This window comes from Sphingomonas sp. UYP23 (genome assembly GCF_054059235.1).
The window spans coordinates 841332-899002 of sequence record NZ_JBSSBX010000001.1; the positions used below are offsets into that span (position 1 = coordinate 841332).

A 57671-nucleotide genomic window follows, 5' to 3' on the forward strand; every position below is an offset into this window, starting at 1 on the left:
GACGCTCGCGCTGCCCACGATCGCGCGCAAGCCAGGCGCCGAATATCTGCTCAACGTCGTCGCCCGCGCCAAGGATGCGAGCACCCCCGCGATCGCCGCGGGCCAGGTGATCGGCTGGGAACAGTTCCCGCTCGGCGCGGGGGCCGCGGTCGCCAAGCCCGCCGCCACGGGCAAGGTCGATCTCTCGCAGGCAGGCGGCATGGTCACGCTGCGTGCCGCCGGGGCCGAGCTGGTGCTCGATCGCAAGACCGGGCTGCTCGTCCGCTACGGCGCGAACGGCCGCACGCTGCTGCGCGGCGGGACGCCCGATTTCTACCGCGCCTTGACCGACAACGACGTCGGCGTCGGCGTCGAGCGCACCCATGCCGTCTGGAAGACAGCCTCGAGCGACCGCATCGTCGAGGCGGTCGAGCAGCACACAACGCCCGACGGCGCCGCCGTCACGATCCGCTACCGCATCGGCAAGGACGTCGCGCGCTTCGTCACGCGTTACGCGATGGCGGGCGACGGCACGGTGGCGGTCGAGGGCAGCTTCACCCCGCTGCGCACCGACCTCCCCGATCCGCTGCGGTTGGGCCTCGCCTATGTCATGCCCGCCAGCTTCGACACGCTCGAATGGTATGGCCGCGGCCCGCACGAAAGCTATGCGGACCGCAAGACCAGCGCGCCGCTCGGCCTGTGGCGCGGGCTGATCGCCGAGCAGAACCACGATTACATGCGGCCGCAGGAAACCGGCAACAAGGTCGATGTGCGCTGGATGGAGCTGTCGGATCACGCAACCGGCGGCCTGCGCGTGCAGGGCGATGCGCCGCTGTCGATGAACGCGCTCGCCTTCCCGTACGACGATCTGTCGCACCGTGCCCCGGGCACGCGCCGCAGCTCGGATATCGTTCCCCATGATGAGGTTTCGTTGATGATCGATGCAGTCCAGTCCGGAATCGGGGGCGACACGCAATGGGACCAGACCGGGCGCCCGCTGCCGCGCTACCGGATCGCGCTCGCCCCGCGCAGCTTCGGCTTCCGGCTGAGCCCGTTCAGCGGCGCAGGCACCACCCCGACGCTCGCCCGCCCCGCTTCCGCGACGGGCGTCGCGGAGGTGATCCAGTGAGCGCGCGCCTGCCCTCGCGCCTGCTCGCCGGTACGCTGCTGCTCCTGGCCGGCGCCGCCGTCGCGCAGGAGGCCCCCACGCCGCAGATGCCGCCGATCAGCACCCCGCTCCCGTCCGCGCCCGACCGTCAGGCACACGCCGCGGTCAAGCTCGCCGACTATCGCTACGACGATCTCCTGTGGGAAAACGACCGCACCGCGCACCGCATCTACGGCCACGCGCTCGAGGCGGCCGAGCCGCCATCGGGCTCGGGAATCGATTCGTGGGGCAAGAACGTCATCTGGCCGTTCACCGACCGCCAGCTGCGCAGCGGCGACCAGCACAGCTATCATGGCGAGGGGCTCGACTTCTACAACGTCGGCACCGGCCGCGGCGCCGGCGGGCTCGGCATCTGGCACGACAACAAGCTGTGGACCTCGCGCAACTACACCCGCTACCGCATCCTCAAGAACGGCCCCGACGCCGCCGATTTCGAGGTCGATTATGCGCCCTGGCCGGTCGAGGTCGATCGCCGCGTGTGGGAGACGCGCCGCTTCACGCTGCCCATCGGAACCCAGTTCACGCGAATGGTCTCGACGCTGTCGTCCGACAAGCCGGGGCCGCTGATCGTCGGCATCGGCATCGGCCGCCACACGATCAGCTCGACCGAAGGCGCGCTAACCGTCGACCGCGCACACGGCGTTCTCTCCTTCTGGAGCGCCGAAGACGGCATCCACGGCCGGATGGCGATCGCGCTGAAGGTCGATCCGGCGATGATCGTCGATGTGAAAAACGACTTCGACAATTACCTCGTCCTGCTCAAGGTCGAGCCGGGCAAGCCGTTCGTCTATTATTCGGGCTCGGCGTGGGACAAGGGCGTCGGCGGCTTCCGCACGCGCGCCGAGTGGGACCGCTACGTCCTCGCCGCGCCCGCCGATTTCCGCGTGCCGACCGACCGCCGCCAGGGGAAGACACAATGAAGCGTCGCGATTTCATGGCCGCCGCGCTTGCAACCGGGTTCGTTGCCGACACCGCGCTCGGCACCAGCGCGGACGCTGCGCCGCGCCCGGCCGCCGGACCGTCGGACCGTCGGACCGCGCCTATATGGTCGATCTGCTTGCGCGGATGGCGAAGCCCGTGCTCGGCCCGATGGCGACCGCCCAGCTCCGCGCGCGCTTCAAGCCCGAGCTCAGCCCGACCTGGGACGGGCGCGATCCGGGCGTCGCCTATCTCGAATGCTTCGGTCGCCTGATGGCGGGAATCGCGCCGTGGCTGTCGCTTCCCGCGGATACCACGACCGAGGGACGGCTGCGCGAGACGCTCCAGCAGCAGGCAGTGGCGAGCTACGCGCAATCGGTCGATCCGCGCAGCCCCGACTGCCTGTTGTGGCACGGCCAGGCGCAGGCGCTCGTCGACTCGGCCTATTTCACCAACGCGTTGATGCGCGCGCCCAAGCACTTGTGGGAACCGCTCGACACGACGACCAAGCAACGTATCGTCGCGGTCATAAAAGGACTGCGCGACGTCTCGCCGCCCTACACCAACTGGCTGCTGTTCGCCGCGATGAACGAGGCATTCCTGCTGTCGATCGGCGAGCAATGGGACCCGGTGCGGATCGACCTCGCGATTCGCAAGGTCAACGAATGGTATGTCGGCGATGGCTGGTATGGCGACGGCCCGCACTTCCATTTCGATTTCTACGGCGCCTACGTCATCCATCCGATGCTCGTCGAGATCCTCGAAGTGCTCGTCGCCACGGGCGCGAAGTTCAACAGCCTGGCGACCAAGGATCTGCTCGAGCAGGCCTATCGCCGGATGCAGCGCTTTGGCGAGTGTCTCGAACGGATGGTCGGTCCCGACGGCAGCTATCCGCCGATCGGCCGCTCGCTGACCTATCGCACCTCGGTATTCCAGCCGCTCGGCCTGCTCGCCTGGCGGGGCCGTCTGCCCAAATCGCTCCCCGCCGGCCAGGTGCGCGGCGCGACATTGGCGGCGCAACGCGCGGTCTTCCGTTTCTCCGGGAATTTCGACGCGAACGGCTATCTGACGATCGGCTTCACCGGCCACCAGCCGGCGCTGGGCGATTGGTATTCGAATGCCGGCAGCATGTATCTCGTCGCCGAAAGCCTGGTCGCGCTGGGGCTCCCCGCCGACGCGCCCTATTGGACCGACCCGGTCCAGCCGTGGACCGCGAAACGCGCCTTTGCCGGGGAGGCGTTCGCGAAGGATTATTATTCGGACGCGTAACGCCGGGCGGATAGCGCGAGCCGCGCGGGACCGGGTGGCGGGTTGCGCGACGCACGTCCGACAGGATGGGTCGTCGGCCCGGGACGCCCCCCAGCCCCGCCGCTTGATTTACCCCGCCACACGCGCTACGCCCCATCCATTCCGAAATTGGGAATTCTCGTCATCGGGCCTTGGCAGGTCCGGGCGGCGGGCCCATGTCCAAACTTCGGCTAAAAGAACATGAGTGCACAGACCGTGGCGAAGACGACTCCCCTCGAATTCATCCGACAGGTCCAGGCCGAGACCAAGAAGGTCGTCTGGCCGACCCGGCGCGAGACGATCATGACCGGCGTGATGGTCGTCATCATGACGACGCTGCTCGGCCTGTTCTTCTTCATCGTCGACACGGGGTTCGAAGCGATCGTCCACCTGCTGCTCAGCCTCGCCAAATAATCTAGGTAAAAGACACATGGCACGCTGGTACATCATTCACGCGTATTCGGGTTTCGAGGGCAAGGTCCGCGATTCGATCATGGCGGAAGCAACCCGCATGGGTCTCGAGCAGCTCGTCGAGCAGATCGAGGTCCCGACCGAGACGATCACCGAGGCGCGCCGCGGCAAGAAGATTCTCGTCGAGCGCAAGTTCATGCCGGGCTACGTGCTCGCCAAGCTCAACATGAACGACGACGTCTATCACCTCGTCAAGAACACCCCGAAGGTGACCGGCTTCCTCGGTCCGAACGGCAAGCCGCAGGCAATTCCGGAATCGGAAGCTGCGCGCATGCTCAGCACCAAGGACGAAGCCGCCGCCGCTGCGCCCAAGCAGAAGGTTAAGGTCGATTTCGAGATCGGCGATTCGGTCAAGGTGCTCGACGGCCCGTTCGCGAGCTTCAACGGCATCGTCGAAGAGCTCGATTTCGATCGCAGCCGCGTCAAGGTGTCGGTGTCGATCTTCGGCCGCGCAACGCCGGTCGAGCTCGAGTTCGAGCAGGTCGAACGCTCCAAGTCGTAAGTCGCAGGCCGCAAGCGGATAGCGAAGCTATCCGCGAGACGGCCAAGACCGGCCGGCGGGTCGCGGCACGCGATCCCGTCCGACGCCAGACGCGGGATTTACTCCCGCGCCGCTTGCGGCAAGCTCTGCCCCCTCCCGCGTCACCCCAGGCTAGTCCCGGGGCTCAACGGGACACGCGCATTGCAAGGGCAGCATGCGCGGCATGGTAGCCCCCGGCACAAGGCCTGGGTGACGGACTCGGGTCAATCCTCGAGCAAATTCAGATGCAGATAGGCCGATTGAAAGTCGGCCACCGAGCGCAACCGCGCCGTATCGAGAATCACGATCACGCGCGTGCGCCGCATGATCAGCCCGTCGCGCTCGAGCAGCTTGAGCATTCGATTGACGTGAACCGGGGTGAGCCCGAGCGCATCGCCAAGCTGCTCCTGCGTCATCGGCAGTGTGTCGCTGTCGCCGCCCTCGTCATTGACCACTTCGAGCCGCAGCGCACATTCGCACAGCAGATGCGCCAGCCGCATCAGCGCACCACGCCGCCCGATATTGGCGATCCACTCCCATGCGATCGACCCGTCGACCAGCGTGTCGAGCCAGAAGGCATGCGCGATCGCGGGATATTTTGCCGCGATCTCGAGCAAGGCGACCCACGGAACCCGCGCCATCGTGATCGCCGTCAACGCCTGGACGCTGTGATCGGCGATCTTGAGCAGCGAATTCTGCAGGTCGACCGCGTCGCCCGGGACCTGCAGCGCGATGATCTGCCGCCCGCCATCCCCGACGATCTTCTGGCGATAGGCGAAACCCGCCAGCAACACGCAGGTGAAGTCCGCCCGCTCGCCCTGCCGAACCAGATAATGGCCGGGCTCGAGCGCCTTGAGCGTAAAGGGCAGTCCGAGCAGCGCAGCTTCGTCCGCGGCGGCGAAGGGACTGCGTCGCTTCAGTTTTACCAACAAGCGCTGGAGTGTTTCTTGCATGGATCGATCCCGATACCGGCGGGAGCGCAAAACTCTCAGTCATCGGGCGCCAAAAACCTCGATAATATGAGACGCATAACACAAATTGTTTTTTACGCGGCGCATAAACGTTGCACGCGTGACATCGGCATGTGCAATCGGGTTTGCCTCGCGCACCGCATTCCGCTATGCGCCCCGCCTTCCCCGGCACGTCGCCTGGGAGTCGCGGGAGGCTGGGCTTTGGCCCTGCCGCACGGACCGCTAAACTTGAAAGAGAGTGAGACCGCCACATGGCAAAAAAGATTACCGGCTATATCAAGCTGCAGGTTCCTGCAGGCAAGGCCAACCCATCCCCGCCGATCGGCCCTGCACTGGGTCAGCGCGGCGTCAACATCATGGAATTCTGCAAGGCGTTCAACGCATCGACCGGCGACCAGGAAGTCGGCACGCCGCTGCCGACCGTGATCACCGTCTATGCCGACCGTTCGTTCTCGTTCGAGACCAAGACGCCGCCGGCATCGTACCTCATCAAGAAGGCTGCCAACATCAAGTCGGGCTCGAAGGAGCCGGGTAAGGTTTCGGGTGGCAAGATCTCGCGTGCACAGCTCGCCGACATCGCGACCGCGAAGATGAAGGATCTCAACGCCAACGATCTCGAAGCCGCGACGCGGATCATCGAAGGCAGCGCCCGCGCGATGGGCCTCGAAGTGGTGGAGGGCTGAGCTCATGGCATTCGTAAGCAAGAAGCAGAAGGCCATCACGATTGATCGTGAGAAGCTCCACGGCATTGACGAGGCGATCTCGCTCGCCAAGTCGGGCGCAACCTCGAAGTTCGACGAGACGATCGAAGTCGCGCTGAACCTCGGCGTCGATCCGCGTCACGCTGACCAGATGGTCCGCGGCGTCGTCACGCTGCCCAAGGGCACCGGCAAGACCGTCCGCGTTGGCGTGTTCGCCAAGGGCGCAAAGGCTGACGAAGCCCGTGCCGCTGGCGCCGACGTCGTCGGTGCGGAAGACCTGATGGAGCTCGTCCAAGGCGGCACGATCGATTTCGATCGCTGCATCGCGACCCCGGACATGATGGGCATCGTCGGTCGTCTCGGCAAGATCCTGGGTCCGAAGGGCCTGATGCCGAACCCGAAGCTCGGCACCGTGACGATGAACGTCGCTGCGGCAGTCGAAGCTGCCAAGGGCGGCCAGATCGAATATCGCGTCGAGAAGGCCGGTATCATCCACTCGGGCATCGGCAAGGCGTCGTTCCCGGCGGAAGACCTGCGCGCGAACTTCGACGCACTCGTCGACGCGATCGTGAAGGCCAAGCCGACCGGCGCCAAGGGCAAGTATGTCAAGAAGGTCGCCGTCAGCTCGACGATGGGCGCGGGCATCAAGGTCGACGTCGCCGAGGTTTCGGCAGCGTAAGCCTTCCGAGACTTTCGGATACAGTTTGAGGGCCGGGGGAAACCCCGGCCCTTTTCTATCTAAGCCCCTCCCCTTCAGGGGAGGGGTTGGGGTGGGGCCGTGCCGCGACTCAGGCGCCGGCCCACTCGGTGAGACCTCCCCCACCCCCATCCCCTCCCCTGAAGGGGAGGGGCACACGCTCATTCGACCGTGATTTGCAATTCCCCGGCACCTGCGCTACATAGTCGTTGCTACTTTCGCAAATCGACGGTCTAGGGCGCTTTGCGGCACCATCTTCCTTCTTTCTCTGCTGATTTCGGCAACCGCCGACGCGGCTCTTCGCGTCGGCCCATCAAGAAGGATCATGTTATGACCATCGGAACCGTAAAGTTTTTCAACGCAGACAAGGGCTATGGCTTCATCGCGCCTGAAGGCGGCGGCGAAGACGCGTTCGTGCACATCACGGCCGTCGAGCGCGCCGGCATGGCGACGCTCGATAAGGACCAGCGCGTCCAGTACGAGCTCGAGCAGGACAAGCGCGGCAAGATGTCGGCTGTGAACCTGCAGCACGCCTAATCGCGTTTGCTAAAAGAAAGGGCGGTCCGGTTCTCCGGGCCGCCCTTTTTTTGTGCCTAGCGCAAGGCGGCTGCAACCGCGGGCGCGCAGGCGAAGCTCTGCGGCGCCGCGCCGCCTGCCGACGGATCGGTCTTGGTCAGCCCGAGCGCCTGGCCGATCGAGCGCCCGAGCACTTTCAGCACGCCGCCCGCGCTCGGTTTGTCCTTCGCGCCGATGCCAGCGACCGCGATGCTCGGCTCGCTCAGCGTCCCGCCGATGCGGATCGGGTCGGTGATGCGCAGCAGCGCGCGGCTCTTGCTCGTCCCCGCCAGCGTCAGATCGATCCGCTCGCCATCGAGCACGATCCGCCCCGCCCCGCGCCCGACCGAGCTGCCCGTATCGATCTCGAGCGGACGCGGCACCAGCACGCCGTTCGTCCCGCGAAAATCGGCGACGAGGCACTGCAGCGGAACGGTATCACTCGGCCCGCCGATCGCGTGCGCGATCGCACCGCTCAGGCTTTGCCCGAGCACATCGGCGATCATCCGCTGGACATGCCCCTGCGTCGCGACGATCGCCGCCTTGCCGCTGCCGTGCGCGAGCGCGTCGCGCACCGTCTCGCCCTGCCCGCTGAGCACGATATGCCCGCGCACTTCGCCGCCGAGCATGTCGGGCTTACCTACCAGTCGTTCGAGCCTCAGCCCGGCGAGCCGCATGTCGATCGCAAGCTTGGGCAGCCCGCTGCGATGATCGACGCGGAGTGTGCCCGTCACCCGCCCGTTCGCCAGCGTTGCGACGACATCGCTGACGGTCAGCATACGATTGTCGAGGTTTAGCGTGCCCGACAGGCTCTGGAACACCGTACCGTCCTTCGACAGCACGCGGTCGGCGGCGAAGCGGATCGTCCCATCGGTCTTCCACAGCTTCGACAGATCGATCCGCGTCGGCGGGATCACGCGCGGGCCGATCCGCGCGAGCCGTGCCGCCGACTCGGCGCGCCCCTGGCTGTCGGCGAGATCGTCGAAGTCGAATTGCGTCGCGTGGATCCGCGCGTCGATCGCGGTGCGGATGCCGTATTTGTGGACGGTCGCGCGCGCGGTGAGGCGCGAACGGCCGATCGTGCCGGCGAGCCGGTCGATATACCAGTCGCGCGCATCGTGGCGGATCGTGCCGTTGAGGTCGATCGGCTGCGTTCCGAACAGCCCCGCCTCGATCAGATAATCGAGGTTCTTGAGCGTCGGCGCCTGCGCGCGGATCGTCGCGGTGAAGTGGCGCGTGTCCAGCACGCCCCGCATCGTCCCTTGCGCCGTGAAATCGAGCGCCGACGAGGAAAGCTTCACCGCAAACGGGTATGGCGCGGTCGGGTCGATCCCCGCGATCCGGCCGCCGGTCAGCGCGAGAGTCGCGGGCGTCTCGCGGAAGCTGCCCTTCGCCGAGAGCCGCAGCCCGTGCGTCGCATCGACCGACAGCGGCCCCGCGACGATCAACTGGCGCTTGGCATCGCGCAGCACGATCTGCGTGTTGGTGACATTGAGATCGGACAGGCTCGGGCGGCTCGTCCCGTCTTGCTTGGGCTTGCTGCCATCGGGCTCCCAGTTGGCGCGACCGCCCGCGTCGCGGACCAGGGCGATGCGCGCGCCGTCGATCACGATGCGATCGGGCCGGAACCGTCCGGTCAGCAGCGCCAACATCGGCACCCGCACCCGCACCGTCGAAACGCTCACGAAATCCCCCCGCCCCGCCCAGGCCGGCTGCGCGATCCGGACATCGCGCAGCGCGATGATCGAGGTGTAGGAAAACAGGCTGTCGCGCGTCACCGAGCCGATTTCGACCTTGGTGTGGAGCGCGGCGGATACGCGATTCTCGACCACGCCGCGCAGCAACCCGACCGGGAATGCGCCGAGCGCCAGCACGACCACGCCGATCGCAGCGAGCAAGGCGGCGGCGATTGCGAGCGCTGGTCGGCGCCAGCGCTGCGGACGTTGGGCGGATGGCGGCAAGGGGTCTGAAGGAGTGGTCACGCGTCTGAAACCCAGACGCCCACGGATTGTTGCAGCCTCGATATGATTTGCCGATCGAGGGCCGCGGAAACCGCTCCCGCGTGTCCAACACCCTTTCCCGCTCGCGCAAAATCACGCTAGCGCCGGAGCCGACGCCGCCGCGACACGTTGGCCGCTGGAAGGAGAAACCGCCCCGATGCCGCATGCCAGCCAGATCGTCGAATGTACCGGGCCCGAATCCCCCCACGCCTTCGACATCATCCCGCTCCAGCCGCGCAACGGCGCGCTCGATGCGGCGTGCCCGGTCTGCAAGGGTCACGGCCAATGGAATATCGAGATCGACCTGGTCAGCTTCCGCAGCAAGCGCGCGATCTGCAACCACTGCCTTGGCGCAGGCTGGATCGAGACCGGCAGCGACCCGCTCGGGGTGCCCGATATCGAACTAAACGCGGCCGGCCATCCGTGCTGGTACACGCGGATCGTGCCGGCCGTGCCGGACGCGTCGTAGCGCGCGCCCTTCGTCACCCCGGCCTGTGCCCGGGGCAACCGGGATGCACCCACTACGACGCCAGCGCGCGCATCACGGTGCGCCCCGGGACACGCCCGGGGTGACGGTTCGGCGGGCGGACTAAGCGATGACCTTGTCGAGGGCGGTGCAGAACGCTTTCATTTCAGCGCTCGAGCCGACCGTGACGCGGCTGACTGTCGGCCAGATCGGCCACGACCGCCCGATCTCGACGCTCTGCTTGCGGAACGCCGCCTGCATGTCCTTCGCCTGCTTGGTCTTCCAGTCGATCATGAACATGTTGGCGTTGGTCGGATAGACGGTAACGCCACGCGCCTTGAGGTGATCGAGTGTCAGCCCGCGTGCGCTCTGCATCTCGGCGCGGCGTGCGACGATCAGCGGGGCAGCGGTGAGGCTGGCGGTCGCGCACGCCAGGCTGGTGACGGGCAACGCGCCCGACTGCATGCCGCCATCATAGCGCATCATCTTGGTGAGATTGGCCGGATTGGTAATGACATAGCCCATCCGCAGCCCCGCCATGCCGAACAGCTTGGAGAAGGTGCGCATGACGATCACGTCGGGATGCTTGACCGCAAGATAGGAAGCGACCGGAACACCCGCGAAATGCGTATAGGCCTCGTCGATCAGCACCATCGATCCCGCCGGCTTGTTCGCGATCAGCCATTCGATGTCGGCGAGCGGGGTAATCGTGCCCGTCGGGTTGTTGGGGGTGCAGATGTAATAGAGTCCGGCATCGGGATTGGCGGCGAGCATCGCCTTGACGTCGTGCGTGTATTCGGCGGTGAGCGGCACCGCCTTGACCGACGCGCCGAGCCAGGCGGCGGTGCGCCCGGCGAGTTCGAAGGTCGGGTCGGCGGTGACCAGGCCCTTGGTCGGCGAACAATAGGTGATGACGGCGCGGCACAGCGGGTCGCTCGATCCCGGCCAGGGCGCGACATGGTCAAAGGGCACGCTCTCGACCGACATGACCGCCTTGATGAAATCGCTGCGCTCGTCATGCGGCGAATAGCGGTTGCCGAGCGCGATCATGCCGGCTGCGGCCTTTTGCCCGGGTGCGAGCGGGCCGGTCCAGCATTCGTTCGCGCCGATGCGAACCTTGGCGGTCGGCGCCGGATCGGGCACGCCCCCCGATGCGAAGGCCGGCCGGCCGACCGACGCGGCGAGCGCGCCGACGCCGAACACCGCGGCGATCCGCGCGAGGTCGCGCCGCGCAAAGCCACGGGTAAGAAGATCGTCCTGCGCTTCTGCGCCGAGCGTTGCGGTGATGGTGTCTTCGGTCATTGAATCGTCCCCTGCTTAAAGCGGATATCGATTCCTTCCTGCGCGGACTCAGGCGGTCCTTGGGCGTGAGTGTTCCGCACTTTTGAAACGAAAGCTATAGGCACGAGCAGAAAAACTTCGGCGCCCGGCGCCGCCCTGCCGCGTGCCGGCCCGCGACACACGATCACCCAGCGATTGACTTTCCTCCACCGTCCGCTAAAGGCCGCGCTCTCCCGTCACGCTTCGGCGCGGCGGGACCGTCCAAGACAGTAGGTGATCGGGATTTGCCCGGTCTTAATTTCCTGCCGAGACGGGGACCAGGATTACAACCGCTCTCGGCCCAGCCGCGACCGGTCTGCCGACCTCCTTCAAACGGGGCGACGCTCCCATTCCCCATCGCTGGACAATTCCGGGTGCAACAGCGCCCGGTTTGTAACCGGTCGTGCCGCGCAAGCGACACGGCCAAACGTGGAGAATGGCATGGATCGCGCTCAAAAGACCGAGCTCGTCGCCGAGCTGAACCACAATTTTGCCGAAGTCGGCGTGGTGGTCGTCACCCGCAACCTCGGCATGACGGTGGCTCAGTCGACCAAGCTGCGGAACGCAATGCGGGACGCAGGGGCGAGCTACAAGGTCTCGAAGAACAAGCTTGCCAAGATCGCACTGGCCGACACCGACTATGCTTCGTTGAGCGATCTGCTCACCGGGCCGGTCGGTCTGGCCAGCTCCATCGACCCCGTCGCGGCTGCCAAGGTGGCCGTCGACTTCGCGAAGACGAACGACAAGTTCGAAATCGTTGGTGGTGCGATGGGTGCGACCGTCCTCGACGTAGAAGGCGTCAAGGCACTCGCGACGATGCCGTCGCTGGATGAACTGCGTGCGAAGATCGTGGGCCTCCTGGTTGCTCCTGCAACCAAGCTCGCGACGATCGCCCAGGCGCCAGCAGCACAGCTCGCCCGCGTGCTCGCCGCCTATGCGGAAAAGGACACGGCGGACGCCTGATTTCAGGCCTTCGAGATTTCAAACCCGAACTGAACTTACTGGAGAATACACATGGCAGACCTGAACGCGCTGGTTGACCAGCTTTCCGCCTTGACCGTCATCGAAGCAGCCGACCTGTCGAAGCTGCTCGAAGAGAAGTGGGGCGTCTCGGCCGCTGCTGCTGTTGCAGCGGCGCCTGCTGCTGGCGGCGGCGCTGCAGCACCGGCTGCTGAAGAGCAGACCGAATTCGACGTCATCCTCACCGGCGACGGCGGCAAGAAGATCAACGTCATCAAGGAAGTCCGTGCGATCACCGCGCTCGGCCTGACCGAAGCCAAGACGCTGGTCGAGTCGGCTCCGAAGGCGATCAAGGAAGGCGTGTCGAAGGACGAAGCCGCCAAGATCAAGGCGCAGCTGGAAGCAGCCGGCGCGACCGTCGAGGTCAAGTAAGCGGCAGCGGGAGTGCGCTTTAGCCAAGGCTAAGGCGCACGCCCGCAAGGCCGGACGGCGCGGCTTGCCGCGTCCGACCAAGAAAAAGGGGCGACACCGCGCGGTGTCGCCCCTTTTTTCGTTCGCCCCGTTTTTCGTTCTCAGCGGCACGCGCCCCATGCGCGTCGGCGCAAACCCTAAGCCGGCCCGGTATATTCGATCGCGCTCACCGTATCGTACATCCGCGCGGCGCTATCGATCCGGAACGGCGCGAGCTTGCCCCCTGCCCCGCGATCGATCCCGATGACATAGGAGCGCGCGGTCTGGCCGCTGCCGCCGGCCCATTCATAGTGCGCATTGATCGTCAGCACGGGAACGAACAGCGCCTTGCCGCCGACCTCCATCACGTCGAGCGTCGCCTTGGGATGCATCGCCATGCCGCCCAGCTCGACCGCCACGCCGGCCGGCAGCTCGAACGGTGTCGTGATCGGCTGCGCGATCGGCGCGGCGAACAGCGCCTCGATCACCGCATCCTGCTGCTGCCCAGCGCTCAGCAAGCGAATGTCGAGCCGAACGCCCGTCGCCGCGACATCGCCGGTGTTGCGCAGGACGACCAGATATTCGACCGCAGCGCTCAGCAGATTGGTGCCGGCGCGTTTCGGGGTCAGCTCGAAGGTGATCGAAGCGCGCTTGCTGGCATCTGCGGCCGGCGCGACCGGCACCGGTGCTGGGATAGCGGCGACCGCAGCCGCGGCGGCCGCGGCCGGAAGTACGGCTGCGGGCTCGAACGCGTCAGGCTCGACGAGCTCGGCCACGCGCTCGTCTTCGTACCCCGCGATGTCCTGCGCGGCACGGCGCCGCCACCACAGAGCCAGACCGAGTGCGACGATCAGCGCCAGACCACCCCCGACTACGGGCCATAGCCACCCGCTTCCGCTCGCCGCGGGTGCAGTCTCTTCCGTCGCCGCGGCGCTGGCCTGCGGCGTCGGCGTAGGCGCAGGCGGGAGCGAGGCCACCGGCGAAGGCGCGACCGTCGGCGCGGCGACCGGAATCACCGGAACACCCGGCACAGGCGTGGCGCTGGCACGCGGCACCGGACTTCGCTCGGTTGCTGGCGTCGCCCGCGCCGTGGGCACGGTGCGCACAGGCGTCGCGGTCGCCCGCGGCGTCGGGGTCGCCCGGACGGTCGGCACCACAACCGGCGGCGCGACGGTCTCGGTCTCGACCGGACGCGGGTTGGTCGTCGGCTCAGGCGTCGGCGAGGCGCGCGGCACAGGCCGGTTCGACGGCAGGCTGAACGAGTCGAGCCCAGGAATCGGTTGGGCGGGCACATTGTTCTGCGCAAGCGCCGGGCTGCCAACCGCCGTCAGGCTGGTGGCGACGAGGAGGAGGGATAAGCGGGTCAAGGGTTTCACGCGCCCGGCCATAGCGATAAAACCCCGCCTGCCAAGGATTGCTGCGCCGAGCGGTTCGCCGCACGGCAACCGATACCGCGCCAACGCGTTGACACGCCCCTGTCCCTCTCCTATATCGCGCATTCTACCGCAACCTTCGGGAAATGATGTGCCGTCGCGCAGTGCATCGATCGTATTGATGGTTGAGGTTTCTCGAGACGCATGACAGCTGCTGTTATCCGCACACGCGGGCAACACGCGGCTTTTTGTCGTTTCCGATTTGCACGCCCGCCCGGTGGATTCCGGGCCGAATTTCAGGCTTGAGGGCAGAAAACTCCATGGCAACCAAGGCAATCGACGGTAGCACGCCCACGCGGCGCGCCGAGAGCGGCACGGCAAAGCGCCGGATCCGCAAGGTGTTCGGCAACATCCACGAAGTGGTGCAGATGCCGAACCTGATCGAGGTTCAGCGCGAATCCTACGAACAGTTCCTCCGCTCCGATCCGTCGATCGGCTATGTCTCGGGTCTCGAGAAGACGCTCCGCAGCGTTTTCCCGATCCGCGATTTCGCCGGCACCGCCGAGCTCGACTTCGTCAATTACGAGCTCGAGCCCCCCAAGTTCGACACCGACGAGTGCCGTCAGCGCGGCATCACCTATGCAGCGCCGATGCGCGTCACGCTGCGCCTGATCGTGTTCGAGGTCGATGCCGATACCGATTCGCGCTCGGTCCTCGATATCAAGGAGCAGGACGTCTACATGGGCGACATGCCCCTGATGACGGGCAACGGCACCTTCATCATCAACGGCACCGAGCGTGTCATCGTCTCGCAGATGCACCGTTCGCCGGGCGTGCTGTTCGACCATGACCGCGGCAAGACGCACGCTTCGGGCAAGTATCTCTTTGCAGCGCGCGTGATCCCGTATCGCGGTTCGTGGCTCGATTTCGAGTTCGACGCCAAGGACATCGTCAACGTCCGCATCGATCGCAAGCGCAAGCTGCCGGTGACGGCATTGCTCTACGCGCTCGGCATGACCGGCGAGGAAATCCTCAACCATTTCTACAACCGCGTGACCTTCGTCCGCGGCCAGGGTGGCTGGATCATCCCGTTCCAGGCCGAGAACTGGCGTGGCCAGAAGCCGATGTACGACATCATCGACGCCAAGACCGGCGAAGTGGTGTTCCCCAACGGCCAGAAGATTTCGCCGCGCGCCGCCAACAAGTCGGCCAAGGACGGTCTCACCGACCTGCTGATCCCTACGGAAGAAATCTTCGGCCGCTACAGCGCCTATGATCTCATCAACGAGACCACCGGACAGATCTACATCGAAGCCGGCGACGAAGTCTCGGCCGAGAATCTCGAACTGCTCGACCAGGCCGGCATCGACCGGATCGAACTGCTCGACATCGATCACATCGCGACGGGTGCCTGGATCCGCAACACCCTCAAGGTCGACAAGGCCGAAGAGCGCGAGCAGGCACTGTCCGACATCTACCGCGTGATGCGCCCCGGCGAGCCGCCGACGCTCGAGACCGCAGAGTCGCTGTTCAGCGGCCTGTTCTTCGATCCCGACCGCTACGACCTGTCGGCCGTCGGTCGCGTCAAGCTCAACATGCGCCTCGACCTCGACGCCGAGGACACCGTCACCACGCTGCGCACCGAGGACATCCTCGCCGTCATCAAGACGCTGGTCGATCTGAAGGACGGCAAGGGCGACATCGACGATATCGACAACCTCGGTAACCGTCGTGTCCGTTCGGTCGGCGAGCTGCTCGAGAATCAGTATCGCGTCGGCTTGCTCCGCATGGAGCGCGCCGTGAAGGAGCGTATGTCGTCGGTCGACGTGTCGACGGTGATGCCGAACGACCTGATCAACGCCAAGCCGGCGGTTGCCGCGGTCCGCGAATTCTTCGGCTCGTCGCAGCTGTCGCAGTTCATGGATCAGACCAACCCGCTGTCGGAAGTCACCCACAAGCGTCGCGTGTCGGCACTTGGACCGGGTGGTCTGACGCGTGAGCGCGCCGGCTTCGAAGTCCGCGACGTTCACCCGACGCACTATGGCCGCATCTGCCCGATCGAGACGCCGGAAGGCCCGAACATCGGCCTGATCAACTCGCTCGCCTCGTTCAGCCGCGTCAACAAGTATGGCTTCATCGAGACGCCGTACCGCAAGGTCGTCGACCACAAGGTCACCGACGACGTCGTCTATCTGTCGGCGATGGAAGAGGCCAAGCACACGATCGCGCAGGCCAACGCCGAGCTCGATTCGTCGAACGGCTTCGTCGAGGAACTCGTCTCGTCGCGTCAGGCGGGCGAATTCCTGATGGCGATCCCGAACAACATCACGTTGATGGACGTCAGCCCCAAGCAGCTCGTCTCGGTCGCGGCATCGCTCATTCCGTTCCTGGAAAACGATGACGCCAACCGCGCACTGATGGGCTCGAACATGCAGCGTCAGGCCGTGCCGCTCGTCCAGGCCGAGGCGCCGTTCGTCGGCACCGGCATGGAAGAGACCGTCGCGCGTGACTCGGGTGCTGCCATCTCCGCACGGCGTGCGGGCGTGGTCGACCAGGTCGACGCGGCGCGTATCGTCATCCGCGCAACCGGCGAGATCGATGCCGGCCAGTCGGGTGTCGACATCTACACGCTGATGAAGTTCCAGCGCTCGAACCAGAACACCTGCATCAACCAGCGTCCGCTGGTGAAGGTGGGCGACGTGATCACCGCCGGCGACGTCCTCGCCGACGGTCCGTCGACCGAGTTCGGTGAGCTTGCGCTCGGCCGTAACACGCTCGTCGCGTTCATGCCGTGGAACGGGTACAACTATGAGGATTCGATCCTCATCTCCGAGCGCATCGTGAAGGACGACGTGTTCACGTCGATCCACATCGAAGAGTTCGAAGTGATGGCGCGCGACACCAAGCTCGGGCCGGAAGACATCACGCGCGACATCCCCAACGTCGGTGAGGAAGCGCTTCGCAACCTCGACGAAGCGGGCATCGTGTACATTGGTGCCGAGGTCGAGCCGGGCGATATTCTCGCGGGCAAGATCACGCCGAAGGGCGAAAGCCCGATGACGCCGGAGGAAAAGCTCCTCCGCGCCATCTTCGGTGAGAAGGCGTCGGACGTGCGCGATACGTCGCTCCGCCTGCCGCCGGGCGTTGCTGGTACGGTCGTCGAGGTCCGGGTGTTCAACCGCCACGGCATCGACAAGGACGAGCGCGCGATGGCGATCGAGCGTGAGGAAATCGAGCGCCTGAAGAAGGACTCGGACGACGAGCGCACGATCCTCAACCGGGCTACCTGGTCGCGCCTCAAGGAAATGCTCACCGGCCAGACCGCGACCGCCGTTCCCAAGAACGGCCCGAAGAAGGGCGTGGTCATCGACCAGGACGTGCTCGACTCGGTCGACCGTCACGAGTGGTGGAAGTTCGCTGTCGCCGACGACAAGACCCAGAGCGATCTGGAAGCGGTCAAGGTGCAGTATGACGACGCCGTCAAGGTGATCGTGGACAAGTTCCAGGATCGTCGCGACAAGCTCGAGCGTGGTGACGAGCTGCCGCCAGGCGTGCTCAAGATGGTTAAGGTCTTCGTCGCGGTGAAGCGCAAGCTGCAGCCGGGCGACAAGATGGCCGGCCGTCACGGCAACAAGGGCGTGATCTCGCGGATCCTGCCGGCGGAGGACATGCCGTTCCTCGCCGACGGTACCCCGGTCGACATCGTGCTCAACCCGCTCGGCGTGCCGTCGCGCATGAACGTCGGTCAGATCTTCGAGACGCATCTCGGCTGGGCTGCCCGTAACCTGGGTCAGCAGATCTACACGCAGCTCGAAGAGTGGCGTGAAGCCAACCCCGAACCCGCAGCGGGCGACATGCCCGACGCGGTCAAGGCACGGCTGCTCGAAGTCTATGGCGAGCATTATGCCGCGGATATCGAGGCACGCGATGCGGGCCAGATCATCGAACTCGCGCAGAACCTGCGGACCGGCGTGCCGATGGGCACCCCCGTGTTCGACGGCGCGCGCGAAGCCGATGTGTCCGACATGCTCGAGCTGGCGGGTCTGCACTCGTCGGGTCAGTCGGAGCTGTTCGACGGTCGCACCGGCGACATGTTCGATCGGCGCGTGACGGTGGGCATCATCTACATGCTCAAGCTCCACCATCTGGTCGACGACAAGATCCACGCCCGGTCGATCGGGCCGTACTCGCTCGTCACGCAGCAGCCGCTGGGTGGTAAGGCGCAGTTCGGTGGTCAGCGCTTCGGCGAGATGGAGGTCTGGGCCCTCCAGGCCTACGGCGCGGCGTACACCTTGCAGGAAATGCTCACGGTGAAGTCGGACGACGTGGTCGGGCGCACCAAGGTCTATGAGGCGATCGTCAAGGGTGACGACACGTTCGAGGCCGGCATTCCGGAGAGCTTCAACGTTCTCGTCAAGGAAATGCGCTCGCTGGGTCTGAACATCGAGCTCACCACCACCGAGCAGTTCGACACCGACGGCGTCGCGATCGCGGCGGAGTAAGCGACCTTCTTCTCCCCTCCCGCTCGCGGGAGGGGTTGGGGGAGGGCCTGTAGGGTCAGGCGCTTTCCGACGACATTCCCTCCCCTAGCCCCTCCCGCAAGCGGGAGGGGAATTGGAGATTCCAAATGAACGAACTCACAAACTTCGCGAACCCGGTCGTCAAGGCCGAGACCTTCGACCAGATCCAGATCGGCATCGCCAGCCCGGACAAGATCCGCAGCTGGTCGTTCGGCGAGATCAAGAAGCCCGAAACCATCAACTATCGCACGTTCAAGCCCGAGCGTGACGGCCTGTTCTGCGCGCGCATCTTCGGTCCGATCAAGGATTACGAGTGCCTGTGCGGCAAGTACAAGCGCATGAAGTATAAGGGCATCGTCTGCGAGAAGTGCGGCGTCGAGGTCACCGTCTCGAAGGTCCGCCGCGAGCGCATGGGCCATATCGAGCTCGCTGCTCCGGTCGCGCACATCTGGTTCCTGAAGTCGCTGCCGTCGCGCATCGGCCTGCTGCTCGACATGCAGCTCAAGCAGCTCGAGCGCGTGCTGTACTTCGAGGCGTATATCGTAATCGAGCCGGGCATCACCCCGCTCGAAAAGTACCAGCTGATGACCGAGGACGAGCTCCTCGACGCGCAGGACGAGTATGGCGAAGACGCCTTCTCGGCCGGCATCGGCGCGGAAGCCGTGCGCATCATGCTGCAGGACTTGGATCTCGAGGGCGAGCGCAAGGAGCTCCTCGAGGAGCTCGCGGTCACCAAGTCCGAGCTGAAGCCCAAGAAGATCATCAAGCGCCTCAAGGTCGTCGAGAGCTTCATCGATTCGGGCAATCGCCCCGAGTGGATGATCCTCGAAGTCGTGCCGGTCATCCCGCCCGAGTTGCGCCCGCTGGTGCCGCTCGACGGTGGCCGCTTCGCAACCTCGGATCTGAACGATCTGTATCGCCGCGTGATCAACCGTAACAACCGCTTGAAGCGCCTGATGGAGCTGCGTGCGCCGGACATCATCGTCCGCAACGAAAAGCGCATGCTGCAGGAAGCTGTCGACGCGCTGTTCGACAATGGCCGCCGCGGTCGCACGATCACGGGCGCCAACAAGCGTCCGCTCAAGTCGCTGTCCGACATGCTCAAGGGCAAGCAGGGCCGCTTCCGTCAGAACCTTCTCGGCAAGCGCGTCGACTATTCGGGTCGTTCGGTCATCGTGACCGGGCCGGAACTCAAGCTGCACCAGTGCGGCCTGCCGAAGAAGATGGCGCTCGAGCTGTTCAAGCCGTTCATCTACGCCCGTCTCGATGCCAAGGGTCTCTCCATGACCCTCAAGCAGGCGAAGAAGTGGGTCGAGAAGGAGCGCAAGGAAGTCTGGGACATCCTCGACGAGGTGATCCGCGAGCATCCGGTCATGCTCAACCGTGCGCCGACGCTTCACCGTCTCGGCATCCAGGCGTTCGAGCCCGTGCTGATCGAAGGGAAGGCAATCCAGCTGCACCCGCTCGTCTGCTCGGCCTTCAACGCCGATTTCGACGGCGACCAGATGGCGGTCCACGTGCCGCTGTCGCTCGAGGCACAGCTCGAAGCGCGCGTGCTGATGATGTCGACCAACAACATCCTCTCACCCGCCAACGGCAAGCCGATCATCGTGCCGTCGCAGGACATGGTGCTGGGTCTGTATTACCTCTCGATGCTCAAGGAGAACGAGCCGGGCCAGGGCATGATGATTTCCGACATGTCGGAAGTCCATCAGGCGCTCGAAGCCGGTGCTGTCACCTTGCACACCAAGATCATCAGCCGCGTTCCGCAGACCGATGAGAAGGGCAACCAGTACCTCAAGCGCTATGAGACCACCCCGGGTCGCATGTTGCTTGGCGAGTGCCTGCCGCAATCGTCGAAGGTGCCGTTCGATACCGTCAACCGCCTCCTCACCAAGAAGGACGTGGGCGACGTGATCGACGAGGTCTATCGTCACACCGGCCAGAAGGACACGGTGCTGTTCGCCGACGCGATCATGAGCCTCGGCTTCAAGCACGCGTTCAAGGCCGGCATCTCGTTCGGCATGGACGACATGATCATTCCGGATGCCAAGATCGCTCTGGTCGACGAGACCAAGGGCCTGGTGAAGGACTTCGAGCAGCAATATCAGGACGGCCTGATCACGCAGCAGGAGAAGTACAACAAGGTGATCGACGCGTGGAGCCGTTGCGGCGACCAGGTGGCGAACGCCATGATGGACGAGATCAAGGCGGTTAAGCATTACGAGGACGGCCCCAACAAGGGTCGCGAGAAGCCGATCAACTCGATCTACATGATGGCGCACTCGGGTGCGCGTGGTTCGCAGGCGCAGATCAAGCAGCTTGCCGGCATGCGCGGCCTGATGGCCAAGCCGTCGGGCGAGATCATCGAGACGCCGATCATCTCGAACTTCAAGGAAGGTCTGACCGTCCTCGAATACTTCAACTCGACCCACGGTGCCCGTAAGGGCCTCGCGGATACGGCGTTGAAGACGGCGAACTCGGGCTACCTCACGCGTCGTCTGGTCGACGTGTCGCAGGATTGCGTGATCATGGAGCTCGACTGCGGCACGACCCGCGCGCTGGAAATGCGCGCGATCGTCCAGGGCGGCTCGACGATCGCGTCGCTCGGCGAGCGCATCCTCGGTCGCACGACCGCGGAGGACATCGTCGACAGCAAGACCGGCGAGATCGTCATCCCCTCGGGCACGCTGCTCGACGAGCCGATGATCCTGCAGATCGAGGCGATCGGCACGCAGTCGTGCAAGATCCGCTCGCCGCTCGTCTGCGAGACCAAGATCGGCGTGTGCGGCAAGTGCTACGGGCGCGATCTCGCCCGCGGTACCCCGGTCAACATCGGTGAAGCGGTCGGCGTCATCGCCGCCCAGTCGATCGGTGAGCCGGGCACGCAGCTGACGATGCGTACCTTCCACATCGGCGGTGCGGCGCAGCTCAACGAGCAGTCGAACCTCGAGGCGCTCTCGGACGGCACGATGGAATATCGCGATCTGCGCACCATCACCGACCAGCGCGGCCGTCGCGTCGTGCTGTCGCGCTCGGGCGAAGTCGCGATCATGGACATGGATGGCCGCGAGCGCGCGGTGCATCGTCTCCCCTACGGCGCCTATGTGCTGTTCGACGACGGGCACATCGTGTCGAAGGGCGATCGTCTGGCCGAGTGGGACCCGTTCACCATGCCGGTGATCACCGAGAATGGCGGCGTCGTGAAGTATGTCGATCTGATCGAGGGCAAGACGCTCACCGAGCAGGCCGACGAAGCGACCGGTATTTCGCAGCGGGTCGTGACCGAAAACCGCGGCATTGCCAGCAAGAAGGAGGATCTTCGTCCGCGCCTGACCCTCACGGGTGAAAGCGCCGAGGAATCCGGCCGGTACATGCTGGTCGCGGGCGCAACGCTCTCGGTGGAGGATGGTGCGATGGTTCAGGGCGGCGACGTCCTGGCGCGTGTCAGCCGCGAGAGCGCCAAGACGCGCGACATCACCGGCGGTCTGCCGCGTGTTGCCGAGCTGTTCGAAGCGCGCAAGCCGAAGGAAAATGCGATCATCGCGAAGGTCTCGGGTCGTGTCGTGTTCGGCAAGGACTATAAGGCCAAGCGCAAGATCGGCATTCAGCCCGAGGACGGCAGCGAGGTCGTCGAGTATCTGGTGCCCAAGTCGAAGGTCATCGACGTGCAGGAAGGCGATTACGTCAAGCGCGGCGACAACCTGATCGGCGGTTCGCCTGATCCGCACGACATTCTCGAAGTGCTCGGCATCGAGCCCTTGGCCGAATATCTCGTGTCGGAAATCCAGGAGGTCTATCGTCTCCAGGGCGTGAAGATCAACGACAAGCACATCGAGACGATCGTTCGCCAGATGCTGCAGAAGGTCGAGATCACCGACGGTGGGGACACCACCTTGCTCGCCGGCGAGCAGGTCGATCGCGACGAGATGGACGACATCAACTCGAAGATCGGCAAGAAGGAGCGTCCGGCCCAGGGCAAGCCCGTCCTGCTCGGCATCACCAAGGCGTCGCTGCAGACCCGCAGCTTCATCTCGGCGGCATCGTTCCAGGAAACGACGCGCGTGCTCACCGAAGCTTCGGTGCAGGGCAAGAAGGACACGCTCACCGGTCTCAAGGAGAACGTGATCGTGGGTCGTCTGATCCCGGCCGGCACCGGTGCGGGCATGGGTCGCCTGCGCGTCACCGCTTCGTCGCGCGATGCGGCGATGCGCGTCTCGCAGCGTCGCATGGCCGAAGTCTCGATCGTCGCGCCGAACTCGGCGAAGGAAGAGCATGACGCCGAGCTCGCCCGCTCGACGCGCGATGCTGGCGGTACCGGTGACGATGCGCTCGGCGCGGTCGTGACGAGCGGCACCGGCACCGATGCCGATGCCGGCGAGTATCTGAACAAGGAGTAATCCTCCGCGTTCGGGTTCACGGCCTGACGAAAGGATAGCCGCCGTCCGGGGAAACCCGGGCGGCGGTTTTCTTTTGGGGGGGCGCGGGGTCGGATTTCCGCCCCGGCTGGCCCTTCGGTTGCCATAAGGAATCCTTGTCCAACCACTTGCCCCCCGTGCCACGCCCGCGTTAGCTTCTTCCAAAGGGGCTTCCTATGTTCGGCAAGGTTTTGGTGTTCCTTGGAACGCTCAGTATATCGGCGATCGCGGCAGCCGCTGAACCGACGCCATCGACGTTGGCAGCAGCGTTTGGCGCACGGGTCGGAGCATCGAGTCCAGCGCTCTCGCCCGACGGCAGATTCCTCGTCTATATCGCCCCCGGCGCGGGACAGCTTACCGTCGCTATGGTGATGAACCTTGCCGACGGCACGACCACGCCGATCACCTCTGCCGATGGCAAGCCGCTCAAGTTGAATTCCTGCGGCTGGTCGGCCGCCGACCGGCTGGTCTGTCTCCTATCCGGCATCTCCACGGTCAATCACACCAAGCTGGCGTTGAGCCGTCTCGTCGCGGTTGATGCCGACGGGAAACACACCCTCCCCCTCAGCATTCAATATGGTCTGCGGCAGCAAGACGGAGAGGTGCTCGACTGGATGACGGGCGTCGACGGCACTGTGCTAATGTCCCGCGGAAATGGTGCGGTACTCGTCAATAGGCTTTGTTGCAAAACTGATGGCGGGGATTCACGCAGGGAATCGAGCGGTATAGATAGGCGTAATGCCCAAACCTGCCGCACCTGTGTATCGTACGACGAACTGGCCTGAGTATAATGCGGCGCTGAAGCGGCGTGGGTCGCTGGAAATATGGTTTGATCCGGAGATGCACTGGCTTTCGAAGCCGTGTGGTCGCCCTGGTCGCCCGATGCGGTTTTCAGACAGCGCGATAGAGCTGTGCCTGACGCTGAAGACGCTGTTCAACCTGCCTTTGCGGCAAGTGACGGGGTTGGTTTCGAGCCTGATCAAAATGGCGGGGCTGGATTGGTCGGTGCCGGATTATACGACGCTGTGCCGACGGCAGAAGACGTTGAAGGTCAACCTCGGCGGGCGGATCAGCTCGGGCGGACTGCACCTGCTGGTCGACAGCACCGGGATCAAAATGACGGGAGAAGGCGAGTGGAAGACGCGCAAACACGGACCGTCCTACCGTCGCCAGTGGCGCAAGGTGCATCTCGGGATTGATGCTGGGACGCTGGATATCCGGGCCATTGAGGTCACGACGAATGCCATTGGTGACGCACCGACGCTGCCCGTTCTCCTGGCGCAAATTCCCGGAGACGAGCGGATACTCAGCGTCGGCGGAGATGGCGCTTATGATACCAGGGACTGCCATGCCGCTATTGCCGGGCGCGGTGCCGATGCGGTCATCCCGGTCCGCCGCAACGGGCAACCATGGGCAGAAGGCGGTCCCGGCGTCGATGCACGCAATGGAGCGCTACGCGCGACAAAGCGGCTTGGTCGCGCAATCTGGAAAAAGTGGAGCGGCTATCATCGCCGCAGTCTGGTCGAGACCAAAATGCACTGCTTCAAACTCCTGGGCCAGCGCGTTGTCGCCCGCACCTTCGATCGTCAGATTACCGAGCTCAAAGTCCGTGCTGCAATTCTCAATCGGTTCTCCGAAATAGGAACGCCGGTGACCGTCCGCATCCAATAACATCTTCAAGTAAAACGTCGGTCATGCTCTCGCGTAATTATGCAACAAAGCCTCGCGCATTGAAACCGTGTGGGGGAACATTCGTTCTAGCAGTTCCAGTCCTGTAGTTCGTCAGCATCATCGCTCGACTGTGGAGCGAGCTTAGCGTCAGGGAGAAACACCATGCGTGCCACGCGCATCCCCCTCATGGCTCTTGCGACCCTTGGCGGTCTGCTCGCCGTCCCCGTCTCGGCGCAATCGACCGGCCTCGAGGACATGGTCGGCGCGCGCGCCGGTCAGGCCGAGAACGGCATTCGCGCGCGCGGCTACGAGCTGATCCGCGCCGACCGCGGCGACGACCGCAGCTACACCTATTGGTGGAGCACTGCGCGTCGCCAATGCGTGACCATTGCGACGATGGACGGCCGTTACGCCTCGGTCACGCCGACGCTGCCGCCCGATTGCGGCAAGACAGCGAGTGCCACCGCCTATCCCGCGCGCCCCGCTTATCCGCCGCCCTACCGCCCCAGCGACGACCGCCGCGGCGATAGCTATGGCGGCGCGCCGTCGGTCGACGGGCGGCAGGTGACGCTCGGGCTCGTCTGCTTCGGCGATGGCAGCCGCGACGGCCTGGCGACGGGCACCCAGTGGCAGTGGAACGCCCAGCGCGATCGCTACGAATACGGCAGCTACACCGAATCGCGCCGCGAGATGTTCGATGCGTCGCTGATGATACAGCTGTGGGACGGTGGTGGGCGGATCCGCCTGCCCAAGTCGCTGATCCCGCCGATCAACTCACGCGGCGATAGTGGCTGGTGGGATTTGTACGACGTCCAGCCGGGCCGCGACATGATCACCGCAAGCTATCGCCTCAACGGGTTGAACAAGCCGCGCGTCACGATCGATCGTCGCGCGGGGCGGATCAGCGTGCAGGGGCTGTCGAGCTACGGTTTCCGCGGTACGTGCGATCAGCTCGGCGGGCCCAACCGCTTCTAGCCGAACGCGCCGTCCCGATGCTTGGCGAGGCCTGTGCGTCAGTCGGGAACACGGCTCCACGGCGCCGTCCGTCGAACATCAAGCTTGCAGAGATTCTGCAATCCGTGGCGGCGCGCATAGTGCATCACGCGCTGCTCGTAATCGGCCGCGCGCGGGTTGGCGAAATTCCAGTCGGGCGGATTGAAGGTCGAAAAGCCGTTGATCGTCGGCACCCGCCAGCGTTCGGCCAGGAACATCGCATCGACATTGTGCGGGTACCAGCCGTCCAGCTCGGCGTTGATGAAGAGCGGCTCGTTGCGGCGGGTCGCAACCACGTAGAAACTCGCGCACCCCGGAGGCGGGGCCGGAATCGACCATAAGGCAGTGCGGTGGAGCGAACGACTAAGCTGGGCCGGAGATTCGGCGCTGAGATTTTCGATCACCAACGCCGCCAGGACACCGGCCGCCAACCACGGCTTCAATCGTGCCAGATCATGGGCCCGCTCCCGCCACATTGCGCCAACGAGCAGCAGGAACGGCAGGACCAGCCACAGCTGGTAGCGCGACACGGTGCGCAGCCCCTTCGCGCCCGGCACGAGTTCGAACACCAGCCCCCACGGCGACGCCACCCAGAATTGCAGCGTAAGCAGCCAGGCGATCATCATCGCCAGAGCGAAGGCGCGAAGCTCGGCCGAGACGGGCTCGTCTCGACCGACGCGCCGCCGAACGATGATCCGCCACGCCGCGGTCACCACGAGGATGAAGAAGATCAGCGGCAATCCCGATTCGTGCTCCCGCCCAAGCACGCGATTGGGAAGCGCCGGATCTGCCGGCAAGATCGCGCCGATCAGCGCGAACAAGGGCCTGAAGAGCCAGCCCCAAACGTAATTCCCGCGCCCCACATTGACCATGTCGATCACCGGCGTGACGAGATAGCCCAGCATGGCATGGTATGAGTCGCCGCCGGTCTCGCGCACTTTGGGAATGTAGACCGACAGGAAAGGCAGGACCGGCACGAGAAACGCCACGGCGCCACAGGCGAGCGTTCCTGCGTGGCGCCGCACGAGCGCAACCAGGGTCGCCGGGCGCCAAGCCCCGCTCGTCGCGCACCAACACACGGTGAACAGGCCCGCCGAGAAGATCGTGAACCACGCCATGTAATAGGTCGTGAGCAACCAGGCCGCCATCAATGCCCCGAGCGGCACCGTCAGCAAGCGTGCGACGCGGTGCCGCGCGTCCCGCTCGGCGCGGACGATCGCGATCGCCAGCATCATGGCGACCGGCAGCAGCGCGACACTCTGGAGCTGCGCATGGATCGCCTGAAGCGAGATGCTGCTGGCGGTGGTCCACAAAAGCGCCACGACCAACGCTGCGGGCCGCCCCCATCGCAGCGTGCGGGAGACCAGCAGATACGCCGCCACGAAACCGATCGCCTTGAAGGTCGCGATGTTCAGCGTGTCGGCCTGGAACGGGTCGGCGAACAGCCGCCAGAACGAATAGATCACGCCATACAGAAAATAGCCGTCATTATAGCCCGGCGTCCCGGTGTAGGGATGGAAATACGCCGTGGTCGTCCAGGGCTCCGCACCGCTGAGGACGTTACGCCAATGTTCGAGAATACTGATCTCGATGATGGCGTCGTCGCGTGCTCCGAAGCCGAGATCGAAGCCGCTCAGAATCGGGAAGCGGAAGAACAGCGCCATCGCCCCGAGGAAAACGAGCGTCGCCGCGACACTGCCATGGACGCTTCGCGGTTCGATCGCGCGGCTTGTACTTTCGGAATCCGCCAGATGTTCTCCAGCCGGCGTCAAATCGTCTCGTGAACGCATAAGGGTGAAAGCTCTACCGCGAAAAGAGGCGCTTTCGTCAGCGCAGATGCACGGCTGCTATAAGCGGTTCTCTCGTTCACACCATGCATGGCCGCAGACCATCCTCGTGCGCCGCAGACCGCGCCCGATCTGCGCGCCGGATCGCGGCAGGTTCATCGGCCTTCGTCGCCTGCCTCGTGCCACGCGCGCCCGCCTACAGCGTAATCGCGCCCTTCAGCCCCAGCACCACCACCTCGTCGGCGCTGCGCACGCCGCCGGGGTGGTGGATCCACTGTACGTTGGGCTGCAGCTCGAGCCACGGCAGCGGCGTCACGCTGTAATAGACCTCTGCGGCATATTCGGCGTCGCGCACCGGCGTGCCGGCGATCAGCCGGTCGGCATCCGCCGCGCGGCCGTTGACGTTGGTCCGCCCGAACGCGACCCCGAGCACGTCGCCCGGCAGCCAGGTCGCCAGCCCCTTGTAGAACACGCCGACGACCGCCTGATTGTCGGTCACCGCGGTCGCGCGGTCGGTCTGGGTGAAGTTCGCGAACACGCCGAGCCCGTCAAGCGACTTGCCGTCCTTCGACTTGCCGGTGATCTGCTGCTGCACGCTGACATAGCCGCCATAGCGCCCCGAATGCTCGAGCGGGGCGAGCCCGGTGATTGCGATCGGCCGCCGGTTGATGTCGAGATAGACGTCGTTGCCGTTGGCGGTCGTGTACCATCCGCCGACCTTGTACGATCCGACATGGCCGCCATCCCCGCCATGCGTCCACCCCGCCTCGAACGGGATCAGCACGCCCGTCGCGCCGTGCCAGCGCACGACGAAGAAGCTGTTCCTGAGGTTGAGCGGATTGACCTCATAGACGCCCGCCTGGACGTACACGCCCGGCCGCACATCGACGTGGAGGCGCGTGCCCCACTGCCCGACCGGCCAGTTCTGCCAGTAATCGCCGGCCAGATTGCCCGGCTGCGCGCCGCAGAAGGTCAGATTCTGGAAGTGGCACGAGAAGACCGCGAAATCCGACCCCGGATTGGTGCGACCGAGCTTGAGCTCGACCGAATCGCCGATCTTCTGTTCGTACCAGAGCTCGGTCACGCGCACCGTCTGCCCACGACCATAGACCTCCTGCACCTGCTGCAGCGTATTGAGCCCGGCGACGTCGGACAGATTGTCGCCGCGCCGCCAGGTGAGCGTCGCCTGCAGCGTCCCGCCCTCGAGCCCGACGAGCTTGCCCATGTCGACCTTCGCGCCGATGTCGAACTGCCCGGTCTCGGTGATCGCCTGATGCTTGCCGCCGGTCGGATTATATGCCGTCTCCGACGCATAGCGCGCCGACACGTCGACCCCGCGTTCGCCGAGCCAGGTGCGGCTGTTGCGCCAGTCGCCGAACAGGCCAGGCGGGGCAGCACTCTGCGTATCGCCGATCTGCGAACCGGGCGAGGTATCGCGCTGGTGCAGCATGTGGTTGGGCACGTAGCGCTTGGCCGCGGTCTTAGCGGCGGTGGGGGCGGCAGGCGCGTCGGTCGCGGGCGTCTTGGTATCGTTCGCGGTCGGCGCGGCGGGGGTGGTCGGCGGCGGTGCGGGCGCGCCGATATCGACCTGTTGCGCCATTGCACCCGCCGGCAGCAGCAGCGCGGCAAGCACGCCTGCCGCCGCCGTCGCATACAGTTTCCGAACGATCATCGCCTTGCCTCACACCGAACCGGTCCTGCGGGTCCGATGCAACGCAGCCGCCGCAAAGGCTAGCCGAGATCCCGCCACTGCGCGTCAATTGGCTGATTTCGCCCGGAATGTCGCGCTTATGTCACAGCCGGGTGGACGTCCCTCAGCGCGCCTGCACCCGCCCGGTCCGCACCAATTTGCCCCAGCCGACGCTGCGCCCGCGCAGCGCCTGCGTGATCGCCTTGAGCACGACATAATACATGATCTGGCGATAGCCGATCCGCTGCGGGATCAGCAGCCACAGCAAGCGCCACTGCTCGCGCCGCTCGAGCGCGAAGGCGACCGTCGCCGCGAGCAGGTCGATCGCGGTGAACACCAGCCAATAGAGCAGCATCTTGTCGACATCGTGCTGCGTCTGCGCCCAGCCATGCGCCTGCACCGCGATATAGGTCATCACGAAGCTGACGATGAGCGCCAGATCGATGATCGGCGAGATCGCCGCGAACACGATCTGGAACAGGATCGCCTGCGGCAGCCCGACGCGCGCGAGGCCCGCGGGGCGGCCGGTCGCCATGATGCTGCCATGCTTCCACAGGCATTGCAGCGTGCCGAACGCCCAGCGGAAGCGCTGCTTGGCGAGGCCCTTGATCGTCTCGGGCGACTCGGTCCAGGCGACGGCGTACTGGTCGTAGGTCACCGCCCAGCCCGCGCGCTGGATCGCGATCGTCAGATCCTGATCCTCGGCGAGCGTGTCATCGGGATAGCCGCCAACCTGCTGGATCGCCGCCAGGCGCCACGCGCCGACCGCACCCGGCACCACCGTCATCGCGTTCATCCGCGCGAGCGCGCGCCGCTCGAGATTCTGCGCGGTGATATATTCGACCGCCTGGAACTTGGTAAGCAGATTGACGCGATTGCCGACCTTGGCGTTGCCCGCGACCGCACCGATCTTCGGATCCTCGAACCAGCGCGCAAGCCGCGCGATGGTGGTCGGCTCGAACTGCGTATCGGCATCGAGCGCGATGACGATCTCGCCCGTCGCCAGTTCGAGCGCTCGGTTGAGCGCCCGCGCCTTCCCGCCATTCTCGAGCGTCAGCAGCCGCACGCGCGGATCGCCCGCGAACGCCGAGGTAACGACCTCGCTCGTATCGTCGCTCGATCCGTCGTCGATCACGATCACCTCGATCCGAACGTCGGTCGAGGCGAGCACGCCGCGCACCGCGCGTTCGATCACCAGTTCCTCGTTGAACGCCGGGATCATCACCGTGACGAAGCGGTTGGGGTCGATCGCCGGGAACACCGCCTTGCTCTCGCGCCGCGCCTGGATCAGTGCGAGCAGCGACAGGATCACCGCGCGTGCAATGCCGATGCTGATCGCAAAGAAGAAGATCCAGCCGAGCGCGATCACCCCGCCGCCGAGCACCGAGAAGATGAACAGATCGGTTTCCGCCGCGGCGCGATCCGAGGGGGACAGCGTCGGCATCGCGACCGACTTGGGAATGCCGGCGAGCGTCGACACCGGCACGAAGGTGTAGCCCTTCGCGCGCAGCTGGTCGATGATCTGCGGCAGTGCCGCGACCGTCTCCGACCGGTCGCCACCGGCGTCGTGGAGCAGCACGATGTTGCGGCTGCACTGCGGATCGGGGTTCGACGTGTCGCACTTGCCCTTGGGGTCGGTGACCTCGTCGACCGTGCCGTCGATGATGTTCTGCACCCCGGGCCGCTTCCAGTCGCCCGGATCGACGTGCAGGCCGACCGAGATATAGCCGCGGTCCTGCGCCATCAGCGCCGGGTCGATTTCGTCCGCGGTGCTCGGCTCGGCGTCCCCGAAATAGGGCGCGCGGAACAGCCGCAGCGTGTGGCCGGTGAACGCCTGGAACAGCCGCTGCGTGGTGTTGAGCTGGAAGGTCGTCTCGGACTGCGTCGCGCCCGCCAGATTGGGGTGCGTATAGGTATGGCTGCCGATCTCATGCCCTTCGGCGACCATCCGGTTAATCAGGCTGCGCTGCGTCAGCACATTCTCGCCGATCACGAAGAAGGTGCCGGGCACCTTCTTCGCCTTGAGGATGTCGAGGATTTTGGGCGTCCAGGTCGGATCGGGGCCGTCGTCGAAGGTCAGCGCGACCAGGCCCGGCCTGTAGCCGGTCCGCGCGACGACATAGGGCGACGGTAGCGTCTCGAAGCTGACATTGCCGACCGCGCCATCCTTGGTCACCTGCACGCGGCGCACGCCCTTGACCGGCACGCCGGCGATCTTGAGGATTTCGCCGCTGCCATCGATATCGACGTCGGTGCCTGCGGGAATGTTCTCGATCGCCGAGGGGGCCGGCAAGGTGCGATGCCCCCGCCCGAAGATCGACCACAGTCCGGGATCCTCCGACCCCAGGCGCCACAGCCCGATTCCGGTCAGCCCGACCTTCTGCAACCAGCGCATCTGGTTGTAGGCCGATGCCGCATCGAGCATCCACACGACATGGCGGCTGCCCGCTTCCTCGTAGGCGAAGCCGCTATTGCCGCTCTGCTTGTCGAAGGTCGGCATCGCGCTCGATTCGCGCGCGGCCTCCCACGCTTCGTCGATCGCGAGCGGTTCGCCGGTGCCGTCGTGCCAATTATAGCCGTAATTGCCGATCGCGACGACGATCTTGTCGCGCGGCACGTTGCGCACCGCGCGCGAGACCGATTGCTCGAACCAGCTTTGCGACGCGATCGGGCCGGCCTCGCCGCTGATTTCATGCTGGTCGTACGCCATCAGGACGACGCGATCGACGATCTTGGCGAATGCGGCGATGTTCCAGCCGGCCTCGCCGCCGGCTTCGTCTTCCGCCGCGCCCACCGGCACGGCGATGCCGATCACCCAGTTCCGCTTGGCGAAGCGCGCCCGCGTCTCGCGCAGGAACGCCTGATAATCGAGCTGCCCCTTGGGCGACAGTTCCTCGAAATCGAAGAACGCGCCCCCTGCCCCGTTCGCCGCGAGCCACGGCTCGAGCGTATCGAGGAATTTCTTGCGCAGCTTGGGGTCGCGCAGCAGCGCTTCCATGCCGGCGGCATCCCATTTGCCGTCGATCGCATTCTGGATCATCGGCAGGATCAGCGGACGCGGGCTGGCGCGGTTGATGATCTCGCGGCCGGCCGTGTCGCGGAACACCGTGATGTGATGGTTCGCGCCCGAGACCGAAACCCAGCCCGGCACCAGCCAGTCGAGCTCGCCGATATGGCGCCGCAGCGACGCGGTCGAGCTTTCGTCCCACGGCACGTGGAAGGCGATCGCGAGCGGCTGATCGACCCCGACGCCGCGCGCGGGTGCACCGAGCAGACGCGCATAGCCGCTCAGGCCATGCCGCGCGCGGCGTAGCAACGGCTCGTGCGGCGGCGGCAATTTGGTGAAGGCGGCGTGTTCGGCCTCGACCGGCAGCAAGGGCGCGCGCGGCACCGCGCCGATCGAAATGGCGAGCGCCGCCACCGCCATCACCACCAGCAGGACAAAGGCGACGACCGCCATCGCGAACCGCCGGCGCCGCCGTCCCGATGCATCGTAGAAAACGGGAGCGCGGCTCATGCGGTCGGTGTCCTCAGGTAGAATAGATTAGGCTCGCATCGGTGCTTTGGCATGGCGCAATTGCGACGCCAAGGTGACAATCGCTTCACATGGCGGAACACAGGTTGCGACAGCACCAAAATCGCCGAGGCCACCGGCCCGCGATGGCGGTATCGGCCGGAGTCATGCTCACGGCAATTCGGGGCTAATGCTGCAATGGTCGGGGCGATAGGATTCGAACCTACGACCCCTGGACCCCGAGACCAGTGCGCTACCAGACTGCGCCACGCCCCGACACATTGCAGGGCGCAGCGCGTAGCCCCCCGTCTCGCGACTATCAAGCGGAAAATCGCCTTGGCCGCGCGCAATGCTCGACGCTGGCGCAATCGCGCTGCTAGGCGGGAGGGTATGACCACCCTCGAAATCCTGGCGTTCGGGCTCGGGCTCGCCAATGTCACGCTGGTCGTGCTGCGCAGCATCTGGAACTATGTGTTCGGGCTGGCGATGGTCGCGCTCTATGCGGTGATCTTCGTCGATGCGAAGCTCTACAGCGATGCGCTGCTGCAGCTGTTCTTCTTCGTCGTGCAGATTTACGGCTGGTGGAACTGGGCGCACGTAAAGGCGCAAACCGGCGAGGTTGCGGTCGGCACCTTGCCGAACAGCGAGCGCATCGTGTGGCTCGTGACCGCCGCGGTGGGCAGCGCGGGCTGGGGCTATGCGATGTTCCGCTTCACCGATGCGTCGTTTCCTTGGCTCGATGCGACGCTCGCGATCGTCAGCGTCGTCGCGCAGATCCTGCAGTCGCGCCGCAAGCTCGAGAGTTGGTGGCTGTGGATCGCGGTCGATATCGGCTCGATCGCTTTGTATGCCGCCAAGGGATTGAAGCTGACGATGCTGCTCTACACGATCTTCCTCGTGCTCGCACTCTGGGGGCTGATCGACTGGCGTCGCGTCGCGCGGCGGGCGGCGGTCGCCGCATGAGCACGATCTGTTTGCACGGGCCCGAAAGCACCGGCAAATCAACGCTGATCCCGCAGCTGGCGGCGCATTTCGCCACGATCTTCGTGCCCGAATATGGCCGCACCTTCGCCGAGACGCACGGGACCGACTTCACGATGGCCGATCTGGTCGAGATCGCACAGCAGCACGATGCCCAGACGCGCGCTGCGTTGGCGATGGGCGCGGACCCGCTGTTGCTCGATACCGATCCGTTGATGACCGCGGTGTGGGCCGACATGCTGTTCGGTCGCCGCGATCCGTGGTTCGACGCGTGGCACGGCACCGCCGACCTGTATCTGCTGCTCGATATCGATCTGCCGTGGATCGACGACGGCACGCGCCTGTTCGGGAGCGCGACCGAACGCCAGCGCTTCTTCGATCTGTCGCGCGCTGAGCTCGATCGGCGCGGCCTGGCCTATGCGATCGTCGGCGGCCAGGGCCCCGCGCGCCTCGCCGCTGCACTGGCAGCGATCGAGGCGGCGGGTTTGGGTTGGATCAGCCCTTCGCCTTGAGCGCCTTCACCGCGGCGAGCGTCCCGGTGATGTGCCCGGCGGGCTGCATCTCCGACAGGACGTAGGCGATCTTGCCGTTCTTCCCGATCACGTACGAGGTGCGGTTGGTCCAGCCGGCCTTCTGCGGCAGCGCGACGTCATAGCCCGAGATCGTCGCCGGGGTCGCAAGACCGACCGGGAACTTGTCGCGGCATTCGACCGAGGAGAATTCCTTGATCCGCTCGGCATTGCCCGCGGTCAGGCCGATCAGCGTCGCACCCTGCTTGGTGAAATCGTCGGCGGCTTCGGCGAAGGCATGCGCCTCGGCGGTGCAGCCCGAGGTGAAGGCGGCGGGGAAGAAGTAGAGCACGACCGGCCCCTTCTTGAGCGCTGCGGCGAGCGAGAAGGGATGCGTCTTGCCGCCGAGCGCGGCGTCGGTCGAGAAGTTCGGTGCGGTATCGCCGACCTTGAGCGCGGCGCTGGCAGGCGCGGCGACGAGGAAGGCGGCGGTGGCAGCGGCGATAAGCGGAACAGCGAACTTCATGGCATCGTCTCCTGGGATAGTGCCACATCCTACCGCGCCGCTTGGCGCACCGCCAGCACGATCACCACCCAGCCGTCACCCCGGGACGAGCCCGGGGTGACGGAGAGGGTGAACTCTAGCGCGAAGGCGCGAGCTTGGTGTTGAGCACCCAGCCGACATTGTCATTCTCGTCGGCGACTTCCCACCACATGCCGTTCTTGTTGCCGGTGGGATAGACGATCGCGCCGGGCGGCAGCGACCGCACCACCTTGCCCGCGGCGCTCGCCGCGCTGCGCATCGCGACCGGGCCTTGCGTCGTGAAGGTCTTGGCGGGCGATGCCTCGGCGGTGCTGGTATCGCCGGGTTTGGTGTAGCCGAGTTCGGTGACGAGCTTGCTGTACGCCTGGATGAAGGCGAGCGTCACGATCCGCCCGATATCGGTATTGTCGTACCCGCCGCCGACCACGCCGCCGCCGGCAAAACCGCCGAACACCCCGCCGCCGCCGCCGAAGCTCAGGCTGTTCTTGGCGGCATAGCCGTCCTCGGTCGCCAGCGTCTCGGTGGTGCGGACGTTGGTGATCGACAGCACGACATTGGCTTCCATCTTGCGGCTGCGCACCCCGCCGACGAGCCCGCCGATCGGCCCGCCGAGCAGCCCGCCGATCCCCGCCGCGACGCCGCTGCCGCTCGCGTTGCTGTTCGCGCCCTGGACTTCGGCCTGGAGCACGTAATCCGCCGCCTTGATCTGCCCCTGCCCGACATTGGCGCCGCGCTGCAGCCCGAGATCGCCACCGATGTCGCGCTCGCGCTGCGCCGCCTGCAGCCCGCTGCCGCGATCGACGAGGTTGAAGCAGCCCGAGCGCGCGACCAGCACCTTGAGCAGCTTCTGCGGCGGCGCCAGATTGTACTGCGTCCAGCCGCGCGAATCGTCGCCATCGACGATCGAGATCGTGCCGTGCTTGCGCGCGCAGCGCGGCACGTCGTTCATCGTCGCTTCCTGCAACTTCTGCGTGCCCGACGGCTTGGCCAGGCGCTGCGCCCCCACCTGCATCGGTACGCCCGCCAACACCGCCGCAATCGCCACTCCGGCCAAGACTTTTGCCATATTACCCCCGTAAAGATTCGTTACGCAGCCAATATCGGATTCACGCCAGACGGCATAGGCGTATTGCGGCCCCATCGACGGGCTTTGTGCGCGGGCGCGTGCGATGCTATGGGCCGCCTTTCCTTTCCGCAGCACTTATCCGGGCGAATTCGTGACCCCTCTCCACACCATCCGCAATTTCTCGATCATCGCGCATATCGATCATGGCAAGTCGACGCTCGCCGATCGCCTGATCCAGGCGACGGGCGGCCTCACCGACCGCGAAATGTCCGAGCAAGTCCTTGATAACATGGACATCGAGAAAGAACGCGGGATCACCATCAAGGCGCAAACCGTACGCCTGCGCTACACTGCGCACGACGGCGTCGACTATACGCTCAATTTGATGGACACGCCGGGCCATGTCGACTTCGCCTATGAAGTCAGCCGGAGTCTGGCCGCGTGCGAAGGCGCGCTGCTCGTCGTCGATGCCGCGCAAGGCGTCGAGGCGCAGACGCTCGCCAACGTCTATCAGTCGATCGAGCACGATCACGAGATCATCCCGGTCATCAACAAGATCGATCTCCCCGCCGCCGACGTCGACAAGGTCAAGGCCGAGATCGAGGAAGTGATCGGCCTCGACGCGAGCCAGGCCGTGCTTACCAGCGCCAAGGCCGGGATCGGCATCGCCGAAGTGCTCGAGGCGATCGTCACGCGCATCCCGCCGCCCAAGGGCGATGCCGATGCGCCCTTGAAGGCGATGCTCGTCGACAGCTGGTACGACCCGTATCTCGGCGTCGTCATCCTCGTGCGCGTGGTCGCGGGCGTCCTGAAAAAGGGCCAGCAGATCAAGTTCATGCAGGCCGGCACGCTCCACCTGGTCGACCGCGTCGGCTGCTTCCGGCCCAAGATCGAGCAGTTGACCGATCTCGGCCCGGGCGAAATCGGCTTCATCACCGCGCAGATCAAGGAAGTCGCGCAGACGCGCGTCGGCGACACGATCACCGACGCCAAGCGCCCTGCCCTGGAGGCACTGCCGGGCTTCAAGGAAGTCCAGCCGGTGGTGTTCTGCGGCCTGTTCCCGGTCGACGCCGCCGATTTCGAGAAACTGCGCGAGAGCATCTCCAAGCTGCGCCTCAACGACGCGAGCTTCTCGTTCGAGATGGAAACCAGCGCGGCCTTGGGCTTCGGCTTCCGCTGCGGTTTCCTGGGGCTCCTCCACCTCGAAATCATCCAGGAGCGCCTGACGCGCGAATACGACCTCGACCTCATCACCACCGCGCCGTCGGTGGTCTATGACATCGAGCTGACGCATGGCGGCGGGACGATCGAGCTCCACAACCCCGCCGACATGCCCGATCCCAACAAGATCCTGAGCATTTCCGAGCCGTGGATCCAGGCCGTCATCTACGTCCCCGACGAATATCTCGGCAGCGTGTTGAAGCTCTGCCAGGACCGCCGCGGGATCCAGAAGGATCTCACCTATGTCGGCGGCCGCGCGCAGGCGACCTACGAGCTGCCGCTCAACGAAGTCGTGTTCGATTTCTACGACCGGCTGAAGTCGCTGTCGAAGGGCTATGCCAGCTTCGACTATACGCAGATCGGCAAGCGCGAGGGCGACCTCGTCAAGATGAGCATCCTCGTCAACGAGGAGCCGGTCGACGCGCTGTCGATGATCGTCCACCGCGGCACCGCCGAGACGCGCGGGCGCGGCATGGTCGAGCGGCTCAAGGACCTCATCCCGCGGCATCTGTTCAAGATCCCGATCCAGGCGGCGATCGGCGGCAAGGTGATCGCACGCGAGACGATCAGCGCGATGCGCAAGGACGTCACGGCGAAATGCTATGGCGGCGATGCTTCGCGCAAGCGCAAGCTGCTCGACAAGCAGAAGAAGGGCAAGTTGAAGATGCGCGAGTACGGGAGCGTGAGCATCCCGCAGGAGGCGTTCATTGCGGCGCTGAGGATGGGGGAAGAGTGAGGCCCGAGCCTAACGCCCCGATTGCGCAGCAATCGGGTCGTTAGACGAGGATCAGCCGAACTCCGGCCGGCGGCGCTAGCAGCGCCGTCCGACGACGCGGCTTTGCCGCGGCGCGCTCCACACCCCGCCCTCCCCCCAACAGTCACCCCGCGCCCGTCCCGGGGTCCACCGGGATGCACACGCTGCCATCGAGGCGCGCGCGGCACGGTAGACCCCGGCACAAGGCCGGGGTGACAAAGGGAGGACACGCCCCCCCCCAAAAAGAACCGTCACCCCGGGCCCGTCCCGGGGCCCACCGCACCGCACACGCTGCCATCGCGGCGCGAGCGGCACGGTGGGCCCCGGCACAAGGCCGGGGTGACGACAGGGGAAGCAAGCCCCCTCACCCACCCTTCCGCCGCCGCCTCGGCCGCTTGACCGCCGCCACCCCATCCCCCGCCACGCCCGCCCCCGGATCCCCCGCCACCGCATCGACGATCGCCCGCGACGGCGCTCGCCCATTGGCCAGCTCGGAAACCCACAGCGGCAGATCCCCGCCATGCTCGCTCCAATGCGGCTCGAACGGATCGATCCCCTCGACGAGCGCGTCCTCCTCGCACGCGGCCGACGGCAGCAGCGTCCCGCGATACTCCGACCCACCCTGCGGCACGCGCAAGAACGCCACGTCGGGGTCGTCCTCGGCAGCCTCGGCCGCCGCCTCACCGCCCTGTTCCTGCGCCGCCACCGCCGCCCGCCGCCGCGCGGCAAGGCACTCGAGCGCCGCCATCACCGCATCGTGCGCCTGCGCATCGAGCGTGACCCCGGCAAACCCCTCGAGCGACGCCGCCAGCGCATCGCCGCGCGCCGCCACCGCCGCGAGATCAGGCGTCCCCGCGACGGTGGTGCGCATCGTCGTAGTCGTCGCCTCGGCAACCGCACCCGCTTCGGCGCCCCCACCGGCACTGGCGCCAGCGGTCGCACCCGCGCTCGCCCCAATCCCAACGCCGCCACCACCGCCCGCGCTCGCGCCCGCCGTCGCGCGCGTGCTGACATAGTTGATCGTCGTGCAGCGCCCCTCGGCGTCCTGGCCATAGTGGCGCAGGCAGAACATCAGCAGCGCATCGTTGCGCTTGCGGCGGTAGCCGATCACCTTGCCAGCGGCGATGACGGGGACGAGCTCGCCCTCGATCGCGCGCTCGAACGCGATGTCCTTCAATCGCTGCACGCCATAGTCGAGCGCCGCATCCCAGGCGCGGCGGAACTCCTCGGCGCCGGGCGCGCGGCGCAGCGTATAGGCGTTGGCCTGCGCCATGTTGCACATCGCCGCGGCGCGGGAGACGCTGCCGGTATCGGCGAGCGCCTCGATGAACACCTTTTGCCGCTCGGGCGTCCAGCCGTCATGGCGATATTTGCGGGGGACGGGGGTGAACTCGGGAAGAGCCGGTCGCGCCTCGCGCGCGACGGGGGTGCGGTTCTGCATGACAGTGCCTCCGGTTGCGGGTGGTGCGCGGAGGGTAGGCAGATTCGGGGCGTGTAGGACAGCGTTTTGTTTATGTTTTGTTCTAGTACTTCAATACTTGTTTTAGGCTAAGGCCAACCGTCTATGTGTCACAGCGCCGCTATCGAACGCGGACGTTTTTTCATCAATTTGGAACTAACCCGGATTATTCATCGGGAGCCCAAATCGGTGGTGGCGATCGTGGTCTAAGTCTCTGGTTTGGAGTAGAGAAAGGGTGCTTACGCCATCCCTCTGCTCCAGACAGAAAGTGCCACGACCGCCATGGCTGACGATAGCGGGTTCTCCTTTACCTTCCCAGCCATTCGTGGTCGAAAAATCACCGCCGCGTTCGACGGCGGTCGGCTGACGTCGGACGGCGGCGTGCTACTGCTCGCACAGGCCGAGCGGCGGTTGGGGATCGCGGATCGGCTCGCCGCCTGCATCGCTGATCCGCGCGATCAGGGTCGGGTGATCCACCGGGTCGCCGACATCTTGCGCGCCCGCATGCTGGCGATCTCGTGTGGGTATGAAGACGCCGACGATCTCGACACCCTGCGGCATGATCCAGGGTTCAAGCTGGCGCTCGGCAAACTGCCGGGTGATCCGTTCGGGCTGGCCAGCCAGCCGACGATGAGCCGGTGGGAGAACGCGCCGACTACGCGCGAGTTGATCCGTCTGACCGGCACGCTGGTCGACCTCTATTGCGCGAGCTACCCCGTGCCGCCTGCGGCGGTGACGCTCGACATCGACGATACCGTCGACGTCGTACACGGCGCGCAGCAGCTCTCCTTCTGGAACGGGCACTACGGCGAGCGTTGCTTCCTGCCGATCCATGTCTACGACACCGCTACCGGGCGGCCGGTTGCGATGCTGCTGCGCACCGGCAAAACGCCGTCGGGCAAGGAAGTCGCCGGCCATGTTCGCCGGCTCGTGCGACGTATCCGTCGCCACTGGCCCGATACCCGGATCACGCTGCGCGGCGATGGTCATTACGGTCGGCCAGAGCCGATGGCCTGGTGTGCGGCGCGGCGATCAGGATGAGCAAAGCGCGACAAACAGGATGAGGATCGCGAGGGGCTGCGGCGGCGCAGGGCGTAGCCCGGAGCCGACGTAGCCCCTCGCGATGGCGCGTTCCTGATGGGGCGTTGCCGCTGATGATCACGGTCGGTCGGGTATTCCCGGCTTCCTCGCTCGCAGGGGAAGCCGCAGATGCCCGGTCGCCACATCAACGATCATCAGATGAGGCTCTATATGAAGTTCCGACACAGTGACGGCGTCGCGACCGCGGCTGCCAAGGCCGGGTTCAGCACGGCGAGCGGATATCGGATCGCTGGCGATCCGCGGCTGCCCTCGCAAAAGGAGGCTGTTCGGGGACGACGCCGTCCCGATCCTCTGGCCGATATCTTCGACGCCGAGGTCGTGCCGCTGCTTCGTGAAGCACCCGGCCTGCGCTCGGTCGCGGTATTCGAGGAGATGCTGCGACGCCATCCCGATCTTGGCACCGGGGTCCGGCGTACGCTCGAACGACGGATCCGCGACTGGCGGGCGCTTCATGGCGAGGAGCAGGAGGTCATCTTCCGCCAGACCCACGAACCAGGCCGGATGGGACTGTCGGACTTCACCGATATGGCCGATCTCGCGGTTACGGTCGCCGGCGTTCCCCTCGATCACCGGCTCTATCACTTTCGTCTCGTCTGGTCGGGGTTCGAGCATGCCCATGTGATCCTCGGCGGCGAGAGCTATGCCGCACTGGCCCAAGGACTGCAGAACGCGCTGTGGGCGCTCGGCGGCAGCCCGCTCGATCATCGCACCGACAGCTTGTCGGCTGCGTTCCGCAACCTCGATGCCGACGCCCGGTCCGATCTGACCCGTCGCTATGATGCGCTGTGCGAGCATTACGGCATGACGCCGAGCCGCAACAACCGCGGCGTCGCGCACGAGAACGGATCGGTCGAGAGCGCGCACGGACATCTCAAGAAGACGATCCGCGACGCACTGCTGATGCGCGGCAGCGCCGCGTTCGACGACTTGGCCGCCTATCGGCGGTTCATCGACGAGGTGATCGCGGCCAAGAACCGCCGGGCGGCAGCACGGATCGATGCCGAGCGCGTCCACCTCAAGCTGCTACCCGACCGGCGAACCAGCGATTACGAAGAGGTGATCGTCACCGTCACCTCAAGCAGCGGCTTCACGTTGCGCAAGGTGTTCTACACCGTTCCCTCGCGGCTGATCGGGCACCGCCTGCGCGTCCGGCTCTATGACGATCTGCTCGACGTCTTCCTTGGCGCGACCAGGCTGATGACGCTTCTGCGCGGCAGGTCAGTCGGGAACGGTAAGCACGGTCACGTGGTCGACTATCGGCACGTGATCCACTCGCTGCGGCGTAAGCCGATGGCGCTCATCGGCATCGTCTACCGCGAGCAGCTGTTCCCGCGCGAGGCGTATCGGCGGATGTTCGACCGGCTCCTCGAGCAACTGCCCGACCGCATCGCCTGTCGCACGATGGTCGAGCTGCTCGCGCTTGCGCACGAGCGAGCCTGCGAGGCAGAGCTCGCCGACATCCTCGCAACCGATCTCGATGCTGGTCGGTTGCCGGACATGGCGGCGCTGCGCCGACGCTTCGCGCCGGATCCCGCAACACTCCCCGAGGTCGTCGTCACGCTGGCACCGCTCAGCACATACGATATCCTGCTGAACGGAGTGGCGGCATGACCAACATGACCCAACCGATCGACGCGCAGCGTCTGACGCTCATCCTCAATGACCTGCGTCTTCCCGCGATCAAGCACCACTGGCCCGCGATGGCCGCGCGCTCGGACAAGGAGGGCTGGCCCGCTGCCCGCTTCCTGGCCGCGCTCGCAGAGCACGAGATCGCCGAACGCGATCGACGCCGCATCGAGCGGCACCTTGGCGAGGCCAAGCTCCCACCGGGCAAAACGCTCGACAGCTTCGCGTTCGATGCCGTGCCGATGATCTCGCGTGCCCAGGTCATGGCGATCTGCGCGGGCGACGGCTGGCTCGAACAGGGCGCCAACCTCATCCTGTTCGGCCCGCCGGGCGGCGGCAAGAGTCACCTGGCTGCCGCGATCGGCCTGGCGCTCATCGAGAATGGCTGGCGCGTGCTCTTCACCCGGACCTCAGATCTCGTCCAGCGCCTCCAGGTCGCGCGTCGCGAGCTGACGCTGGAGGCCGCCATCGCCAAGCTCGATAAATACCATCTGCTGATCCTCGACGACATGGCCTACGTCACCAAGGACCAGGCTGAGACCTCGGTCCTCTTCGAACTCATCAGCGCGCGCTACGAACAACGCTCGATGCTCATCACCGCCAATCAGCCGTTCGGCGAATGGAACCGGATCTTCCCCGATCCCGCCATGACACTCGCGGCCGTCGACCGCCTTGTCCACCACGCAACCATCTTCGAGATGAACGTCGAAAGCTACCGGCGTCGTACCGCCGTCCAGCGACGTACCGGTGCTGGCAGACCGCCGACCTACGCGACAATCAAGACGGTCGAGCAATCGACGCCCAGCGACAATCAAAGCACCACATAAATCTTGCCAGCGACAAACAGACGCGCCATCCCTGTCGCGCCGCGACAATCAGTTCTCATCCTGATTGACGCGCTTCTCAACCAGATCGTCGCGCTACACTGGTGCGAGGCGAACGGCATCGACTACATCTTCGGGCTGCCCGGCAACCGCACGCTCCACGCCGATCCCGTCATCGTCCGGGAAGGCGATGCCTGCGCGACCGACCGGGCATTGCAGGGACTGGTCGAACTACGGCGTTACGCAGAGACGCGCTACGCTGCGAAAACCTGGGGGAATACCGAACGTCGCGTCGTTGCTCGCATCGAGGCGAGCAGCCTCGGCCTCGACATCCGCCTCGTTGTCACCTCGCTTGCCGAGGGCAGCGCTGAACGGATCTATGACACGCTCTACTGCGCTCGCGGCCAGGCGGAAAACCTGATCAAGCTGCATAAAACGCAGCTGAAGAGCGACCGAACCTCCTGCTGCTCGGCCAACGCCAATCAGATGCGGCTCATCCTTCACACCGCCGCCTACTGGCTGATGTGGGCCGTGCGGCACGCTATGCCCGCAACCGCCACGCTCCGCACCGCCGAGTTCGCGACCATCCGCCTGCGGCTGCTCAAGGTCGCCGCGCGCGTCGTCGAAACCGCCAGCCGCATCCGCATCGCCTTCGCCAGCGCATACCCCGATGCCGCACTGTTCCGATCCATCGCGCTCAATCTGCGCACCGCGGGCCCATGATCGATGCGGCAGTGGCCGCCTAACGAACCCCGCCCATCAACTCCGCCCCAACCTGTGAAACCGCGATGAGACAGGCGCTTCGGACCCATGCGCCCTGCCTGCGGCTATACGACGCCTGCGCTAACCCATCGGCTGAGAAACGCTGCCGGTGAATAGATCAGGCTAACTCAATGCAACAGTGGCATTAATCGGCGGCAAGGCCTAGCTTTTCGCTCAAACGGTGGGGGGACACATAGTGGCACTGGATCTGAGCAAGCTGAAGGCAGGCAACGCCTCGAAGAAGCAAACTGACCCTCGCAAGATATTTACGACGTTGAAAGGCTTTGTTGCATAATTACGCGAGAGCATGACCGACGTTTTACTTGAAGATGTTATTGGATGCGGACGGTCACCGGCGTTCCTATTTCGGAGAACCGATTGAGAATTGCAGCACGGACTTTGAGCTCGGTAATCTGACGATCGAAGGTGCGGGCGACAACGCGCTGGCCCAGGAGTTTGAAGCAGTGCATTTTGGTCTCGACCAGACTGCGGCGATGATAGCCGCTCCACTTTTTCCAGATTGCGCGACCAAGCCGCTTTGTCGCGCGTAGCGCTCCATTGCGTGCATCGACGCCGGGACCGCCTTCTGCCCATGGTTGCCCGTTGCGGCGGACCGGGATGACCGCATCGGCACCGCGCCCGGCAATAGCGGCATGGCAGTCCCTGGTATCATAAGCGCCATCTCCGCCGACGCTGAGTATCCGCTCGTCTCCGGGAATTTGCGCCAGGAGAACGGGCAGCGTCGGTGCGTCACCAATGGCATTCGTCGTGACCTCAATGGCCCGGATATCCAGCGTCCCAGCATCAATCCCGAGATGCACCTTGCGCCACTGGCGACGGTAGGACGGTCCGTGTTTGCGCGTCTTCCACTCGCCTTCTCCCGTCATTTTGATCCCGGTGCTGTCGACCAGCAGGTGCAGTCCGCCCGAGCTGATCCGCCCGCCGAGGTTGACCTTCAACGTCTTCTGCCGTCGGCACAGCGTCGTATAATCCGGCACCGACCAATCCAGCCCCGCCATTTTGATCAGGCTCGAAACCAACCCCGTCACTTGCCGCAAAGGCAGGTTGAACAGCGTCTTCAGCGTCAGGCACAGCTCTATCGCGCTGTCTGAAAACCGCATCGGGCGACCAGGGCGACCACACGGCTTCGAAAGCCAGTGCATCTCCGGATCAAACCATATTTCCAGCGACCCACGCCGCTTCAGCGCCGCATTATACTCAGGCCAGTTCGTCGTACGATACACAGGTGCGGCAGGTTTGGGCATTACGCCTATCTATACCGCTCGATTCCCTGCGTGAATCCCCGCCATCAGTTTTGCAACAAAGCCCATCGAAGCGCTCGCCTGGGGTGAACCCAACAGAAAACGCTTCGAGCGCGCGATGCGCGATCTAGGAGAGTTCTTAGGTTTCGGATCACAAATGCCCGAAGACGATTACGGCAAGGGACCCGACAATCTTTGGTCCCTCGGCGGACTTAACTATCTTGTAATTGAGTGCAAAAGCGGTGCGACGAGTGCAAAGGCCATCAGTAAGCATGACTGCAATCAGCTGACAGGCTCAATGATCTGGTTTGGCAAACAATACGACAATGCTTGTTCGGTAACACCGGTGATGGTGCATCAGAAAATCACACCGGAGCACGCTGCGACTTTACATCCGGACGCGCGCATCATCACTGTTGAAAATTGACCAAGCTGATCGAAAGTCTTCGAGGTTACACTCGCGCAATCGGCGAAGCAAACGGCTACACGGACACGAATGTGATAGCCAAGCAATTAGCACAGTTCGGCCTGACTGCCGATGCGTTCGTCAATCAATTTACGACAAAGGGTAAGTGAAAAATAAAGCCGCTTTTTTTCGTTTTAGATCGCGAGGACTGCCAGAGGTCGATGTTAGCGGAGCATGCCAAGTACTATGCTATTGGCGGGCATTCTCCGCGTATTTTATGTAGTCGAACGAGGCCTGACCAATCAGTGAATCGGATTACGCCCTTTTCACTCAATCATTTCACAGTTGCAGCTGCTTAACAGTCGGACTTAGCCAAAAAAAGGCCGGACGCTTTCGCGCCCGGCCCCCTTAAACTCAACCTACAAAACCAGCCTTAGCTAAGCTTCGCGCGGCTCGCCCGCTTGCGCTCATTCGCATCGAGGAAGCGCTTGCGCAGTCGGATCGACTTCGGCGTCACTTCGACCATCTCGTCATCGTCGATGTACGCAATCGCCTGCTCGAGCGTCGCGCGCTTCGGGGGCGACAGGCGGACCTGGTCGTCCTTGCCGCCGCTCGCGCGGAAGTTGGTCAGCGCCTTGGTCTTCATCGGGTTGACTTCGAGATCGTCGGGCTTGGCGTTCTCGCCGACGATCATGCCCTCGTACAGCGCCTCGCCGTGGCCGACGAACAGGATGCCGCGCTCTTCGAGCGGACCCAGCGCGTAGTTATTGGCTTCGCCCGACCCGTTCGAGATCAGCACGCCGTTCTTGCGGCCCTCGATGTTGCCCTTGTGCGGGCCGTACTTCTCGAACAGCCGGTTCATGATGCCGGTGCCGCGCGTGTCCGACAGGAACTCGCCGTGATAGCCGATCATGCCGCGCGAGGGGGCGGAGAAGGTGATGCGCGTCTTGCCGCCGGTCGAGGGCCGCATGTCGGTCATCTCGGCCTTGCGCAGGTTCATCTTCTCGACGACCGTGCCCGAATATTCCTCGTCGACGTCGATGATGACGGTCTCGTACGGCTCGGTCTTGTTGCCCTGCTCGTCTTCGCTGAACAGCACGCGCGGGCGGCTGATGCCGAGCTCGAAGCCTTCGCGGCGCATCGTCTCGATCAGCACGCCGAGCTGAAGCTCGCCGCGGCCGGCGACTTCGAAGCTGTCCTTGTCCGAGGCTTCGGTCACCTTGACGGCGACGTTCGACTCGGCCTCGCGGAACAGCCGCTCGCGGATCATGCGGCTCGTCACCTTGGTGCCCTCGCGGCCCGCCATCGGCGAATCGTTGACGGCAAAGCGCATCGACAGCGTGGGCGGATCGATCGGCTGGGCGTGGAGCGGCTCGCTGACCGTGATGTCGGCGATCGTGTCGGCCACCGTTGCCACCGACAGGCCGGCGAGGCTGATGATGTCACCGGCCTTGGCTTCGTCGACGGGAACGCGGTCGAGGCCGCGGAACGACATGATCTTCGACGCACGGCCGGTCTCGACGATCTTGCCGTCGTTATCGAGCGCGTGGATCGGCTGGTTGAGCTTGACCACGCCCGAGTTGACGCGGCCGGTAAGGATGCGGCCGAGGAACGGATCGCGGTCGAGCAGCGTGACGAGGAAAGTGAAGGGCACGCCGGCGACTTCGACCTTAGGCGCGGGGACGTGCTTCACGATCGTCTCGAACATCGGGATCAGCGTGCCTTCGCGCGCGTCCATGTCGGTCGAGGCATAGCCGTTGCGGCCCGATGCGTAGAGCACGGGAAAATCGAGCTGCTCGTCGTTTGCGTCGAGCGACACGAACAGGTCGAACACTTCGTCGAGCACCTCCTGGATGCGCGCGTCGTTGCGGTCGACCTTGTTGACGACGACGATCGGCTTGAGGCCGAGCGCGAGCGCCTTGCCGGTGACGAACTTCGTCTGCGGCATCGCGCCTTCCGACGAATCGACCAGCAGGACGACGCCGTCGACCATGCTCAGGATCCGCTCGACCTCGCCGCCGAAATCGGCGTGGCCGGGGGTGTCGACGATGTTGATGCGGATGCTCTCGGATTCACCCGGCGGGGTCCAGTCGACCGAGGTCGGCTTGGCGAGAATGGTGATTCCGCGCTCTTTTTCGAGATCGTTCGAGTCCATCGCACGCTCTTCGACGCGCTGGTTGTCGCGGAAGGTGCCGGACTGGCGAAACAGCTGGTCGACGAGGGTTGTCTTACCATGATCGACGTGCGCGATAATGGCCACATTGCGGAGGCTCATGAATATAGCTCGATGAAGTGAGGAAGGTTGCGCGTGCCCCTAGCGCAAATGGTGCGTCGCGGAAAGGGGGGTGCGTAACGACCACGCTTCCGCCTGCCCCGGACGTGGGACAGGCGTAGCGCGCAACGGTCGGGACTTTAGAACTTGCCGGCGACTTCGACGCCGTACACGCGCGGCTCGCCGCGGATGTAGGTTGGGATGCCGAAGCCGCCGCCGGTGTTGCCCGCGTCGATCAGATACTTCTTGTCGAACGCGTTGCGGGCAAAGCCGCCGATGCGATATTTGCCCTGTGCGAGCTCGACGCCCGCGCGGACGTTGACCAGCGTATAGCCGCCCTGGCTGATCGCTTCCGAATTCGGCAGCTCGAAATACTGTTTGCTCTGATATGTCGCCGACGGCGTGGCGTAGAACGTCAGGTCGCCCGCCGGCACGCGCAGCGTCGCGCCGCCCGAGGCGCTATATTTGGGCTGGAGCCGGAACTGGGCGCCGGAATAGACGCCGTACGACGCGTTGTTGGCAATCTTGCCGTCGACATAGGCGAAATTGCCGAACAGCTGGAGGAAACGGCCGAGCTTGAGATTGCCCTCGAACTCGACGCCCGGGTTGTTCGCCTTGCCGGCGCTCTGCGTGGTGGTGACGCCGTTGTTGGTCACCGACACCTGGAAGCCGTTATACGCCTGATAGAACACGCCGAGCGATCCGGTGAACGGCCCGATCTTGCCCTTGATCCCGCCCTCATAGTTCCACACGACTTCCTGCGGAACGATCTGCAGGTTCGGCACCACCACACCACCGACGGTGGTCGCGGCAAGCTGCACCACCGGCGAGCGGTGGCCCTTGCTGATCGTCGCGTAGAGGTTGATGCCATCGGTCACGCGGTACAGCGCGTTGAAGCGCGGCAGGATCGCGGTGAAGCTGCGCTGCGCGGTGAAGATCGTGCCGTTGGTGTTGGCGGTGCCAAGCAGGCTGCTCTTCACCCCGAGCGACGCCAGGATGACCGAGTTGGGCTGGACCGAGCTGTAGCCCGACTTGCGCTGCTCGATCAGCACGCGTGCGCCCGCGGTCAGTTCGAGCCGCGGCGTCGGGATGTAGGTGCCGTCGGCGAACACCGAATAGGTGTCGTTGGTGCCGTAATTGGTGAAGACCGAGCTGTACGGGATCGCGGTCGCCGCGCCGCGCGTCAGCACGCGCGTGGCGTTGGCGGCGGTCACCGTGCCGTTTGCTGCCACGCAGCCCGACACGCCGTTTGCCGCCAGCGCCGCGCGCACGCCAGCATAGGCCGCCGCGACCGAGCAGCCGAGATACGTCCCCTCCTCGGTCGAGAAGGGCACGCGCTGCAGGTTGTTCTCGAAGAAGCCGTTCCAGCCGAACGAGGCGCGATACTTGTCGCCCGAGAAGTTGAAGCGGCCTTCATGGCTCCACTGGTCGCCGCGCGCATCCTCGGCAAATTCGAGATACCAGGCCGGGCCGCCATCAGCGTCGAACACTTCGTTGCTGTTGAATTTGCGATAGCCGTTGACGGTGGTGAACGTCACCCCCGGCGCCAGCTCCCAGGCGAGCGTCAGATTGGCGTCGTACACGTCGCGCTTGAGCCCGAGCTTGGCCGCGCCAAGCACCGATGCGCTGTACGGCGAGCCCGACAGCTCGGCATAGCTATAATCGCCGCCGTTGCCGCCCGTCGGTGCCAGAGCGCGCGAGCGGAACGCGGTGCCGGGGTTACGCTGCCCGTCATAGGTCAGGACGAGGCTCGCCGTAATCGCGTCGGTCGGCGCCCAGCGCAGCGAACCGCGAATGCCGCGCTGATCCTGGCCGTTGAGATCGTCCTGCTTGATCTTGCCCTGGTTCTGGTTGGCCACGCTCGTGTCGCCCGCGATGTTGCGGACGAACCCGTCATGATATTTGTACGCGAAGGCGAGCCGCCCCGAGAGCGTGTCGTTGCCGACGTTGACGAAGCCGGACACCTGGCCACGATTGTAATTACCGTACGAGCCGATCAGGCCCGCCGACGTGCCCGCCTGTGGCTGGGCCGAGATCAGATTGACCGCGCCGACCGCCGAGGCGGTGCCGAACAGCGTCGCCTGTGGTCCCTTGACGACTTCTATGCGCTCGAGATCGTACAGATCCTGATACGCGCCACGCGTGCGCGAGATATCGACGCCATTATAATAGATCGAGACCCGAGCGCCCTGCTGTGCCGAGCCGCTGTCCGAGGTGATGCCGCGGATCACGAAGCCGGGGTTGTTGTCGCTCTGCTCCTGGATGCGCAGGCCGGGGATGTACATCGCCACTTCGGCAAGCGAATTGACGCCAAGTTCCTGCATCTTGGCGCCGGTGAGCGCCGAGACGGTGATCGGCACGTCCTGAATCTTCTGCTCCCGCTTCTGCGCGGTCACGACGATGTCGCCGCCTTCCTCGGGCGCGCTTGGCTGAACGGTCGACTGCGCGAGCGCGGCGGTGGAAGTGCAACCGAGCAAAATGCCGGCAAACCCGAACGAAACGGAACGACGCATCGATGAACCCCTGTTTTCTTCTTATCTTGCTGCGGCGCGGTACGGCCAAGCTGCGTCGGGCTCGCGACAGTTTCGTTACGCTTGTGTGACCATGTGCGTATTACTATAATGACACACTTGAACCGCGGCACGATCCCCTTCATCTAGGAGGCGACATTGCCTGGAGGGAAGACATGGCGACCGCTGCCGACACCGAAGCGACCGCACTGATCCTGACGCCGCCCGACCCCGTTCCCGTGGTCGCGCCCGAAAAAGCGATCGGCCTGGTGCCGGTCGATGATGCGGTGCGCACGCAATTGCAGACCAAGGTCGCGGGTTTCGTCGACGATCTCGTCGCGCAGGACGTCAACAGCCCCGAATTCGGCAAGCGCGTCGATGCGATCGCGGCGATGGGCCAGAAGGAAATCCGCGCGGCCGCCGACCAGTCGAATCGCTTCCTCGATCGTCCGGTCAAGGCGATGGACGGCGAGAGCGGCGTCGGTGCCGACCTGACCGAACTGCGCCGCACGATCGAAAAGCTCGACCCTTCGGTCAACAGCAAGTTGCTCTCGGGCCGCGGCATGCTGAGCAAGGTGTTCGGCGGCGGGATCAACACCTATTTCGACAAGTACCGCTCTTCGCAATCGCACATCTCGGCGATCCTCAAGACGCTCGCGCGCGGCAAGGACGAGCTGTTGATGGACAATGCCGCGATCGACACCGAGCGCGCCAATCTGTGGGCGGCGATGGGCCGGCTCGAACAGATGATCGTGCTGTCGAAGGAAATGGACGCACGGCTCGAGGACAAGGCCAACGATCTCGACCATAGCGACCCCGCTAAGGCCAAGGCACTGCGCGAAAGCGCGCTGTTCTACGTCCGCCAGCGCACGCAGGACCTGCTGACGCAAATGGCCGTCACGGTACAGGGCTATCTCGCGCTCGATCTCGTCAAGAAGAACAATGTCGAGCTGGTGAAGGGCGTCGATCGCGCCTCGACCACCACGGTCAGCGCTTTGCGCACCGCGGTGACGGTGGCGCAGGCGCTCGCCAACCAGAAGCTCGTGCTCGACCAGATCACCGCGCTCAACACGACGACGGCCAACATCATCGATGCGACCGGCAAGCTGCTCAAGTCGCAGACCGCGACGATCCACGAACAGGCCGCCGCCGCGACGATCCCGGTCGAGACGCTCCAGCGCGCGTTCCAGAACATCTATGATACGATGGACGCGATCGACACGTTCAAGCTGAAGGCGCTCGATTCGATGAAGAGCACGGTCGGCACGCTGTCCAACGAGGTCGAGAAATCGAAGGGCTATATCGCCCGCGCGCAAGGCGCTGCGCAGAACGCCGGCGCGGGTGGCGAGACCTTCAAGCTGGAGGCGCTGTAAGGCCGTGACCGATGTCGACCGCCAGATCGCGCGCGCCGGGGATTTGCTCGACCGCACCCGTGCCGAGCGCCAGGCGCTCGCTACGCGCCGCCGCCAGGGCGTAAGCGTCGCGCGGCGTCTGGCGCTGGCAGGCTCGGCCGATCTCGCGATCATCGTCGCGGCGATCGCGGTCGGGTGGTTCGTGCCGCTCGGCATGGGTGGGGCGTTGCTGATCGGCTTGCTGATGATGGCGGTGACGGCGTTCCTGCTGTTCGCGACGCTGACGCCGACGGTGCGCGTCGAGCAACTGACGCAAGTCCCGCTCAAGGCCTTGCCCGCCAAGACCGAGCAATGGCTCGACGCACAGCGCAAGCTGCTCCCCGCCCCCGCGCAGACGCTGGTCGACGGCATCGGCGTGCGGCTCGAGACGCTGTCGCCACAACTCGCGACCCTCGACGAGGGCGAGCCGGTCGCGATCGAGGTGCGCAAGCTGATCGGCGAACAGCTGCCCGAATTGCTCAAGGGCTATGCCAAGGTCCCGGCCCCGCTGCGCGGCGTCGCGCGCAACGGCAAGAGCCCCGATGCGCAGCTTGCCGACGCGCTCCGGCTGATCGACAGCGAGATCGGTGAAATGTCGGCGCAGATCGCGCAAGGCGATCTCGATTCACTCGAAACGCGCGGGCGCTTCCTCGAGATCAAGTATCGCGACGAGGTCTAGCCTGCGGCGTTGGCGGACGCCCTGGCAACACCCGACGCAAACGGCTCCGAAGCTGCCGCACGAAAGTCCACCTCGCGGGACACCCTCACTCCGGCGCCGCCAACCACGCTCGCGCCGGCGCGAGCGTCAGGAACACGCGCAGCCGCGGGTGGACCAGAGTACGCTCCGCCTGCGCCTTGTTGAGCTGACTTCCCACCACGACGGCAGCGCGGCCTGTGGTCATCGCCATCCCGCCGCGCATGATCTGCGACAGCAGATCGGCGACATCCATCGCCTGGACGGGAAAATCGAGCGATTCGACACAGACGTCGAAATCGCTGCGGATCGCCCTGGCAGCCAGGACGCTGGCTCCGACCTCGCGCGCAAAGACAGTTACGTCCTCGGGCTTCCAGAACCCCGCGACGCGCAGCGTGAGGCGGTTGGCGTTTCGGTCATACTCTATGTGAAACATCGTCCCTCGATCGGCGCCCCACCGCACCAGGCACACCGTACCGCGCGCCCTACGCCAGCGCGACGCGCACGCAAAGCCTGGCATAAAACCGCGCCGCCCGCCCGCGGCATGATTGACAGGGTCAGCCTCCTCCCGGATTACTCGACCAATACAGCGCACAGCGCGTCGAAGGGGGTCGCATGAAGCCTATCGGTTGGACCATGGTGGCGGTCGCCGCCTTGCTTGCAGGGTGTGCGAGCGACGGAGCGCGCCCGGCGAACGCATCGACCAAGCCGAGCAAGAACGGCCACGGCGCGGGCCCCGGTGCCGGCCCCGGTGCCGGCAAGGGTTATGCGCACGATCCCTTCCCCTCGACCTACAAAGCCTATCCGGGCACCCCGACGCTCGTCACCCACGTCACGATCTTCGACGGCGAAGGCGGGCGGATCGAAGACGGTTCGGCGCTGTTCGCCGACGGCAAGATCGTGGCGATCGGACAGACCATCGCCGCGCCCGCCGGCGCGAGCGTGATCGACGGCACCGGCAAGACGCTGACCCCCGGCATCATCGACATCCACAGCCATCTCGGCGACTATCCCTCGCCCGCGGTCGAGGCGAATTCGGACGGCAACGAAGCGACCGGTCCGGTCACCGCCGACGTCTGGGCCGAACACAGCGTCTGGCCGCAGGACCCCGGCTTCAGCCGCGCGCTCGTCAATGGCGGCGTGACGACACTGCAGATCCTGCCGGGCTCGGCCAATCTGATGGGCGGCCGCTCGGTCGTCATCAAGAACGTCTATGCGCGCACCGAACAGGGGATGAAATTCCCCGGCGCGCCGTACGGCCTCAAGATGGCGTGCGGCGAGAATCCCAAGCGCGTCTATGGCAGCAAGGGCCGCGAACCCTCGACGCGGATGGGCAATATCGCGGTCGATCGCCAGACCTGGGCGAAGGCCGCCGAGTACAAGCGCAAATGGGACAAATACGAAAAGGACGGCGGCGATCCCCCCGGCCGCGACATCGCGATGGATACGCTGGCGGGCGTGCTGGGGGGCGAGATCCTCGTCCAGAACCATTGCTACCGCGCCGACGAAATGGCCATCGTCATGGATATGGCGAAGGAATTCGGCTATCACGTCAGCGCGTTCCACCATGCGGTCGAGGCGTACAAGATCGCCGACATCCTGAAGGAAAACGGCACCTGCGCGGCGGTGTGGTCCGACTGGTGGGGCTTCAAGATGGAGTCGTACGACGCGATCGCGGAAAATCTCGCGCTGCTGCAGAAGAACGGCGCGTGCGCGATGATCCATTCGGACGATCCCAACGGCATCCAGCGCCTCAACCAGGAAGTCGCCAAGGCGCTCGCCAGCGGCCGCCATGCCGGGATCGACATTTCCGACGCGGTGGCGTGGGAATGGCTGACCTACAATCCGGCCAAGGCGCTCGGCATCGCCGACAAGACCGGCAGCCTCAAACCCGGCAAGATGGCCGATGTCGTGCTGTGGAACGGAAATCCGTTCAGCGTCTATACCCGGCCCGAAAAGGTGTGGATCGACGGCGCGTTGCTCTACGACGCGAACGACCCGAAACGCCGCCCCGTCTCCGATTTCGAACTCGGCCAGCCCGGTGCGGGAGATACCAAGTGAAGCGCCTCCTGCTCCTCAGCGCCGCCTTCCTCGCTGCGCCCGCCGCGGCACAATCGGTCGCGATCACCAACGCCAGGCTCGTCATCGGCGACGGGTCTGCGCCGATCGAGAGCGGCACGGTGATCGTCCGCGACGGCCGCGTCGTCGCGGCGGGTCGCTCGCTCGCAGTGCCGGCGGGCACCGCCACGGTCGACGCCGGCGGGCGCTGGGTCACGCCGGGGATCGTCGCGGGCTTCACGCGGATGGGCATCGTCGAGGTCGACGGCGTCGACCAAACCAACGATGCCGATGCGCGCACCAGCCGCGTTCCACGCCGCGATCGACATCGCGCCCGCAGTCAACCCGAGCACCTCGTCGATTCCACTCAACCGCGCCGAAGGCATCACCCGCGCGATCGTCGCGCCCGACATCGCCGGGTCGATCTTTGCCGGGATGGGCGCGGTGATCGATCTCGGTGCCGACCGTTTGCCGATCACGCGTGCGCGCGCCTTCCAGTTCATGGAATATGGCGAGACCGGCGGACGCGCCGCCGGCGGCAGCCGCCCCGCCGCGCTGATCGCCTTCCGCAACGCAATGACGCAGGCGCGCGATTATGCGCGCGACCCCGCCCATTATCTCGACCAGGGCAAGAACGCCTTGCTGACCCGCGCCGATGCGGCGGCGCTGGTGCCCGTCGCCGAGGGGCGGATGCCGCTGCTCGTCCATGTCGAACGCGCATCCGACATGCTCGCCTTGCTCGATCTCAAGCGCGACTATCCGGCGTTGAAACTCGTCTTCGTCGGCGCCGGCGAAGGCTGGATGGTCGCGCAGCAGATCGCCGCTGCGCGCATCCCCGTGATCGCCTCAGCGCTGACCGATCTGCCCGCGAGCTTCGACCAGATCGGCGCGACGCAGTCGAACGTCGGGCGGATGAAGGCGGCGGGCGTGCTCGTCGGGATCGGCACGATTAACGACGACGAAGCGCGCCAGGCGCGGCTCGAAAAGCAATATGCCGGCAATCTCGTCGCACTGACCAAGGTGCCCGGCGCGACCGGGCTCGACTGGAACGCCGCCTTCGCCGCGATCAGCTCGGTCCCCGCCGAGGCGATCGGGATGGGCGACGAGATCGGCTCGCTCCGCGCCGGACGCCGCGGCGACGTGGTGATCTGGGAGGGCGATCCGCTCGAACTCGGCAGCGCGGTCGCGGCGGTCTATATCGACGGCGTCAAGCAGCCGCTGCGCACGCGCCAGGACGCGTTGCGCGAGCGCTACATGGTGCCGCAGGAAGGCGCGCTGCCCAAGGCGTACGAGCGCTAGCGCCCGCGCGCGTCAGTCGTGCAGGAGCGCGGTCAGATCGTGCCGCGTTCCGTGCACCCAGCCGATCCCTTGCGCGACCGTCCCCTTGCGGTTGAGCACGTCGGTCTGCCACTGCGCGGTCGACTTCAGCGAGCGGAGATAGCTGAGCAACAGCAGGTGTTCGGAACCCGCCGTTCTCGCATTGCGCCACAGCGCGGCGTTGCGATGCGCATCCCGCGAACCGGCGACTGCCGCGGGTTGCCCTGGAAGCCGATCGCACACGAAATCGCGCGGATCGGACAGGCTTGCGCGGAACGCCGCGAGCTGGGCGAAGCTGATGCCCTTCAGATTGCCGTTCTGCGTCGTGAGATCGAAGAACCAGCAGAACAAGGCCTTGCTGACGGTGCCGAACGCCGGATCGGCCGCCGCCCAGTCCTGCGCGAACTTGAACGCCGTCGCGGCGGTCTGCGCGCTCGCTGCGACCTGTTGTGCGATGAACGGCGGGGATCCGGTGAACGCGCGCAGGTCATGGCGCGCCGCCGCCTTGAGCGTCGTGCCGGTGTGCCACTCCGCGACGATCGGACGCCACCCTGCCATATCGGCATTGGCCGCATGCCAGAAGGACGCGCCGATCGTCGGCATCGCCGCATCCACAGCAGCCCGACCGGCCGCGATGATCATCGGTTGAAGCGACCCCTGCCCGAAATTCCACTGCAAGACGCCGAGCGACACCCCCATACCGTCGAAATTGCCCGATACGGCCGACCAGGGTTCGCCATCGTCCTCGAAATGCCCGGTCAGTTCGAGCGCAGTCGCAGTCCAGGTTTTCGGCAAGGTCGCCATCGCACAGTCTCCAAAATCGCTACGCCAGCACAGGCTGGCCAATGGATCTGAAAGAGGATGCTGCAATACAGGCAGTGCATCGTGACGCTGGACAGGATCTCGCAGCGCACCGTACTTGGTCCGAGTCGGTCATTCATATCGATTAATCGATTGATTCGAAACAAGTTTATCGGCGACATTGCACACGGCTCGCGCGATCGAACCCGAGCATGCTGCGGTGCAGCATATCAAGGATTGACTTTTAGCCGCGCTGCATCTATCTCGGGCCGCATCGAAGCGTCATGCAGCGTGATGGGTCCTTGACAGGTCCGGCTCCGCCTCGGTCGTTACCACAACGGACCTCCCTTTTCACGCGGGGTGTCACCTCTCCCCCCCGCCATTCGCGCGTCGATGATGCGCGTCCATGGCCTATGCAATGGACTGAATCCCAATGACTTTCGCCCAACTCGGCCTCGCCGAGCCGCTCGTCCGCGCGCTCGAAGCCAAAGGCTATACCACCCCGACCCCGATCCAGAAGCAGTCGATCCCGATCCTGCTCGAGGGCGGCGATCTGCTCGGCATCGCACAGACCGGCACCGGCAAGACCGCAGCCTTCGTGCTCCCGTCGATCCAGCATCTGGTGAACAACGAAAAGCGCGTGCTGCCGACGCATTGCCGCATGCTCGTGCTCGCGCCGACGCGCGAACTCGCCAGCCAGATCGCCGAGAGCGCGCGTGAGTATGGCAAGTTCTCGAAGATGTCGGTCGCGACCGTGTTCGGCGGCACCAGCATCAACAAGAACCGCCAGGACATGGCGCGCGGCGTCGACATCCTCGTCGCCACGCCGGGCCGCCTGCTCGACCTGATCGAGCAGCGTTTCGTCAGCCTCGCAATGCTCGAGATCCTCGTGCTCGACGAAGCCGACCAGATGCTCGACCTCGGCTTCATCCATGCGCTTCGGAAAATCGTCCGCATGCTGCCGAAACAGCGCCAGACGCTGTTCTTTTCGGCGACGATGCCGAATGCGATCCGCGAGCTCGCCAACCAGTTCCTCAACGATCCGCAGACCGTCAAGGTCGCGCCGACGTCGAGCACCGCCGAGCGCGTCGACCAGTTCGTCACCTTCCTCAACCAGGGCGAGAAGCAGGCGCTGCTGACGATCCTGCTGCGCGACGAGAAGGTCGAGCGCGCGCTCGTCTTCACCCGCACCAAGCATGGCGCCGACCGCGTCGTGAAGCTGCTCGCCGCCAATGGCATGGATTCGAACGCGATCCACGGCAACAAGAGCCAGCCGCAGCGCGAGCGGGCGCTCGCCGAGTTCAAGTCGGGCAAGGCCAAGGTGCTCGTCGCAACCGACATCGCCGCGCGCGGGATCGACGTTTCGGGCGTCAGCCACGTCTTCAACTTCGAGCTGCCGAACGTTCCCGAGCAGTATGTCCACCGCATCGGCCGTACCGCGCGCGCCGGCGCTTCGGGCACCGCGATCAGCTTCGTGGCGGATGATGAGCGGACGTACCTGCGCGACATCGAGAAGCTGACCAAGGTCAAGCCCGAGATGATGCAGCTCCCCGAGGGCTTCACCGCCGAGGCGGCACGGATCAAGGCGGCGCGTCCGGCCGGGTCCGACACGTTCGAGCGTCGCGATGAATCGGGTCGTCACCGTGCGCCGCCCAAGGCGACGCATGCGGCACGTCCGACCGGC

Annotated in this window: 42 protein-coding genes, 1 tRNA gene and 3 pseudogenes (2 of these 46 cut by a window edge); 30 read left to right on the plus strand and 16 right to left on the minus strand. The window is 65.3% G+C overall.

Features of this window, described 5'->3' with window-relative positions:
- The 5 genes from ACVWYO_RS04310 to nusG all read left to right on the plus strand — a co-directional run.
- Positions 1–1108 carry the 3' portion of a glycoside hydrolase family 2 TIM barrel-domain containing protein gene (locus tag ACVWYO_RS04310; RefSeq protein ID WP_457348943.1) on the plus strand. Its footprint begins 2141 nt before the window's first position, so 1108 of the gene's 3249 nt are visible here — the last part of the coding sequence; the start codon falls outside the window, past its left edge; the stop codon is at positions 1106–1108.
- Positions 1105–2067 (plus strand): DUF4861 family protein, encoded by a 963-nt coding sequence (locus ACVWYO_RS04315; protein ID WP_457348944.1) that lies wholly within the window; start codon positions 1105–1107, stop codon positions 2065–2067. Before ACVWYO_RS04310 ends, ACVWYO_RS04315 begins: the two co-directional genes overlap by 4 nt.
- 124 nt (positions 2068–2191) lie before the next feature.
- Positions 2192–3334 carry a DUF2264 domain-containing protein gene (locus ACVWYO_RS04320; RefSeq protein ID WP_457348945.1) on the plus strand — a complete coding sequence of 381 codons (1143 nt, stop codon included), beginning with the start codon at positions 2192–2194 and terminating at the stop codon, positions 3332–3334.
- Between the two features lie 234 nt (positions 3335–3568).
- Positions 3569–3766 carry a preprotein translocase subunit SecE gene (gene secE / locus ACVWYO_RS04325; RefSeq protein ID WP_029625164.1) on the plus strand — a complete coding sequence of 66 codons (198 nt, stop codon included), beginning with the start codon at positions 3569–3571 and terminating at the stop codon, positions 3764–3766.
- A gap of 16 nt (positions 3767–3782) precedes the next feature.
- A complete protein-coding gene (nusG, locus tag ACVWYO_RS04330; protein WP_010185156.1) occupies positions 3783–4325 on the plus strand; it encodes a transcription termination/antitermination protein NusG in 543 nt (180 codons plus the stop codon).
- Between the two features lie 242 nt (positions 4326–4567).
- Here nusG and ACVWYO_RS04335 read toward each other — a convergent pair whose 3' ends face one another.
- On the minus strand, positions 4568–5296 hold the full coding sequence (locus ACVWYO_RS04335) for a Crp/Fnr family transcriptional regulator (protein ID WP_457348946.1): 729 nt from the start codon (positions 5294–5296) through the stop codon (positions 4568–4570).
- A 269-nt stretch (positions 5297–5565) separates the two neighbouring features.
- On the opposite strand from ACVWYO_RS04335, the gene rplK reads away from it, so the two are divergent.
- The 3 genes from rplK (at position 5566) to ACVWYO_RS04350 (ending at position 7249) form a co-directional block, all read left to right on the plus strand.
- Positions 5566–5997: a 50S ribosomal protein L11 gene (rplK, locus tag ACVWYO_RS04340; RefSeq protein ID WP_133190050.1), complete on the plus strand. Its 432-nt coding sequence runs from the start codon at positions 5566–5568 to the stop codon at positions 5995–5997.
- A gap of 4 nt (positions 5998–6001) precedes the next feature.
- Positions 6002–6694: a 50S ribosomal protein L1 gene (gene rplA / locus ACVWYO_RS04345; RefSeq protein WP_457348947.1), complete on the plus strand. Its 693-nt coding sequence runs from the start codon at positions 6002–6004 to the stop codon at positions 6692–6694.
- Positions 6695–7042: 348 nt separating this feature from the next.
- A complete protein-coding gene (locus ACVWYO_RS04350) occupies positions 7043–7249 on the plus strand; it encodes a cold-shock protein (protein ID WP_133190054.1) in 207 nt (68 codons plus the stop codon).
- A 56-nt stretch (positions 7250–7305) separates the two neighbouring features.
- On the opposite strand, the gene ACVWYO_RS04355 is transcribed toward ACVWYO_RS04350, so the two are convergent.
- Positions 7306–9249, minus strand: coding sequence for an AsmA family protein (locus ACVWYO_RS04355; protein ID WP_457348948.1), 1944 nt, complete (start codon positions 9247–9249; stop codon positions 7306–7308).
- Positions 9250–9424: 175 nt separating this feature from the next.
- Here ACVWYO_RS04355 and ACVWYO_RS04360 point away from each other — a divergent pair, with 175 nt between their 5' ends.
- The gene (locus ACVWYO_RS04360) at positions 9425–9736 is read left to right on the plus strand and encodes a hypothetical protein (protein ID WP_457348949.1); all 312 of its coding nucleotides are present in this window, start codon (positions 9425–9427) and stop codon (positions 9734–9736) included.
- 120 nt (positions 9737–9856) lie between these two features.
- Here the strand turns inward: ACVWYO_RS04360 and ACVWYO_RS04365 are convergent, their stop codons facing one another.
- Positions 9857–11035 carry a pyridoxal phosphate-dependent aminotransferase gene (locus ACVWYO_RS04365; RefSeq protein ID WP_457348950.1) on the minus strand — a complete coding sequence of 393 codons (1179 nt, stop codon included), beginning with the start codon at positions 11033–11035 and terminating at the stop codon, positions 9857–9859.
- A 459-nt stretch (positions 11036–11494) separates the two neighbouring features.
- Here ACVWYO_RS04365 and rplJ point away from each other — a divergent pair, with 459 nt between their 5' ends.
- Both rplJ and rplL read left to right on the plus strand, forming a co-directional pair.
- Complete coding sequence (gene rplJ / locus ACVWYO_RS04370; protein ID WP_140846850.1) at positions 11495–12016, plus strand: 50S ribosomal protein L10; 522 nt, start codon at positions 11495–11497, stop codon at positions 12014–12016.
- Between the two features lie 51 nt (positions 12017–12067).
- A complete protein-coding gene (gene rplL / locus ACVWYO_RS04375) occupies positions 12068–12445 on the plus strand; it encodes a 50S ribosomal protein L7/L12 (protein WP_010183774.1) in 378 nt (125 codons plus the stop codon).
- A 176-nt stretch (positions 12446–12621) separates the two neighbouring features.
- On the opposite strand, the gene ACVWYO_RS04380 is transcribed toward rplL, so the two are convergent.
- The gene (locus ACVWYO_RS04380) at positions 12622–13839 is read right to left on the minus strand and encodes a hypothetical protein (protein WP_457348951.1); all 1218 of its coding nucleotides are present in this window, start codon (positions 13837–13839) and stop codon (positions 12622–12624) included.
- 317 nt (positions 13840–14156) lie between these two features.
- Here ACVWYO_RS04380 and rpoB point away from each other — a divergent pair, with 317 nt between their 5' ends.
- The 5 genes from rpoB (at position 14157) to ACVWYO_RS04405 (ending at position 25420) form a co-directional block, all read left to right on the plus strand.
- Positions 14157–18338, plus strand: coding sequence for a DNA-directed RNA polymerase subunit beta (rpoB, locus tag ACVWYO_RS04385; protein WP_140846858.1), 4182 nt, complete (start codon positions 14157–14159; stop codon positions 18336–18338).
- 125 nt (positions 18339–18463) lie between these two features.
- Positions 18464–22756 carry a DNA-directed RNA polymerase subunit beta' gene (rpoC, locus tag ACVWYO_RS04390; RefSeq protein WP_457348952.1) on the plus strand — a complete coding sequence of 1431 codons (4293 nt, stop codon included), beginning with the start codon at positions 18464–18466 and terminating at the stop codon, positions 22754–22756.
- Positions 22757–22950: 194 nt separating this feature from the next.
- Positions 22951–23559, plus strand: a complete 609-nt coding sequence (locus ACVWYO_RS04395) for a hypothetical protein (protein WP_457348953.1) — start codon at positions 22951–22953, stop codon at positions 23557–23559.
- Positions 23513–24445: an IS5 family transposase gene (locus tag ACVWYO_RS04400; RefSeq protein WP_457348219.1), complete on the plus strand. Its 933-nt coding sequence runs from the start codon at positions 23513–23515 to the stop codon at positions 24443–24445. Before ACVWYO_RS04395 ends, ACVWYO_RS04400 begins: the two co-directional genes overlap by 47 nt.
- A 162-nt stretch (positions 24446–24607) precedes the next feature.
- Positions 24608–25420, plus strand: a complete 813-nt coding sequence (locus ACVWYO_RS04405) for a hypothetical protein (RefSeq protein ID WP_457348954.1) — start codon at positions 24608–24610, stop codon at positions 25418–25420.
- A gap of 38 nt (positions 25421–25458) precedes the next feature.
- Here ACVWYO_RS04405 and ACVWYO_RS04410 read toward each other — a convergent pair whose 3' ends face one another.
- From ACVWYO_RS04410 to ACVWYO_RS04425, 4 genes are all read right to left on the minus strand, one after another.
- On the minus strand, positions 25459–27228 hold the full coding sequence (locus ACVWYO_RS04410; RefSeq protein ID WP_457348955.1) for a hypothetical protein: 1770 nt from the start codon (positions 27226–27228) through the stop codon (positions 25459–25461).
- A gap of 193 nt (positions 27229–27421) precedes the next feature.
- Positions 27422–28897, minus strand: a complete 1476-nt coding sequence (locus ACVWYO_RS04415) for a carbohydrate porin (RefSeq protein ID WP_457348956.1) — start codon at positions 28895–28897, stop codon at positions 27422–27424.
- A gap of 142 nt (positions 28898–29039) precedes the next feature.
- On the minus strand, positions 29040–32432 hold the full coding sequence (locus ACVWYO_RS04420) for a polysaccharide deacetylase family protein (protein ID WP_457348957.1): 3393 nt from the start codon (positions 32430–32432) through the stop codon (positions 29040–29042).
- A 196-nt stretch (positions 32433–32628) separates the two neighbouring features.
- A tRNA-Pro gene (locus tag ACVWYO_RS04425) sits at positions 32629–32705 on the minus strand.
- Positions 32706–32819: 114 nt separating this feature from the next.
- Here ACVWYO_RS04425 and pnuC point away from each other — a divergent pair.
- Both pnuC and ACVWYO_RS04435 read left to right on the plus strand, forming a co-directional pair.
- The gene (gene pnuC / locus ACVWYO_RS04430) at positions 32820–33392 is read left to right on the plus strand and encodes a nicotinamide riboside transporter PnuC (protein WP_457348958.1); all 573 of its coding nucleotides are present in this window, start codon (positions 32820–32822) and stop codon (positions 33390–33392) included.
- Complete coding sequence (locus ACVWYO_RS04435; protein WP_457348959.1) at positions 33389–33922, plus strand: AAA family ATPase; 534 nt, start codon at positions 33389–33391, stop codon at positions 33920–33922. Before pnuC ends, ACVWYO_RS04435 begins: the two co-directional genes overlap by 4 nt.
- On the opposite strand, the gene ACVWYO_RS04440 is transcribed toward ACVWYO_RS04435, so the two are convergent.
- Both ACVWYO_RS04440 and ACVWYO_RS04445 read right to left on the minus strand, forming a co-directional pair.
- Complete coding sequence (locus tag ACVWYO_RS04440) at positions 33906–34445, minus strand: peroxiredoxin (protein WP_457348960.1); 540 nt, start codon at positions 34443–34445, stop codon at positions 33906–33908. The genes ACVWYO_RS04435 and ACVWYO_RS04440 overlap by 17 nt on opposite strands.
- A 115-nt stretch (positions 34446–34560) precedes the next feature.
- Complete coding sequence (locus tag ACVWYO_RS04445; protein ID WP_457348961.1) at positions 34561–35529, minus strand: CsgG/HfaB family protein; 969 nt, start codon at positions 35527–35529, stop codon at positions 34561–34563.
- A gap of 103 nt (positions 35530–35632) precedes the next feature.
- Between ACVWYO_RS04445 and lepA the strand changes: the two genes are divergently transcribed.
- Positions 35633–37486 (plus strand): translation elongation factor 4, encoded by a 1854-nt coding sequence (gene lepA, locus ACVWYO_RS04450; RefSeq protein ID WP_457348962.1) that lies wholly within the window; start codon positions 35633–35635, stop codon positions 37484–37486.
- Positions 37487–37868: 382 nt separating this feature from the next.
- On the opposite strand, the gene ACVWYO_RS04455 is transcribed toward lepA, so the two are convergent.
- Positions 37869–38945 carry a hypothetical protein gene (locus ACVWYO_RS04455; protein ID WP_457348963.1) on the minus strand — a complete coding sequence of 359 codons (1077 nt, stop codon included), beginning with the start codon at positions 38943–38945 and terminating at the stop codon, positions 37869–37871.
- 300 nt (positions 38946–39245) lie between these two features.
- On the opposite strand from ACVWYO_RS04455, the pseudogene ACVWYO_RS04460 reads away from it, so the two are divergent.
- The 4 genes and pseudogenes from ACVWYO_RS04460 to ACVWYO_RS04475 form a co-directional block, all read left to right on the plus strand.
- Positions 39246–39983: pseudogene (locus ACVWYO_RS04460) on the plus strand (IS1380 family transposase); the annotation flags it as partial.
- 189 nt (positions 39984–40172) lie between these two features.
- Entirely contained in the window at positions 40173–41675 is a 1503-nt protein-coding gene (gene istA, locus ACVWYO_RS04465) for an IS21 family transposase (protein ID WP_457348964.1), read from the plus strand.
- 5 nt (positions 41676–41680) lie between these two features.
- Positions 41681–42517 carry an IS21-like element helper ATPase IstB gene (gene istB / locus ACVWYO_RS04470; RefSeq protein WP_457354858.1) on the plus strand — a complete coding sequence of 279 codons (837 nt, stop codon included), beginning with the start codon at positions 41681–41683 and terminating at the stop codon, positions 42515–42517.
- 39 nt (positions 42518–42556) lie between these two features.
- A pseudogene (locus tag ACVWYO_RS04475) lies at positions 42557–43237 on the plus strand (transposase); the annotation flags it as partial.
- A gap of 371 nt (positions 43238–43608) precedes the next feature.
- Here ACVWYO_RS04475 and ACVWYO_RS04480 read toward each other — a convergent pair.
- Positions 43609–44541, minus strand: coding sequence for an IS5 family transposase (locus ACVWYO_RS04480; RefSeq protein ID WP_457348219.1), 933 nt, complete (start codon positions 44539–44541; stop codon positions 43609–43611).
- Between the two features lie 154 nt (positions 44542–44695).
- Here ACVWYO_RS04480 and ACVWYO_RS04485 point away from each other — a divergent pair, with 154 nt between their 5' ends.
- Together ACVWYO_RS04485 and ACVWYO_RS04490 are read left to right on the plus strand one after the other, a co-directional pair.
- Positions 44696–44965: a hypothetical protein gene (locus ACVWYO_RS04485; protein ID WP_457348965.1), complete on the plus strand. Its 270-nt coding sequence runs from the start codon at positions 44696–44698 to the stop codon at positions 44963–44965.
- Positions 44962–45114: a hypothetical protein gene (locus tag ACVWYO_RS04490; protein WP_457348966.1), complete on the plus strand. Its 153-nt coding sequence runs from the start codon at positions 44962–44964 to the stop codon at positions 45112–45114. Before ACVWYO_RS04485 ends, ACVWYO_RS04490 begins: the two co-directional genes overlap by 4 nt.
- Positions 45115–45377: 263 nt before the next feature.
- Here the strand turns inward: ACVWYO_RS04490 and typA are convergent, their stop codons facing one another.
- On the minus strand, positions 45378–47219 hold the full coding sequence (gene typA / locus ACVWYO_RS04495; protein ID WP_140846889.1) for a translational GTPase TypA: 1842 nt from the start codon (positions 47217–47219) through the stop codon (positions 45378–45380).
- Positions 47220–47356: 137 nt separating this feature from the next.
- A complete protein-coding gene (locus tag ACVWYO_RS04500; RefSeq protein WP_457348967.1) occupies positions 47357–49729 on the minus strand; it encodes a TonB-dependent receptor in 2373 nt (790 codons plus the stop codon).
- 173 nt (positions 49730–49902) lie between these two features.
- Here ACVWYO_RS04500 and ACVWYO_RS04505 point away from each other — a divergent pair, with 173 nt between their 5' ends.
- A complete protein-coding gene (locus ACVWYO_RS04505; RefSeq protein WP_457348968.1) occupies positions 49903–51099 on the plus strand; it encodes a toxic anion resistance protein in 1197 nt (398 codons plus the stop codon).
- Positions 51100–51103: 4 nt separating this feature from the next.
- The gene (locus ACVWYO_RS04510) at positions 51104–51796 is read left to right on the plus strand and encodes a hypothetical protein (RefSeq protein ID WP_457348969.1); all 693 of its coding nucleotides are present in this window, start codon (positions 51104–51106) and stop codon (positions 51794–51796) included.
- A gap of 85 nt (positions 51797–51881) precedes the next feature.
- Here the strand turns inward: ACVWYO_RS04510 and ACVWYO_RS04515 are convergent, their stop codons facing one another.
- A complete protein-coding gene (locus ACVWYO_RS04515; protein ID WP_457348970.1) occupies positions 51882–52247 on the minus strand; it encodes a hypothetical protein in 366 nt (121 codons plus the stop codon).
- 179 nt (positions 52248–52426) lie between these two features.
- Here ACVWYO_RS04515 and ACVWYO_RS04520 point away from each other — a divergent pair, with 179 nt between their 5' ends.
- Positions 52427–53872, plus strand: a complete 1446-nt coding sequence (locus ACVWYO_RS04520; RefSeq protein ID WP_457348971.1) for an amidohydrolase — start codon at positions 52427–52429, stop codon at positions 53870–53872.
- Positions 53869–55168, plus strand: a pseudogene (locus tag ACVWYO_RS04525) (amidohydrolase family protein). The gene ACVWYO_RS04520 and the pseudogene ACVWYO_RS04525 overlap by 4 nt, the downstream one beginning before the upstream one ends.
- A gap of 12 nt (positions 55169–55180) precedes the next feature.
- Here ACVWYO_RS04525 and ACVWYO_RS04530 read toward each other — a convergent pair.
- The gene (locus ACVWYO_RS04530) at positions 55181–55990 is read right to left on the minus strand and encodes a hypothetical protein (protein WP_457348972.1); all 810 of its coding nucleotides are present in this window, start codon (positions 55988–55990) and stop codon (positions 55181–55183) included.
- Between the two features lie 430 nt (positions 55991–56420).
- Here ACVWYO_RS04530 and ACVWYO_RS04535 point away from each other — a divergent pair, with 430 nt between their 5' ends.
- Positions 56421–57671, plus strand: partial view of a DEAD/DEAH box helicase gene (locus ACVWYO_RS04535; RefSeq protein WP_457348973.1) — the 5' portion only. 213 nt of this gene lie beyond the right edge of the window; only the first 1251 of its 1464 coding nucleotides appear in the window; it begins with the start codon at positions 56421–56423; its stop codon lies off the right edge, out of view.

What these genes read in the sequence shown, in the direction of transcription:
- ACVWYO_RS04320 (WP_457348945.1), top strand. Translation starts at nt 2,192, where the DNA reads ATGGTCGATCTGCTTGCGCGGATGGCGAAGCCCGTGCTCGGCCCGATG.
- nusG (WP_010185156.1), top strand. Translation starts at nt 3,783, where the DNA reads ATGGCACGCTGGTACATCATTCACGCGTATTCGGGTTTCGAGGGCAAG.
- ACVWYO_RS04335 (WP_457348946.1), bottom strand. Translation starts at nt 5,296, where the DNA reads ATGCAAGAAACACTCCAGCGCTTGTTGGTAAAACTGAAGCGACGCAGT.
- rplK (WP_133190050.1), top strand. Translation starts at nt 5,566, where the DNA reads ATGGCAAAAAAGATTACCGGCTATATCAAGCTGCAGGTTCCTGCAGGC.
- rplA (WP_457348947.1), top strand. Translation starts at nt 6,002, where the DNA reads ATGGCATTCGTAAGCAAGAAGCAGAAGGCCATCACGATTGATCGTGAG.
- ACVWYO_RS04350 (WP_133190054.1), top strand. Translation starts at nt 7,043, where the DNA reads ATGACCATCGGAACCGTAAAGTTTTTCAACGCAGACAAGGGCTATGGC.
- ACVWYO_RS04360 (WP_457348949.1), top strand. Translation starts at nt 9,425, where the DNA reads ATGCCGCATGCCAGCCAGATCGTCGAATGTACCGGGCCCGAATCCCCC.
- ACVWYO_RS04365 (WP_457348950.1), bottom strand. Translation starts at nt 11,035, where the DNA reads ATGACCGAAGACACCATCACCGCAACGCTCGGCGCAGAAGCGCAGGAC.
- rplJ (WP_140846850.1), top strand. Translation starts at nt 11,495, where the DNA reads ATGGATCGCGCTCAAAAGACCGAGCTCGTCGCCGAGCTGAACCACAAT.
- rplL (WP_010183774.1), top strand. Translation starts at nt 12,068, where the DNA reads ATGGCAGACCTGAACGCGCTGGTTGACCAGCTTTCCGCCTTGACCGTC.
- rpoB (WP_140846858.1), top strand. Translation starts at nt 14,157, where the DNA reads ATGGCAACCAAGGCAATCGACGGTAGCACGCCCACGCGGCGCGCCGAG.
- rpoC (WP_457348952.1), top strand. Translation starts at nt 18,464, where the DNA reads ATGAACGAACTCACAAACTTCGCGAACCCGGTCGTCAAGGCCGAGACC.
- ACVWYO_RS04395 (WP_457348953.1), top strand. Translation starts at nt 22,951, where the DNA reads ATGTTCGGCAAGGTTTTGGTGTTCCTTGGAACGCTCAGTATATCGGCG.
- ACVWYO_RS04400 (WP_457348219.1), top strand. Translation starts at nt 23,513, where the DNA reads ATGCCCAAACCTGCCGCACCTGTGTATCGTACGACGAACTGGCCTGAG.
- ACVWYO_RS04405 (WP_457348954.1), top strand. Translation starts at nt 24,608, where the DNA reads ATGCGTGCCACGCGCATCCCCCTCATGGCTCTTGCGACCCTTGGCGGT.
- ACVWYO_RS04410 (WP_457348955.1), bottom strand. Translation starts at nt 27,228, where the DNA reads ATGCGTTCACGAGACGATTTGACGCCGGCTGGAGAACATCTGGCGGAT.
- ACVWYO_RS04415 (WP_457348956.1), bottom strand. Translation starts at nt 28,897, where the DNA reads ATGATCGTTCGGAAACTGTATGCGACGGCGGCGGCAGGCGTGCTTGCC.
- ACVWYO_RS04420 (WP_457348957.1), bottom strand. Translation starts at nt 32,432, where the DNA reads ATGAGCCGCGCTCCCGTTTTCTACGATGCATCGGGACGGCGGCGCCGG.
- pnuC (WP_457348958.1), top strand. Translation starts at nt 32,820, where the DNA reads ATGACCACCCTCGAAATCCTGGCGTTCGGGCTCGGGCTCGCCAATGTC.
- ACVWYO_RS04435 (WP_457348959.1), top strand. Translation starts at nt 33,389, where the DNA reads ATGAGCACGATCTGTTTGCACGGGCCCGAAAGCACCGGCAAATCAACG.
- ACVWYO_RS04440 (WP_457348960.1), bottom strand. Translation starts at nt 34,445, where the DNA reads ATGAAGTTCGCTGTTCCGCTTATCGCCGCTGCCACCGCCGCCTTCCTC.
- ACVWYO_RS04445 (WP_457348961.1), bottom strand. Translation starts at nt 35,529, where the DNA reads ATGGCAAAAGTCTTGGCCGGAGTGGCGATTGCGGCGGTGTTGGCGGGC.
- lepA (WP_457348962.1), top strand. Translation starts at nt 35,633, where the DNA reads ATGCTATGGGCCGCCTTTCCTTTCCGCAGCACTTATCCGGGCGAATTC.
- ACVWYO_RS04455 (WP_457348963.1), bottom strand. Translation starts at nt 38,945, where the DNA reads ATGCAGAACCGCACCCCCGTCGCGCGCGAGGCGCGACCGGCTCTTCCC.
- istA (WP_457348964.1), top strand. Translation starts at nt 40,173, where the DNA reads ATGCCCGGTCGCCACATCAACGATCATCAGATGAGGCTCTATATGAAG.
- istB (WP_457354858.1), top strand. Translation starts at nt 41,681, where the DNA reads ATGACCCAACCGATCGACGCGCAGCGTCTGACGCTCATCCTCAATGAC.
- ACVWYO_RS04480 (WP_457348219.1), bottom strand. Translation starts at nt 44,541, where the DNA reads ATGCCCAAACCTGCCGCACCTGTGTATCGTACGACGAACTGGCCTGAG.
- ACVWYO_RS04485 (WP_457348965.1), top strand. Translation starts at nt 44,696, where the DNA reads ATGCCCGAAGACGATTACGGCAAGGGACCCGACAATCTTTGGTCCCTC.
- typA (WP_140846889.1), bottom strand. Translation starts at nt 47,219, where the DNA reads ATGAGCCTCCGCAATGTGGCCATTATCGCGCACGTCGATCATGGTAAG.
- ACVWYO_RS04500 (WP_457348967.1), bottom strand. Translation starts at nt 49,729, where the DNA reads ATGCGTCGTTCCGTTTCGTTCGGGTTTGCCGGCATTTTGCTCGGTTGC.
- ACVWYO_RS04505 (WP_457348968.1), top strand. Translation starts at nt 49,903, where the DNA reads ATGGCGACCGCTGCCGACACCGAAGCGACCGCACTGATCCTGACGCCG.
- ACVWYO_RS04515 (WP_457348970.1), bottom strand. Translation starts at nt 52,247, where the DNA reads ATGTTTCACATAGAGTATGACCGAAACGCCAACCGCCTCACGCTGCGC.
- ACVWYO_RS04520 (WP_457348971.1), top strand. Translation starts at nt 52,427, where the DNA reads ATGAAGCCTATCGGTTGGACCATGGTGGCGGTCGCCGCCTTGCTTGCA.
- ACVWYO_RS04530 (WP_457348972.1), bottom strand. Translation starts at nt 55,990, where the DNA reads ATGGCGACCTTGCCGAAAACCTGGACTGCGACTGCGCTCGAACTGACC.